This is a genomic window from Synechococcus sp. PCC 6716 (genome assembly GCF_022570815.1).
In the GTDB taxonomy this organism is placed as follows: Bacteria; Cyanobacteriota; Cyanobacteriia; order Thermosynechococcales; family Thermosynechococcaceae; genus Thermosynechococcus; species Thermosynechococcus lividus.
This window is the reverse complement of sequence record NZ_JAKLTU010000005.1, coordinates 1-56,916: the sequence shown is the minus strand read 5'-3', so window position 1 is coordinate 56,916 and position 56,916 is coordinate 1. Positions and strand designations below refer to the sequence as shown.

Below are 56,916 nucleotides of genomic sequence, written 5' to 3'. Positions count from 1 at the left end.
AGTCGCGATAGGTGTGCTGCTGATCGAGTTTGCCAACAAAGTGCTGCACAGAGGCTTTCAGCTCTTCAGGGGTGAGTAGGGTTGGGTTCTTAACCGTTGGTGTATTGACGTGCCCTTGGGCACGACGAAACTCGCTGGTAAGGTACTGGCTGAGATTCAGTTCAAATTGCTGTACTGCTTGGTGTTGGTAATGTTGGATATGCCGCAGTTCTTCCGGTGAAGTTTCATCCCCAACCAAGCAATGATTGTACAAGTAGGGATAGCGACGAATCAGTGTCGAAAGGGGGCGATCGCTATTTTTGCGAATTTGGGAGGCATCCTGAGCATCTTCGCGCAGAAACTGAACCATTCGTTGGAGTTTCTGAAACGCTTCGCTATCTAGGTAGTCTTTGAGCAGCAGACGCAGCTTGCGCACAATGGGAGCCCGGCTGAGGCCAGCCGCAGGCATCGAGACTTGGGTTTCGAGAACCGCCAGAAAATCGGGCACGGCACCTTGTAACAACGGTCGCGATTGCCAACGGTTAATTAAAATGTGGCAACAACGATTGACAAAAGGGCGAAAATTCTGGGAGGCATTACTGCTCGTGACAATGCGATCCATTGCCTCCTGAACGTGGCGATCGGGGTAGGTGTAACCCATGATAAAAAGCGCACGAAACCGCTCAATCACCTGCTGTGGATGTTCCTGTTGTACACAGGCCAACAGATGATCGTAGATTAGTTGATAGTCGTTTGCTTTTATCCACGTATTCATGATGGTGACGCGCTCCTAAGCAGCAGTACTAAGACAGTGCAGGAACACAGGCGGCATACTTATTGACTTACCTAAGCATAATAGGAGCTGAAACTAGCGCCGCTAGTGATCTGAACCACCGATTGACTGTGACCTTGATCACTTTTAATCACTTTTAGGAATTAGGAACGTCTGCACAGTAAACCAATCTGTTCCTCCTGTTCCTTCAGTTTCTTTCTATTATGGAGCATCTCACCCTCAGGCGTGATCGAAGCATTTTATGCAAGTTGCCGCAATCGCGGTCACACCTTAGTTAGCTATCAAGCGGGGGCTTTGCTTTTCGGGTTTGAGTCTTTTGCCGCCCTCACCCTAGCCCTCTCCCAAAGGAGAGGGAGCAAGACTCTTAGCTCCCTTCTCCCCAAGAAGAAGGGTTGGGGATGAGGGAATTCATAGCCACAGTCAGCAACACCTAAGCGGGCAGCGCCGCGCCTACAAGTCGCCTGCAAGTATAGTAGTAGTTTTTAGAATAATAGGGGTGCCTTGGATAAACATGCACCCACTTGTGAATAAAATCCGCACCTATACGCTATAATCCTTGGGAATTCTTTTGGCTGTGAGAGTGAATTATGCGAACCTCGACCGCAACACTGCCGACAACAGATCAGACAACAGATCAAGCGTACCTAAAGATTCAAGGAGGGTATCGGCTATCGGGCGAGGTAAAAATTAGTGGCGCCAAAAACTCTGCCTTGGTACTGATGGCGGGGGCTTTACTGGCTGCGGATACAACCATTTTACACGCTGTCCCCGACTTGGCAGATATTCGCCGCCTTGAGGAAATTTTACAAGCCCTCGGGGTTAAGGTACAACGGCTAGGGGCAGAAACAATCGCCATTGATGCCACAGACCTGAATACGAACGATCCCCCCTATCGCCTTGTGAGCCAGCTCCGTGCTAGCTTTTTTGCTATTGGTGCGTTGGTGGCACGACTAGGAATTGCACGAGTGCCTCTGCCCGGTGGCTGTGCTATTGGGGCACGTCCTGTGGAGTTGCACGTGCGCGGTTTGCAAGCGTTGGGTGCAGAGGTCACGATTGATCATGGTGTGGTCACCGCCAGTGCAAGCAAACTCAAGGGAGCACGGATTTATCTTGACTATCCGAGTGTGGGTGCCACCGAGACATTAATGATGGCTGCCACCCTTGCAGACGGGGAAACCACCATTGAGAATGCAGCCCAAGAGCCGGAAGTAGTTGACCTGGCTAACTTCTGCAATGCCATGGGTGCAAAAATTTACGGCGCTGGCACAAATTCAATTACTATTGTTGGTGTCGATCGCCTCCATGGTACCGAGTATCAAATCATTCCCGATCGCATTGAAGCGGGTACCTTCTTGCTTGCGGCGGCAGTGACACACTCTGCCATTACCTTGGCACCGGTTATTCCTGCTCACCTGACGGCAGTAGTGGCCAAACTTGAAGACATGGGGGGCGTGATTACGTTTCCCGATCCCACTCGGGTTCACTTTTCACCGGCTCATCGCTATCGGGGTACAGATATTGAAACCCTACCTTACCCCGGATTCCCAACGGATATGCAGGCTCTTTTTATGAGTTTGCTGGCCATCAGTGAAGGGAACAGTTTAGTCAGCGAAACGGTGTTTGAAAATCGTTTTGGCCATGTTGCTGAGCTAAACCGGATGGGTGCCGATATTCGTGTCAAGGGTAACCATGCAGCAGTGCGGGGCGTTCCCTTTCTGTCGGGGGCACCAGTAACGGGTACAGATTTACGTGCCACAGCAGCTTTAGTGATTGCTGGTTTGGCGGCTCACGGCGAATCCCAAGTCTATGGGTTGCAGCATCTCGATCGCGGCTACTGGCAGCTCGAGGCTAAGCTCCGTGGGTTGGGCGCACACTTAGAGCGCTGTGTCCCCATCGCGCCAAAGGGTTAAAATAATCACGAATGACCCTGTTTGGAATGTGGATGGATGGCATCACTCATTGACTGGGACTATTTAGCAGCACTATCAGGGGGCGATCGCGACTTTGAGCAAGAACTCTTACAAACTTTTGTTGAAGATGCCCAACTCCGCCTAGCCTCCCTAGTGGCCGCAGTGGCTAGCGGCAATTTAGATCAAATAAAGCGGGATGCCCACCACCTCAAAGGATCAAGCGGAAATGTTGGTGTGACCGCCATCCAAAACATTGCCGCTCAACTGGAGCAACAGACGACCGTAGCGGCGGCACAACCCCTTGTAGATGAACTCCAGCAACTCTATCAGGCTGTTGTGAGCGAAGTAGCGGCTTAGTATCCATGAACTGGACCCCACCCGATAGTTTGGCCACAGCGATCGCCCAAGCACAGCAAGCCACCACCCATGCCTTGGCAGACGGTAAGACGCGTCTTCAAATTGAGGTGGTGTTACCAGATCTCAGCCCGATGGCTCTTGCGCACGATTACCTACCTCTCTTTAGCGAGTTAGGCGCGGATCTCAAGGTTTTTTTTGCGGATGCTGGGGCGGCTGCCTTAGCACGTCGTGAATGGGGGAATCCTAGCTATAGTGTTCGGGGGGTCAATGAGTTGATAACGCCTGTTGCGGCGAGCGATCGCGCCGTGATCATTGTTGCGCCTACCCCGGTGGAAGTGACTACGATCGAGCAAATGTGTTTAACTGCGGGCGATCGCCCCTTTATTTTGCTGAATCCAAAGTTACAGGATGTGGCAGTCGTGGGGATTGGCTATGCGGGACGACAACTGCGAGAGCGGTTTTTGAATACACTGGAACTTTGCTACTATCTGCGCCCCCTAGCAGAAGAAATAATTCTGTGGCGGTGTTACCCCCAACCATGGCAGATTTGGCAGTACAGCCCCCTAGGCTCCACCTGCCTAGCTGAATTTGACCAACGTCCTAGTGGCGAGGCCATTGAACGTGCCCTAGCTGCTCAACGTGGCCGCTCCGGTGAAGGTTTTGTTAGTCGGTTGAGACGATTTTTGCGAGCACTACAAACGTGAGGCGGCTCGTGTGCATGGGAATTACCGAAAAGCGCCATAAAGCCCCTAGCTTTAGCAATGGGGATATAAGGCGCAAGCTATTTTATCTGCCCCAATAGACTCATGCTAGTTAGAGAAGCCAAGCTAAAGGAGACACAGGCGTCATATCAAGCTCTAGATGAAGCCATCCGTACGGCACAGTTTATAAGCGAAAACCGCTGCCCACAGCTCGCCCATCATATTCGTGGCGTGTCCCCTGAGGAACTCGAAACATTGGGAGAGGCTCTCTTGGATCTTCAAGCCCTAACCAGACCTCACCCTTATGGCTAGGACAGCATATTGCCATCTAGACTTTAACGGACTTGCTGCCCCATAGTTTGTTACGATAATGTGATGTCAATGCTACGGGCATAACCTTACCCTTATCGTCCACCTCTGATCTTGTGGTTGTCTTCTATGGTTCAAGAGCGTAGTCTCCCCTCGTTATCCGTTCCCCAAACCACTATTACTCGCGAACAGGGGTTAACCCTTTATGAGGATATGGTTTTGGGGCGTACCTTTGAGGATAAGTGTGCGGAAATGTACTACCGTGGGCGGATGTTTGGGTTTGTTCATCTCTATAACGGCCAAGAGGCAGTGTCCACCGGTGTGATTAAGGCCATGCGCCCAGATGACTATGTGTGTAGCACCTACCGCGATCATGTGCATGCGTTGAGTGCAGGAGTGCCCGCGCGGCAGGTTATGGCAGAATTGTTTGGCAAAGCAACAGGATGCAGTAAAGGACGGGGTGGTTCTATGCACCTGTTTTCGGCGGAGCATAACTTTTTAGGGGGCTTTGCCTTTGTTGCTGAAGGCATTCCTGTAGCGACGGGGGCAGCATTTCAGTCGATGTACCGCCGTCACGTTATGGGGGATACCAATGCCGATCAAGTGACGGCGTGCTTCTTTGGTGATGGGGCAAGCAATAATGGCCAGTTTTTTGAATGTTTGAATATGGCTGCCCTCTGGAAATTGCCTATCCTCTTTGTGGTTGAAAATAATAAGTGGGCCATTGGGATGGCGCACGATCGCGCTAGCTCGGAAACTGAGATTTACCAGAAAGCCAAAGCATTTGGCATGGTCGGCGAAGAAGTGGATGGCATGGATGTGCTGGCAGTTCGCACGGTTGCTGAGGCGGCGATCGCCCGTGCCCGTGCTGGGGAAGGCCCAACCCTCATTGAAGCCCTGACCTATCGATTCCGAGGGCACTCGCTGGCTGATCCGGACGAGTTGCGCTCTAAGGAAGAAAAGGAATTTTGGCTAAAGCGTGACCCAATTAAAAAGTTGGGGGCGTACTTGGTAGAGCAAGCTCTAGCGACTACGGAAGACCTACAAAATATCGAGAAAAAGGTACAAGCTAGCGTTGATGAAGCGGTGGAATTTGCGGAAAATAGCCCCGAACCGCAACCGGAGGAGCTTTACGATTACATTTTTGCGGACGATTAGTCGTTTGGTTCAGAGAAAATGCCTAACCGCAGCGCCGTTTTACCTCAGTTTATGACCTAGTAGAAACTAGGGGGGAATTTTAACCGCAGGCTTAAAAGTTTCTAACTCTAGGGTCAGTTTACTGCCACCCACGGTGATGATTCCCATATGTTTTGTAATTGTAGATCACAAAACAATATTGGCAGTCACCAACGCCGCAGCCAGACTAGGCTTAATATAGCACGAGGCTCAGGTTCGCGGGTAGAGCCGACAGGAATTGCGACAAGGAGGCTAGATCATGGTTTTCCACAGGCAGTATCAGATTCCTGTCAACGAATTGAACTGGTAGTTTGACCCACGCGGGCCGCCTGTTCCCGGTACTGCCTGTACCAGTGGTACTTGATCAAAGCTATTGCTGGCGGTTTGCCCTTGAATTTGAACCCCCTGACCCAGTAATTGCTGGGTGGCGGCGCGATCGCCCCCCTGAGCCATCGCTCGGGCTAAGGCTTGGGTGGCATCGTAGGCGGTTGTGGTTCGCCAGCTAATTTKCCCCCGCCATGCTTGAGCCGCCTGTTGGGCAAAGGGATCGTTGGGGCTAGTGCTCCAGGGAACTGCCAAAATCATGCCGTTGATGGCACTATCTCCTTTAATGAGGAGATCGGGCGTATAGAGCTGATCACTGCCAAAGAGTTGAATAGGGGGGGGTTGGGTTTGGTTGGCGATCGCCAAGGCAACGGCATCATTGACCCGGGCACGACTCATGGCCAAAATGGCTGTGTTGGCACCCGCTTGCCGCGCAGTCGTCATCGCTTGGCTTGCATTAAAGCCCGCTGCTGCTGCATCGATCTCCTGAACGACTGAGGCACCGAAGCGAGGGAGGGTAACAGCTAGCTTGGTTTTGAGGTCGTTGCTGTAGGGGCTATCGCTGTTGTAAATGAGGGCAACCTTGGGGTTGGGCACAGTTTTGGCCGCCATCTTAGCAAGAGTATTGGCCGCATTGTCAAGGTATGTTTCGAGCAGTTGCTGCCCCTTCTGGCTCAGGGAGAGGGTTTGCACCTTAACTGTTGTGCCTGCGCCAGTGGTTACACTGGTTGTCAAGGGCGACAGTGCCGCCATGCCTGCTTGTTCGTACCGTTGCAATGCCGCACGACTGTTGGCATCGGCACCATGACCTAGTACCCCCTGCACAGAACTGTTAATTAAATCCTCGGCCAAACTGGTCACACCGTTGGGGCTATTTTCATTGACAATGGCCACTTCAAGGGCACGATTGGGCGCACTAGCGTTAAAGTTTGTTTGGTGCTGAGCCACACCGCGTAAAATTTCCTTGGCCGTGTCTGGGCTGCTGCCAATAGGGACAACGGCAGCCATGGTCATGGGCTGTCCTGCTTGGCGTGCCCGGGCATTATTGAGGTAAATGCGGGCTTCCGGGTCATTGGGATCGGCATCGACTAGAGCCTGGTACTTGGCGATCGCCGCGGCCCAGTTCCCCTGATCAAAGGCAAGGGCAGCCTCCTGCTTGAGGGCGGCTCGCTGAGGATTCGGCTCATTGATCAGGATTTTTTCCCCTTGACTGATATAGGCACTGTTGTGAGAGCTGGTTTGGCTGATCAATTGGCGGCTGTCTGCATTGGCGTTAACAGTGGGCTGTCCTGTGGGGTTTCTATCCCCCAATAGCAAGCGATAGCCTAAATAGCCAATCCCCCCCACTAACCCAGCAGCAGCAATTAACAGCGCCACTAACGCAACCGGAAAGGTTCTCCCTGTTGCCTTAGGATTTGCTGCGGCCATTGCCTCGCGGGGCAGGCCACAGATAACACAGTCTGGCCCAAAATTTTCGTAGGGGGGGTGGGCACCACTGGCATTTGGGTAGCTCTGACCATTTTTAGGGGTGCCATCGCAAATCCATGACCCTGAGGGTTGTGCCATGATGCCTCTTCCTGTAACGACGGCAGCAGCTTAAGCCCGTGCTAGGACTGGATTATCACTTTCAACCTCATCCTGGTCACTCTCTGCCTCGGTGGTAATGGTCATAAACCGCAGAATTGCCTCATTCAGGCGCATGGCTTTTTCCATCGGAGCGATCGCCGTGCCGGGTGCTGTATAGGTCATGAGCACATAGTACCCTTCCCGTAGTTTCTTAATGGGATAGGCAAAACGGCGCTTGCCACGATTTTGCAGTTTTAGTTTGGTGGCACCCTGTTCCTCTAACAACGTGCGAAATTGGCTAATAATTTGCTCCAGTTGCTCCTCACCAACATCCGGGCGAATAATGTAGAGGGTTTCGTAAGTACGATTAATCACACGCAAGCTCCTTATGGACTGAAGACCTTTTGAATTTGCATCAAAAAGTAAGGCTTTATAATTCTAACACCGTAGTTTGCAATCCTTTACAGGAGGTCGGGGGGCATGGTCGATCGCTTTGTGCGAGTACAAACCACGGCGGGGCAAGTGTGCTATGGCACACTGCAATTGAACCGTGAGGTCATCGTTTGGGATGCTGCACCGTGGCTGCACGGGCAACCCACCCCCCAAGTGCTGCGCCCCGACGCTTATCAACTATTAGCACCCTGTTCGCCATCAAAAATTGTTGCCGTTGGCCGCAACTACCCCAAGCATGCGGCGGAAATGGGAAGCACAGTGCCAACAGAGCCGCTTATTTTTCTCAAGCCCCCCACCACTGTGCAAGCCCCTGGTGCTCCCATCTGGTATCCTCCCCAGATTAGCCAACTAGACTATGAAGGGGAGCTGGCGGTAGTGATAGGGGAACGCACCCGCGCCTGCACCCCAACCGAGGCGCTCAGCCATATCTGGGGCTATACTGTGGCCAATGATGTCACCGCTCGAGATATTCAACAGCGAGAGCAGCAGTGGACTCGTTCAAAAGGATTTGATACCTTTTGTCCCCTTGGTCCGTGGATTGTTCGCCATGTGGCTAGCGATGCCCGCTTGCAAACCTTTGTGAACGATGCACCACAACCAATGCAGTCGGCCACCATTGATCAAATGGTTTTTTCCCCCGCCAAGCTGGTGAGCTTTATTAGCTATGTGATGACGCTGCTGCCTGGCGATGTGATCTTAACTGGTACGCCGGAGGGAATTGGCTCGCTTAAGGTGGGCGATCGCGTCCGGGTTGAGGTTGAAGGCATTGGCAGCTTAGTCTCGATCGTCACTACCCCGGAAACACCGTGGACTCCATCTCTAGAACGTATCTACTAAGCCGATAGTTCACCATCGGGAAGAATCGCTTGGGTCATATCCACCACACTGAGATCCACACCGCTGAGACTGGCACCGGTCAAAATCGCTTCAATGAGGTTTGCCCCCCGTAGATCAGCACCGCTCAGGTTTGCCCCCATTAAGTTCGCACCAATTAAAATCGCCGAACTTAGATCCGCCCCGCGCAAGAGTGCGCGTGCCAAGCTTACCCCCCGCAGGTCAGCCCCCACCAACTTGGCTTTGTCAAGGCAGGCATGGCGTAAATTGGCTTCCTTAAACGACACCTCCCGCAAATTGGCTTCTTCTAAGCGAGCGCGGCGCAGGTTTGCCCCAATCAGTACGGCTCGCTCAAGGTTGGCTTGCTGCAAATTGGTGGCTCCTAGGTTGGCACCCCGCAGGTTGGCTTGTACCAGTTGGCTTTCCCGCAGGATGGCATCTGCTAAGTCAGCACCGCGCAGGTAAGCCTCGGTCAAGTTGGCACGACTCAGGTTGGCGCGCTCCAGTTCCGCTAGGGTCAAATCTGCTAAGGTCAGGTTTGCATCCCGCAAAATGGCTTCACTGAGTTGGGCACCGGTGAGGTTAGCTTCACTGAGATCGGCATTGGCCAAGTTGGCACGACTCAAATCAGCCCCCGTTAAGTTAGCTTTCCGTAGCGATACCCAGCGTAGATCCGCACTCACAAGAATCACCCCTCGGAGGTCGGCGCCCCGCAAATCCGCTTGGCTCAGGTTCACGTCGCTGAGAATGGCGCCTTGCAGATCTGCCCCTTGCAGGTTCGCTCCCTGCAATGCGGCATCGGTGAGATCGGCGCGAGACAGGTCAATCCCTGTAAGAATGCAGCGGCTGAGGTTGACGCGGCGCAAATGAGTGCCGCTAAAGTCGCGATCGCCAAGGTTATAGCGTTTGAGTAAAACGTCAGCATCCACAGTGCGTACTGCTGTCCCCCTCCATAGATCACAACATCCTACGTCACCTATGAGTCTTTTAAGCGAATTCGGACAGTGTAAAGCGTTTGTTGCGGATTCCGAACTTGGGTGGTCACACCCAAGGCGGCAAAGGGTTGCAGCGATCGCGCCACATCTGGTGCCAATTGCGGCAGCAGTAGGTTATTTTCAAACAGACTCAGATCGCTAAGGTTAATATACAACTGCGCCCCGCGCGGATGGGGAATAACGGCACGGTACAGTGGGCTATCGGCAAGAGGGCGAGGTGGCCGGGGGGTAATATCCGCCAAGAGGGACGGCCCTAGACCTAAAAACAGGGTGTTATTGCTGAGCCAGCCGTGCTGGGCAACCGGTAAGCCAGGGGGAATACTCCACGTGGTCATGGGCTGCGGCGCTGGGCTGGTTTGCTGGATCCGCCACTTCAGCCGATCGCGAATTTGCTGATCCAGTTCTTGAAATGCTGCTTCCGCACGGGGGCGATCGTTGGTTTGGCTCAAAAATAGGAGGCTGGGAGCATTGCGCAGCGAGGGCACTGGCACAAATGCAGCGGCAAATTCACCGGTCATCCAAGGCACAAAGGTGCTCTGCCAGTCTAGGCCTGTCAAGTCCTCAACAGTGTCGCTAATCGCCTTTTGCACACCCTGGGGCGTATTTTGCCAGAGGGCTTGAAAGGAGCCAGCACCGTAAAACGCTAATGTTGTATCGGGCACCAGACGACTCAGCTCCCGACTTTGCCCTTCTTGGATAAGGCGCTGTCGGTCTTGGGGGATCCACGTCACGGCTTGCAGGTCAATGTCCTGCGGAGTCATATCGACAGCAGCCACTAGCCCTTCAATGTCTCGGGGGGGGGTCGGTAGTGCGCCATCGGGAGCCGCAGACTGGCTGGCAACAAAGGCAGGTAAATTGACGTAGAGTTCCACGAGGGGACGGCGGGGGGGTAAGTCCTTGATGGCGTGCTGATAATCGGATTTGGTGGCAATACCGTTATTTGCCTGAGCGGTGGTAATGACCTCTTTAAGGGCGCTCTGGTGCCGACTCCAGACAATATAAGACTGATCAGCATGGTTGACGAGGGCGATCGCCCCCTGTTCAGCCGTCGGTAAAACCCCTTTCGCGCTAAAGATCTTGATGCCGTTCACCTCAGTGAGGGGCGATCCCATAAAGCGTTGCAGCAGTTGCTCCCCCATCGGCAGGTTAAGGGTGGGCACAATCCACACAAACGGCGGTTCAGGCAACTCTTGCACCGTCTCTGGGGTCATCGGCAACATCACTAAGGTGGCCTGCTTGCCAATGAAGGGACGCACCTCTTTAAGATAGTCAGCCCCTGCCAACTCAACACCCCTAGGAGATACCGGCCCATAGTCTGGTGCTAACCAAGGCTGACGCTGGAGCAGGTTGCTTTGAGCAACGGCTTGCCATGGGCTAGGATCGGTGGGGAGCGATAGAGTAAACAAGGCATTTTGAGGGGCGATCGCCATTCCCGCTGCGACAGGACGACGACTCAACTGTTGCCAAAGAAATATCGCCGCTGCCACCCCCGCACCAACGACAACAACCGCCACCCCCCCCCATACCCAAGAGCGACGCCGTTGAAGCCGCGGTACTGACGGTTTAGACTGCGTTGTCATAGTGAACCTCGCCAAGGTAATGGTAAAGAGTAGTCCGCTGACAGGGAGTGCGCCCAACAGAGCGAATCGCAGCTTCAAGATCGGCCACCCCCAGAGCTGTGCCGCCCCGCGCCCCCGCGACGGAGGTAATGTGCTCCTCCATGAGGGTGCCCCCCAAGTCATTACAGCCCCAATGTAGCGCCATGGTTGCTCCTGCTAAGCCTAACTTGACCCAACTGGGTTGATGGTTAGGAATCCACTGCCCCAGAAATAAGCGTGCCACGGCGGTCAGTACCAACGTTGGCCATAACCGTGGTTGTGGGTGCTCCACCCATTGTCGCATGGCTCTGGGGGCGTGTTCCCCAACGTAGGGCAGCAAAATAAATTCACTGATGCGGGCGGGGTAGCCCTTGTCTAAGGCGGTGCGCTGTAGCTCTTTTAGGTGCTGCAAATGGGTGATTTGATCCTGAGGTGTTTCAATATGGCCGCAGAGCATGGTACTGGTTGTCCACACCCCTAGCCGGTGGGCTGTACCAACAATCTCTATCCAAGTTGCCGTATCAAGTTTCTCAGGGCAAATTTTAGCGCGGACAGCATCCACCAGCACTTCTGCGGCGGTGCCTGGCATTGAGTCCACCCCCGTTTCATGGAGGGTCGCAATCACCTCAGCGTAGGAGTGGCCATCTTCGCGGGCAATAAACTGAATTTCTTGGGGGGAAAATGCGTGCAGGTGCACCTGCGGAAAGGCTGTTTTAATCTCGCGGACAAGCTGCTGATAGTACCGCAGGCTCGACCCCCGCACCTTGGCAGCGGGATTCAGCCCCCCCTGCATACAAAGTTCTGTGGCACCTTGGGCGACGGCCTCAGCAGTTTTCCGGAGGATCGCCTCCGTCGTCAACCAGTAGGCATCCGGAGCGATCGCCTCCCGACGAAAGGCACAAAAAGCACAGTGTTGCTCGCAGATATTGGTGAAATTAATATTCCGGTTAATCACGTAGGTGACAATTTCGCCGACCTGCTGTTGTCGGCATTGATTTGCACTGGCTTGAATGTCTCGTAACAGGGGGGGCAGATCTGTGGCGGACGGGGAGACAGTCTCGGCAACAGGCATGGCGGACTCTAAGAGCGTGAGGGCAGTGCTCGCCTCCAAACCGTTGCCACTCGGTAGATTGTCTAACGAAGGTACTCTCAGCATCGGGATGGGGGTTGCAGGAGCCATAGGCCGATACCCTACCAGTATCCTATATTTCACCGATGGAGATCGTGCCCGAATTGCTGCTTGACGCTACGGACTGCGGGATCGATCTTTCTGCAAACCCGTCATCCGTTAAGATTAAAAGATTCAGTCCCATTGTTGTGCCCTCTACTAAGTAATCGGTCGTTTGACTCGCCCCACCATGATTTACCTGCCTGTCACCTTACTGCTCTTTATACTTTTTTTGCTGCTCTTTCCCTTTATTTGGCTGGCGATCGCCATCGATGTGGTTGAAGTGGCGGTGGCCAAACTGGGCTTTTCGCCAGGAGTTGCCCTGCTGTTATTTGCTGCGGTGATTCTGGGCAGCACGATTAACATTCCCCTCTACGAACGAGTCTCGCGGGTCGCGATCGTGCCGGATTTCACAGAGCTTTGGGTCGCCCGATTTTGGGGCATTCCCCTACGGAAGGTTGAGCAAAAGACAATTGTGGCCTTGAATGTTGGCGGTGGGCTGATTCCAACGCTGCTTGCCCTCTACGAATTGACGCGCTCCAATCCCTTGCTCATCATAGTGGTGACAGCAATTGTTACATTCGTGAGCTATTATTCAGCCCAAGTCGTTCCTGGGATTGGGATTCAGATGAATGCACTGGTTGCCCCCCTCACCGCCGCACTGGCATCTGTGCTGCTGACAGGGGGCTATGGAGCAGCGCCGATCGCCTTTGCTGGCGGGGKATTAGGAACGTTGATTGGCGCGGACTTGCTACATCTGCCAGAAATTGAGCGCATGACCCCTGGGGTGCTCAGCATCGGCGGTGCCGGCGTCTTTGATGGGATTGCGCTGTGCGGCCTATTTGCCTTGTTGTTAACCTAGTTCACGTCGAGCGTCTTTGAGCAGGCATAGGTATAGATCAGATGGGGTTGCCACTGGGCGGGCAGTTGTTGGCGGTAGGGCTGGCGATCAAGGTGCATGGGAAGGTTCAGCATAGGGTCGCTGCCGGTGGCTACCAAGAACTCAAAACTTGCTAGGTTCGGCCACTGGCAAAAGGTCTGTAACAACTGTTGCACCGCAAGCACGTAGGGATGCTCCGGCTGCTGCATCCAGTGGCGATCGGCGAGATCCGGTTGATCAAAGCCAAAATGGACAATTAAGTCGGGGTGGCTAAAAATAGCTTGGGCAACAGGTCGGGCGTCTTCCCGTACCAATAAGTCCATCCCCGCTGCCAGATGGCGCAGTTTCTCTAACCGTTCGTAGCGATCGCCCACGCTCAGATTGACCTCTCGCCAACGAAAGGCCACCGTTAACAGATAGGTTTGCAGCAGCAAGTGCCCGAGTTTCTCAGCTTTGGTCGTTAAGTAGCTAGTGTTGTAGGGGGTGGCCTCAATCAGGAGCGGCACGCGATCCACCACTTCTAGGCCATAGCCCTTGAGGCCAGCAATTTTGCGCGGGTTGTTCGTAATGAGGCGAATTTGACGCACCCCTAAATCATTGAGCATTTGGGCACCAATGCCGTAGTTGCGCAGATCTGCCGGAAACCCTAAATGCTCATTGGCCTCAACGGTATCCATCCCCATATCTTGAAGCGAGTAGGCGCGGAGTTTATTCACTAAACCAATTCCCCGCCCTTCTTGGCGCAGATAGACAACCACACCTTCCCCCGCGGCATTAATCATTTTCAGGGCAGCCTGCAATTGCATACGGCAGTCGCAGCGCAACGACCCCAAGGCATCTCCTGTCAGACATTCTGAATGTACCCGCACAAGAACAGGGTGGTGGCTAAAGCTGGCCGGATCCCCTTTGACAATGGCCACATGCTCAGAGTGGTCGAGGGAGTTGCGATAGCCATAAATTTGAAACTCTCCAAACTCAGTGGGTAAAGCAGCGACGGCTTCGCGGCGGATAAACCGCTCGTGCTGTAGGCGATAGCTAATGAGATCCGCAATGCTAATAATTTTGAGGTGATGGGTGCGGGCATAGGCCATCAACTCCGGCAGCCGCGACATGGAGCCATCCGGATTCTGGATTTCACAAATGATGCCAGCGGGATACAGTCCCGCCAAGCGAGTTAAATCCACTGCCGCTTCGGTGTGGCCGGCGCGCTTTAGCACCCCTCCAGGGCGCGATCGCAAGGGGAATATATGCCCAGGTCGGCGCAAGTCTTGCGGTTGGGTGCTCGGATCAATCAACGCTTGGATGGTGCGTGCCCGATCCTCTGCGGAAATCCCCGTGGTGACCCCCCAGCGAGAACCGGCATCTACACTGACTGTAAAGGCTGTTTGGTTGCTGTCGGTATTAGTGGTCACCATCAGGGGCAAGTCTAGCTGATCGAGGCGATCGCCCTCCATCGCCAAACAAATTAACCCGCGGGCATTGACAGCCATAAAGTTAATCATGGCAGGGGTCACCCGCGCCGCTGCTCCAATTAAGTCCCCCTCATTCTCACGGTGCTCATCATCTACCACGACAATCACTTCACCGCGACGCAATGCTTCAAGGGCAGCATCAATTGAGTCAAAAGTAAATGAATCGTTCAAGCTAGTCTCTTAGCGCGTTAGGAGTGAAGTTTTTAAGATTTATTTTTTTATTTTATCCTAGCTCTCAACTCGTCACCATCCGCCCAGCTAGGTCGCCACCCCGCTGCTGCCTCCCACGGAATCGCCAGATCAAGCTCAGGGCGAGTCAGGGAGCCGGAGGCGCAGGGTCACCGCCTACTCCCCTACACCGACTCCGAGGAGGAAACTTCCGGTGGGGGTGCCACCTGAGGCTGAAACTGGAACAGGGAGTAAACCACATTGCGGCGGATCATAACCATCATGTCGAGGAATAGCTCGTAGCCTTCGCGCTTATACTCGACGAGGGGATCCTCTTGGCCATAGCCCCGCAACCCCACGGATTCGCGCAGGGCATCCATCTGCTGTAGGTGCTCACGCCAGAGCATATCAATTTGCTGCAAAATAAAGAACCGCTCTGCCTGCCGCATTAATCCTGCTTGGAGACGATCAATCTCTGCTTCTTTTTGTTCATAGGCGGTGCGCACTTGCTCGTGCAAAAAGGCTTGCATTTCCGGCACGCTGAGGTGGGCAATGTGTTCCGGGCGCAAATCTGCCAGTAAATAAACAAATTCCTGTACCTTACTCACCAGCCCCTCTAAATCCCATTCCTCAGAAGGTAGATCTGGGTTGACGTAGGCGGCGATAATATCATCCATCGTTTTTTCGGCGTACTCAAGCACCCGATCCTTCAGGTCTTCCCCCTCGAGCACCCGCCGCCGCTCTGCATAGATTGCCCGCCGCTGGTTGTTCATCACTTCGTCGTACTCAAACACCTGCTTGCGGATGTCGTAGTAGTAGGTTTCAACCTTGCGCTGGGCATTTTCGAGGCTACGGGTCAGCAACCCTGATTCAATGGGCATATCTTCATCAACCCGCAGGGCATTCATAATCGCTGCGACGCGATCGCCTCCAAAAATACGCAGCAGATTATCTTCTAAGCTCAGGAAAAAGCGGGTTGAGCCTGGATCCCCTTGGCGACCGGCACGCCCCCGCAATTGGTTATCAATTCGGCGTGACTCATGCCGCTCCGTGCCAATAACGTGCAGACCGCCTAGCTCCACCACCTCCTCGTGTTCTTTTTTAGTGACGACTTCGTACTCTTCCCGAATGCGATTAAACGCAGCCCGCAGCGCTTGAATGACGGGATCATCGGTAGGGGCTTTTTCCGAGGCGATCGCCAGCATATCCTCGGCTTGCAGTTCAGGAATACTGCGCTCACCGTAGGTTTTAACTGCAACCTCCACCGCATGGCGCAGCAACTTTTCAGCATCCTTGCTGATCTCGCAGGGAAACAAGCTCGTTGAAACCTTCCAGTTCTTAGGTGCAGCTTGACCAAAGCCCTGCCCCCCTTGGCGGCTTTGCATCAACCCCAACAGCATCATTGGATCATCACTGGGAGGCATGACAATTCGGGGCATAAAATATTCCCGCACCTTCAGCCGTGCCATATAATCAGCGTTACCGCCAAGGATAATGTCTGTACCCCGACCGGCCATATTGGTCGAGATGGTCACCGCCCCCTTGCGCCCAGCCTGAGCAATAATTTCCGACTCCCGCTCCACATTCTCTGGCTTGGCATTCAGAAGGTTATGGGGAATTTCCAGTTCCCGCAACAACTGGGACAAAATCTCAGACTTTTCAACGCTGGTGGTTCCCACCAGAACCGGTCGCCCTTGGGCATGAATTTCCGCACACTCGCTGGCCACTGCAAGCCATTTCCCCCGCTCTGTTTTATAGACCACATCAGACAGATCCCGCCGCCGGCTGGGGCGATTGGTTGGTACTACAGTCACCTCTAGCTTGTAGATTTTTTCAAACTCTGCTTCCTCGGTCTTGGCTGTTCCGGTCATCCCCGCCAACTTGGGATAGAGCAAAAATAGGTTTTGATAGGTGATGGTTGCAAGGGTCTGCGACTCGTTTTGAATATCCAGCCCCTCTTTTGCCTCAATGGCTTGGTGAAGGCCATCACTCCAGCGGCGACCCACCATCACTCGCCCCGTAAACTCATCCACAATGACAACCTCACCATTGCGGACAATGTAGTGCACATCCTTGTGGAAAAGTTCCTTGGCCTTAATGGCATTAAAGATATAGTGCGCCCACGGATCCTGCGGGTCGTAGAGATCCTCTACCCCCAGCAACTTTTCTGCCTCGATAAAGCCTTCATCCGTCATTAAGACGTTGCGTGCCTTTTCATCCACCTCGTAGTGCTCCTCATTTTTGAGGCTGCGGGCAATGGCTGCCGCCTTCAGGTATTTTTCGGTAGGCCGCTCCACTTGCCCAGAAATAATCAGCGGGGTGCGGGCTTCGTCAATGAGCACCGAGTCCACTTCGTCAATCACGCAGTAGTTAAACGGCCGCTGCACCACCTCAGCCATGGAGGTGGCCATATTATCCCGCAGGTAGTCAAAGCCAATTTCACTGTTGGTGGCATAGGTAATGTCGCACGCATAGCTTTTTTGGCGCTCTTGGGGAGCCATCTGCTGCTGAATTAGCCCAACGCTTAGCCCTAAAAATCGATGTACTTGCCCCATCCACTCTGCATCGCGCCGCGCCAAGTAATCGTTCACCGTAACAATGTGCACCCCTTTGCCAGTTAAGGCATTGAGGTAGGCGGGCAGGGTGGCCACAAGGGTTTTTCCTTCCCCCGTTTTCATTTCGGCAATTTGACCATCGTGCAGAATCATGCCGCCGATGAGCTGCACATCAAAGTGCCGCATTCCCAAGACCCGCCGTGACGCTTCGCGCACCACCGCAAAGGCTTCGGGCAAGAGGTCATCAAGGGCTTCGCCGTTCTCCAACCGTTGCTTGAATTCACCGGTTTTGGCCTGTAACTCACTATCGCTTAGAGCCTGAATCTGCTCCTCCAGCAGGTTGATCTCGACCACGTAGGGTTGATATTTTTTAACCTTGCGCTGATTGGGATCGCCAAATAGGGCTTTCAGCATGTGACGGGCACCATGATACAAAGCTATATATTCTACATCCTATAGCAAGTACCAGCTCCCCAACCGCTGCCCCTAGACATACTGGCTAATATCCTCGCCACAAACGTCACTGAGGTACGTTAAGGCGCGAAACCGCAACAGAATAACCTCTTCGTAAAAAGGATTGAGTTTACACAAGGGCGGAATGGTGATCACGGGACGTCCCCATAAAGAAATGCGGCGGGCAAARGGGCACTGGGCAGGAATCCATCGACAAATACGGTGGGCGATCGCCGGGGTGTCCACCGGTAAGGTCAAGAGCCATTGCCGCAGGGTAGCCATTATTGGAAGGGATTGGGTCATCTCTTGATTCATTGCTGTAGTTACCGCTGAATACTCACCACACTTTTACGGTAAAGATAATCTCAGCAAATATCAATCCCTTAATTATATAAAAAAATTTTATATTTGATAAGTCAAGCTAAAGCTCGCAGCAGCTAAGGAGCACCATGGTTAACAATCTGGTTTACACTGTTGAGCAACTTACCTAAATGTTTGTATTTTGCCTAGATACGTTTCAATTGTTTGCCTTAGCTTCCGCTATTGGAGCTTGGGTTTGTACCAGAAGGAAAAGGTTCAATGAGTCCATTAGTTGCCAACTATTACCTCACCTACCGTTGTAATGCCCGCTGTCATTTTTGTGACATTTGGGCACTTGAGCCAGGGAAAGAGGCCGAATTTAGTGCGATTCAAACGAACTTGCGAGACCTCAAGCGGTTGGGGGTCAAGTACGTGGACTTTACGGGGGGCGAACCGCTGCTGCGCGCCGATGCCCCAGAGATTTATCGTGAAGCGAAGCGGCTGGGCTTTGTCACCAGTATGACCACAAACACGATTCTGTATCCACGGCGAGCTAAGGAAATTCAAGGATTAGTGGATTTTCTGAACTTTTCTCTTGATGGTCCGGATGCCGCCACCCATGATCAATCCCGGGGGGTCAAAATCTTCGATACGCTGGTGGAGTCCGTGAAGATAGCCCTTGAGCTGGGGGAATACCCAGTGCTTAACCACACCGTTACCGCCCAGAACTATGAGCGGATTGGCGAGGTGGCAGAACTGGCGCAACAACTGGGGGTTCGAGTCTGGCTGAATCCAGCCTTTACGGCGCACGAAAACTACAACGACAAAAAGAACCCGACCCCAGAAATTGCCGACAGTATTGAACAAAATGCAAAGAAGTATAACAATGTTGGTTACAATAAGGCAGCACTCGCACTCATTCGGGCGGGTGGCAATAGCACAAAAACTCCGCGCTGTAAAGCGGTGGATGCGGTGATTGCCATTTCTCCTAATGATGAGCTGCTGTTACCGTGCTATCACTTTGCGCAGACGGGAGTACCCATTAATGGTCGCCTGTACGACCTCTATAAAGAGTCTGAGATAGTTGACCAATATCGGCGTTCGCAAGGACGACTTGCGGTGTGTGAGGGGTGCACGGTGTGGTGTTATCTCATTCCCAGTTTCTTTAAGGGGATAGATAAGTACTGGTTTCTTAATCAGGTGACCTATGCCGGAGAATTCCTGGCCCGAAAACAGTTTTTACAGCGAAGCCGATCCACTCGACGAACTCCTGTCGGAGTGGGTTGATTCCGCTGACAGTCCGCCGCTGCAACCCCGTTCTGAAGGGCGACGACGCAAGGCGTTTGTTGCTCTTTCCTTAATTTGGGGGGTAACCATTGCGCTACATCTTGTTCTAGGGGCGGTCTATCTAATTTATGGCCTCACTCTCTTAATGAGTTGGCAAGCACTGCGCTACTGGCGAGCCGAGGTGCAGCCTCTACCACAAGGAACAGCATCGGAGAGTGATTTAGCACCGCCTAGCTCTCGGCTGACTCCTCTGGTCTCCCTCATGGTGGCCGCCAAAAATGAAGAAGCGGTGATTGGTCGCTTGGTGGAAAACCTCTGTCAGTTAGATTACCCCCGCTATGAAGTCTGGGTCATTGACGATAACAGTAGCGATCGCACCCCCGATATTTTGGCCAGCCTCCAGCAAACCTATCCCCAACTCAAAGTGCTGCGGCGGCTCCCCGGTGCAGGCGGGGGGAAATCCGGTGCCTTAAATCAGGTGTTGCCCCTCACCCGCGGAGAAATTATTGGTGTGTTTGATGCCGATGCCACTGTTACACCAGACCTATTGCAGCGCGTGGTGAGCGAATTTTACTCGCCGCGGGTGGGTGCGGTTCAAGTTCGCAAAGCCATCAGTAATGCTGAGATTAACTTAATCACCCAAGGGCAGGCAGCAGAAATGATGCTTGATGCCTACTACCAACAACAGCGAGTGGCCTGCGGTGGGATGGGAGAACTGCGGGGGAACGGTCAATTTGTGCGGCGGCAAGCCCTTGAGCGCTGCGGTGGCTGGAATGAAGAAACCATCACCGATGATCTTGATCTGAGCTTAAAGCTGCATCTTCATGGGTGGGAGATTCAGGTGCTGATGATGCCAGCAGTACAGGAAGAGGGGGTGACCTCCCTAGTAGCGCTTTGGCATCAGCGGAATCGCTGGGGGGAAGGGGGCTACCAAAGCTACCTTGACTACTGGCAGCCCTTGCTCAGTAATCGCTTGGGGTGGCAAAAAAGCTGGGATGTGTTCTGTTGGTTTCTGATTAAGTACGCTATTCCTACGGCGACGGTTCCTGATGCCCTGATGTCTGCGGTTCAGCATCGCCTGCCGGTGCTACTTCCCCTAACCACCTTGAGCATCTTGATTTCGTTTATTGGTATGGCGCGAGCCATTCCCAAGGCTCAGCCGCAGCCGCTAGCTCGGTGGACAATTTTGTGGACGAGTCTCTGGGGCACTCTCTACATGTTCCATTGGCTGCCGGTGGTTAGTAGTACAACAGTGCGAATGGCGGTGCGGGCAAAACGCCTCAAGTGGGTGAAGACGGTACACTGCGGCACCTAGGATGTTGATCGGGCAACTTGTTGCAGTTCCGTCATCTCTATGACATAGTTTTGTTAACTTGCCTCATTAGAGTAGTTTCTAGTGGATCGTTGTTCGATAACTGGCAAGTTCATGTCACCGATGGCTCTGGTTTCTACCCTTGACCCCCAACCCACCCCGTCTATGAACAAGTGTTCTTTCACGGATCAAGATATTATCTATCGTGCTGGCGATCCGGCCAGTGTAATGTACTTTATCAAGGCTGGGCAGGTTGAACTCATTGATGAATTTCCGGAAACTGGGCGGCACGTAACGGCGGTGCTTGGTCCGGGCAAAGTATAAAGTATTTGGTGAAGTGGATTTAATCCATGGTTGTACTCGCCTCTCGACGGCTCAAGCCAAGGGCGAGGTGAAACTTTTTCAGTTTACGGAAACCGAACTCAAGGAAGCCCTCTTTGAGAATCATGTTAAAAGCTTGATGTTGAGTCGAACGCTGTACGAGCACCTGCGGGATCTCTACAGCGATAATAACCTCGAATCTGAGCTGGCGCGGTTGCGGGTAGAAATGCATCAAACCGTGAAACAAGCGGTGATGGATCATGAGGCACGGGTGGTGAAGAGCCACAATGGCATGATGGCGATCGCCCTGCCCATCGTGATGTTGGTGGGGTTAGTCATTGCCCTCCAGTTTGCTTTGCCCTAAGACAATGGGCTTAGAATTTGAGGCTGAGAGCCAAAATACCCAAAAAGGCGACCAAGGTCATAATTCCAATCTGGGTCATCTTAAACTCGTGATGCTCGATGGCCTCTTCAATTTCCTCGTACATCTCTTCACGAAATTGGGCAATCAGTTCATCTTTGTTACTGGGTTCCATGGTGGTGTACCAAGAGGAGGGGTAAAACTGTACCATTGGCATCCCATTGTAACGGTTAATCTCAGGAGCATAAACAAATGTTGAGAAATGCATGGTATGCCGTTACCCGTAGTGCCGTGCTACAGGAGGCTCCTTTAACGGTACGCGCCCTTGGTGAGCAATTTGTCCTCTGGCGATCGCCGCAGGGTACGGTACAGGCGATGGCGGATCAGTGTCCGCATCGTGGGGCACAGTTGTCTCGGGGGTGGCTAACGGCGGGCTGTCTCACAGCGCTTGTCTGGTGAGACGGCGTGCCTTTGCAGTAAGAGGCAGAGACGGTAAGCTAGTCGAACCCCCAGTTTTTATATTGTCCTTAACCAACTGGCGGTCAGCTATTCTTAAGTTTGTTGAGGAATGTGTACTACATGGGGATCCGCTACCTACGCTCACCATTATTTGTTGTCCTGCTCACAATTGTCATTGACCGCTTAGGTGAGAGTTTAATTTTTCCGATTTTGCCCTTTTTGGTTGAGCAGTTTCATTTTGATGCCTTGACCCTAACTCTATTGTTTTCGTCGTTTGCCGGTGCTCAGTTTATTGCTGCGCCACTGTTGGGAGCACTGTCCGACCATTGGGGACGCAGACCCGTGTTGCTCGTGTGTATTGCCGGAACGGCGGTGTCCTACTTTTTATTTGCAGCAGCCACAACGCCATGGCTGCTCTTTGTCTCACGGATTATTGATGGGATTACCGGTGGGGTGGTGTCAACCGCACAGGCCTATATTGCCGATACGTCTGCGCCAGCGGATCGTGCCAAGAATTTTGGTCTGACGGGAGCAGCCTTTGGCATTGGTTTTATTTTTGGGCCGGCGATTGGTGGTAGTTTGGCGGCGGTGAACCTCAAGCTGCCCATCCTCTTTGCGGGGAGCCTTGCCTTGATCAATGTGGTCATGGCCTATTTCATTTTGCCGGAATCGTTGCCCGCAGCGCAGCGATCGCCCTTTAGTTTAAAGAATTTCGGTGTACAACAGCAGTGGTTGGAGCTATTTAAGACGCGATCGCTCCAGTCATTGATGGCCTCCTTTTTTATCTTTAACTTTGCCTTTGCTGGCTTTACCAGCATTTTTGTGCTCTTTTTGAAGCGCCAGTTTAATTGGGGGCCTGCGGAGGCGGGGATTGTTTTTGTCATTATTGGCGTAGTGAGTACAGTGGTGCAAGCGGGCTTAATTCGCTCCCTGATTCCCCGGTTTGGTGAAAACCGCTTGAGTGTGGCGGGCATGGCACTCATTGGCACTGCCCTACTGGGGATTGCCGCCATTCCGGCCACAGGAGCTTGGAGTGCAACATCGATTTATCTGTGTGTTGTGGGCTTAGCCTTTGGCGTGGGTATTATGCTGCCCTCGTTGCGGGGTGTGATTTCTAACCACGTGCGGGACGAAGATCAAGGCAAAATTATTGGTGCTAGTCAGTCATTGCAAAGTATTGCGGGGATTGCCGGCCCTGCGTGGGCTGGGTGGGTGTTTGATCGGTGGGGAGGGCAAGCTCCGGCATTCCAAAGCGGGTTGATCATGGCGATCGCCTTCATCTTTTTAATCTTGGGTTTGCGTAAACCCACCTACCCCCCGAGTGCCTAACACATCTGGGCTGGATAAACAGTTGAGGATTGCCCGCATCAAAATGTAATGCTGCCTTAACAGTCAAGTCAGCAGTCTCTTCGTTAGGATGTTAGCGGTACACGTTACGTCCCTAACGCAGGCTATCACCAAGGAGAACCAACACCCATGAGCACTAGCCGCAAGCGACTTGGCGTTTTCACCAGTGGAGGTGACTGTCCGGGGTTGAACACGGCCATTCGGGCAATTGTAGCGCATGCCACCCTGAGTTACGGCTGGGAAGTGCTAGGCATTTTACACGCCACCCAAGGATTGCTAGAGCGCAAAGCCATCCCCTTAAATGCTGAAGGTCTAGGAGGGATGGATGTTCTGCTGAATATGGGAGGCACAATTTTAGGGGCAATCAACAAGGGGGACACCCTTGCTCAAGCCGATGACGTTATTGCAGGTTATCACGAACTAGGACTAGATGCCCTGATTGCGATCTGTGGTGATGGTAGTCTCAAAATTTTGCAACAATTAGCACAACAGGGGAACTGGAATTTTCTGGCCATTCCTAAAACCATTGATAATGATGTTGCCCTCACCGATCGCGCCATTGGCTTTGATACCGCCGTAAATATTGTTGTGGATGCGCTGAGTCGCATTACGTCAACCGCTGCCAGCCACGATCGGGTCTTTGTAGTCGAAGTTATGGGTCGCACTGCCGGCCACTTGGCACTGTACTCCGGCATTGCGGGGGGAGCAGATGTCATCCTGATCCCAGAGATTCCCTACTCCATTGAAGGGATTTGCCAGCATCTGCAAAAACTACGCGAACGCTGGGGACGCAAATTTGCCTTGATTGTGGTGGCTGAAGGTGCCCACGAAATTGGCCATGATCCCTCCCAGCCCTATCCGCCACACCACAGTATTGGGCAGTACATTGCTGATCAAGTAGTGAAGCAAAGCCCTATTCCCATCGAGTTGCGAGTCTCTGTGTTGGGGCATATTCAGCGCGGCGGTGCCCCTATGGCCATGGATCGCCTCTTGGCTGCTGGCATGGGTAATACAGCCGTCGATTTGGCCGCTCAAGGAACCTTTGGCCGCATGGTGGCTTGGCAGGGGGGGCAAGTTGTGACCGTTCCCATTAGCGATGTTGTGGCCAAATGTCCGCGCCATGTGGATCCCGATAGCTTTTTAATTCGCACAGCTCAAGGACTCGGCATCTACGTGGGTGACAAGCCGATGCTACCCTACGTGGACCCGACCCTCTGCCGCGATGAGGTGACCTGTGCCATCTAAGGCAGCCGCAGCAGGCTTTCGTAATGCCGTTGCAGGTATGGTTAATAATAGAAAAGGGATTGATCGCCATTGCGCCCGTTGAGGTGGCTATGATTGAAATGACTGTTGCTGGGATTGCCCTTGATGCCACTAACCGTCGCACTCCAATCGTGCTGTTAAAAGACGGTTCTGGGCGGCGTGCCTTGCCCATTTGGATTGGTGATAATGAGGCGCGAGCGATTCTAATGGCCTTAGAACACCAGCGTGCTGCTCGCCCCATGACCCATGATCTAATGGCCAACATCTTGGCTGCTTGGGACATGACCCTTGAGCGCATTGTGATCCACTCGCTGCAAGACAACACCTACTATGCAGTTTTAACGATACGCCAAGGCGACCTGTGCAAAGAAATTGATGCTCGGCCTAGTGATGCGATCGCCCTTGCGCTGCGCTGTGATAGCCCCATCTGGGTGATGGAAGCGGTGGTGGCTGATGCCTCAATTCCTGTGGATCGCGATGCCGATGAACAAGAGCGGATAGCGTTTCGGCAGTTTCTTGATTCCATTCGTCCCCAAGACTTTAGCCAACAGGGACGGGGTATTGAGGATTCCTCTGCAAGCTAGCTCTCCATGCGCTACCGTCGCTTTGGTCGCACTGGCCTAAATCTCTCAGTGTTTTCCCTAGGAACCATGCGCTGCTTAGCAGATGCGACAACCCTGCAAGCGGTGCTGGAGCGGGCGATCGCCCACGGCATTAATCATATCGAAACTGCCGCTGCTTATGGTGCCAGTGAAGCCTATATTGGCCGTGCCCTGCGAGCCTTGGGGTATCCCAACCTTTGGCTAACCACAAAAATTTTGCCCGCTGGGGATGCACGTCATGTGCAACAGCAAATCGAGCAATCCCGGCAGCGCTTGGGGGTCGATCGGCTTGACTGCGTTGCCCTTCATGGCTTAAATACGCCGGAGCACTTGGCATGGCTCAACACTGCGGGGATGGCCACCCTGCAGCAGTATCAACAACAGGGCATCATCGGTGCATTGGGGTTTTCCAGTCATGGTTCCCTGCCTGTCCTGTTAGCTGCGATCGAAACAGGGCTGTTTGACTTTGTGAATTTACACTACACCTACTTCCAGCAACGGAATGCGCCAGCGGTGGCACGGGCTGCTGCCTTGGATATGGGCGTGTTCATTATTTCCCCTGCCGATAAGGGGGGGCAACTCTATCGGCCCCCACGCGACTTACAAGACCTCTGTGCCCCCCTCCATCCCCTGCATTGGAACTATCGCTGGCTCTTGAGTCAGCCGGGTATTACAACCCTTAGTGTGGGAGCTGCTACCGCAGACGAGCTGGCGTTTCCCTTGGCAGTGGCCGATCAGGTGGAACCCCTGAGTCCGGAAGAACAGGCAGTGGCCGATCGCCTGGCAAGCGCCATGGAGCAGGCTCTCGGGGCTGAGTACTGTCGCCAGTGCTATGAATGCTTACCCTGTCCAGAAGACATCCATATTCCCGAAGTCCTGCGGCTGCGGAATTTGACCCTAGCTTACAACATGGAGGAGTTTGGCAAGTATCGCTATGGCATGTTTGGGCGGGCGGGGCATTGGTTTCCGGGGCAACCAGCGGATCGCTGCACTGATTGTGGGGAGTGCCTGCCGCGCTGTCCCAGTAGGCTAGAGATTCCTAGACTCCTGCGGCAAGCCCATAGCCAGTTGCAAGGTCAATCTCGCCCGCGGCTCTGGCAAGGAGTCTAAAGTAAGCAGTGTCCCCAGCCGCCGCGGTGATGGTGCACACAGCAGCGGAGTGATAGTCTCGATCCACGATGGTGACTGCCAACGTCCTCCCATCTCTAGCAGGTGTCTAAGGAGAGAATTAGAGTGGAGATAATCCTACTCTAGTTTTGACGATGCAACGTTTCTTTTGGTTAGGTTTAGGGGCGATCGCCCTGCTGAATTTGACAGGCTGCCCGCTGCGGCAGGCGGTGCCAGAGCCTCTTGGCTCCACAGGTCATGGCTCCAGCCCCTTCGTCAGTGTGGGCGAGGGGAATAACAGCACCCAAAACTTCATTGCCAAGGTCGTGAGCGATGCAGGAGCGGCTGTGGTGAGTATCGACACCTTAGAACTCCCGAGTAATAAACAAGATAGTTTTTTTAACCCAATGCCTGAACCGGACGCTCCTGTGCGCCAAGGGCAAGGCTCTGGCTTTATCTTCGATGCCAGTGGCAAGGTCATGACCAATGCCCATGTCGTTGAAAATGCCAGTATCGTGCGCGTCACCTTGCCCGATGGCCGTGAATTTGATGGCAAGGTGCTCGGCACCGATCGCCTCACGGATGTGGCGGTGGTGGAAATTCCGGCAGAGAATTTACCCACGGTTCCCCTAGGTAACTCCGATAATCTAGTCCCGGGGGAGTGGGCGATCGCCATCGGCAATCCCTTAGGTCTGAGTAATACAGTTACCGCAGGGATTATCAGTGCCACTGGTCGCGGTAGTAACGAAATTGGCGCTGCCGACAAGCGCGTTAGTTTCATTCAAACCGATGCCGCTATTAATCCGGGCAACTCCGGTGGGCCACTGCTCAATGCCGCTGGCCAAGTCATTGGTGTCAACACTGCCGTGATCTCCCAAGCCCAAGGGCTGGGGTTTGCCATCCCCATCAACACCGCCTATCGAATTGCCGAGCAGTTAATCACCACAGGGCGCGCCCAGCATCTTTACCTTGGAATTCGCATGGTGCGCCTCAGCCCTGAACTAGCCCTGCGCATTCGCCAAGAACGCCCCGACTGGAACCTTAAGACAACCCAAGGCACGCTCATTACGGATGTGATGGCTAACTCTCCCGCCGCCCAAGCAGGACTGCAGGCAGGGGATTGGATCGCCAAAATCAACGATGTGAATCAGCCCACCCCCCAGCAAGTTCAAACCATTGTTGAGCAAACTCAAGCGGGTCAAACCATTACCCTTGAGGTGCAACGCGGCAATACAAGTCAAACCTTTAGGGTACAACCCGCCCCCATGCCTGAAAACTTCTAGAAAACTGACAACGACTGCTTCTATGACACGACGAGGCACTATCGTTAATTGTTGTTAAGCATCCTTAGCGGTGTTTTCGTTTGATAGGATACGCAAAGATAGTTGCAAGCAACTGATTGCAGAGAGATGGCGCATAGGTCGTTGTTACGGCTAAAAATAAAAACAGATAAAATAAGTGCTATGCCCATATTAGTATGACAGCTAACACTGTCTCAGGTTGTCCCAAGGCTATGCTAAGGTTGGAATCACATCATGGTGGGCAAACATTCCACCTTGCTGCCCTCTATTCACAACGTCTCGTCTAAGGATGGAGTGTTTCCGTGACCAGCAAAAAAGTCCTTGTCATTGACGACAGTAAAGTTATTCGGTTGCGCGTCCGCGACATGTTACCGGAGGGCGACTACGAAATTTTGGAAGCGAAGGATGGCCGTGAGGGTTTGCAACTCATTGAACAGTCTGACCCGACCCTCATTATGCTGGACTTTCTGCTGCCAAGAGTCAGCGGCTGGGAAGTCTATCAAGAACTGGCGAAGACGGGTCTGCTGGGAGCCATTCCCCTTGTGATTATGTCGGGTCGTAAAGAGGAGGTTACGGAAAAGTTACAGGAACCCTTTGAGTGGTTTGAGTTCATTGAAAAGCCGTTTGAGCGTGAAGAATTAGAAGCTGCCATTCAAGAAGCGTTTCGCAAGGCACGCAAAGCTAGGCCGGTCAAAGCTGCTGCTCCGGCTTCTGAGACGGTAGCCAGCGGGAGTGTCGATCTATCCCCTATCTACGCAAAACTCGCAGCGCTAGAAACGGCCTTCGAGGAGTTCAAAGCCAAGCCTGTGGGGGATGCAGACACCGTTGCGCAACTCCAAGCGGCGGTGGCACAACTGCAAGCAACTCTGCCGCGGGATGGTGATGAGGCTCGTTTGGCTGCCCTAGAGGCTGAAAATCAGAAACTCCATGCCGAAGTGGAACAGCTCAAGCGGGCGGTACACCAAATTGTGGCTGCATTGCGACGATTACAGGGAGCGCACTAAGGTTTGCTACTGCCATTCAAGTTCGCGCCGACCGGCGAGGGCACGAGCCAGCGTCATTTCATCGGCGTAGTCGAGGTCGCCCCCCACTGGTAGGCCAAAGGCAATACGGGTGACGGTGGCAAAGGGTCGCAGCAGCTGGCCAATATAGAGGGTCGTCGTTTCACCCTCAATGCTGGGGTTAATCGCCAAGATGACTTCTTTGACGTTGGCTTGGCTGGCGCGCTGAATGAGAGGTTGCAGGTGCAACTGTTCGGGGGTGATGCCCTCCATGGGGGAAATCAATCCCCCTAAAACGTGGTATTTCCCATGATATTCGCGGGTTTTTTCAATGGCGATGACATCTCGCGAGTCGGCCACCACACAGATGGTTTGATCATCACGCTGGGGGGAAGCACAAATATCGCACACGGGTTCTGCAGACAGATGAAAGCACACAGAACACAGTCCCACCTGCTGTTTGGCCTCCAAGAGAGCTTGGGCGAGGGCTTGGATGTCTGCTTCCGGTCGTTTAACAAGGTGGAGTGCCAAGCGTTGGGCTGTTTTAGGGCCAATGCCCGGTAGGCGCTGCAACTGTTCGATCAACCGTGCTAGGGGACGGGTATAGACGCTACTCATAAGTAGGCTAGATGGAAACCGCACTGGCTAGGGGGGCGATCGCGCTCAGGCGCAGCTTTGGATGATCGGCGATCGCCTGCTGTAGGTTCCACTCGTTTTTGAACAGTAGCACTGGGCGACCCCAACTGTCCTTAACCGTCACCGCATTAAAGATGCGTCCTGCGGCCTCTAGAGCGTTCCAACCGTCAAGTACCCAACGCGCGACGGTGTAGGGCAGAGGGTCAAGGCGGGTTTCAACACCGTACTCGTTCAGAAGCCGAAACTGTACTACCTCAAACTGGAGTTGGCCGACGGCGGCTAGAATGGGATCCCGCTTAGATTCATCCGTGGAGTACATAATCTGCACTGCACCTTCCTCCCGTAATTCACTGACCCCTTTTTGAAAGGATTTGAATTTAGAGGGATTGGGATTGCGCAGGTAGGCAAACAGTTCCGGTGAAAAACAGGGAATCCCCTCGTATTCCAACTTGGTGCCCGTGTAGAGGGTGTCGCCAATGGCAAACATCCCCGGATTATTCAGGCCAATCACGTCGCCAGCATAGGCGGTTTCCAAGGACTCACGGCCTTGGGCAAAGAGTTTTTGGGGGCGAGAGAGGCGAATAGTTTTGCCAGTACGGGCATGGCAGACAGTCATGTCTTTCTCAAATTTGCCGCTGCACACGCGCACAAAGGCAACGCGATCGCGATGTTTGGGATCCATGTTGGCTTGGAGCTTAAAGACAAAGCCACTGAACTGTTCATGGTTGGGGTCAATGAGGCCGCGATCGCTGCGGTAGGCCGCAGGGGGGAGCGCATAGGTCAAAAAGTGCTCCAGAAAGAGGCGCACCCCAAAGTTCGTCATCGCACTGCCAAAAAACACGGGGGTCATTTTCCCCTGATGGACTAACCCTAAGTCCAGTTCGGCTCCTACGCCATCGAGTAGTTCTAGCTCATCTTTGAGGTGGTTGTACTCTAGGCGATAGGATTCAATGTAGGCATCAATGGCAGACTCTCCCAAAGCAAGAATGGTCTCGATTGCTGCCCGAGAGCCATGGCTGCTGCGCTCGAAAAAGTGAATGTTGCGTTTGAGGCGGTCATAGACACCGCGAAAGCGATCGCCCATTCCCAGCGGCCAATTCACTGGATAGGGAATTAACCCCAATTCCTGCTCAATTTCGTCGATGAGTTCCAGCGGTTCACGCCCTGGGCGATCCAGCTTGTTAATAAACGTAAAAATGGGCAGGCCGCGCAACTGGCATACTTCAAAGAGCTTGCGAGTTTGGGGTTCGAGTCCCTTGGCCGCATCCACCAGCATCACTGCGTTATCGGCAGCCGCCAAGGTGCGATAGGTATCTTCACTAAAATCCTGGTGACCCGGGGTATCCAGTAGGTTAATTTGATAGCCTTGGTAGTCAAATTGGAGCACCGTTGAGGTGATGGAAATCCCCCGCTGCTGCTCCATCGCCATCCAGTCGGAGGTGGCTTGACGCTGTGCTCGCCGGGCTTTGACCGCTCCCGCTTCGTGGATTGCGCCACCGTAGAGGAGCAGTTTTTCGGTGAGGGTGGTTTTCCCCGCATCAGGGTGAGATATGATTGCAAAATTACGCCGCCGCCTGACTTCGTAAGCAATTTCAGTTTGCAAGTCGCTGGTCATGGCAAGATATGTCACTGCTTTCCTAGTCTAACAGACCCTCTATGGCACAACCCTTAGTTCTAGTGACCGGTGGCGCAGGTTTCATCGGCGCTCATGCTGTTCTCGCCCTGCAACAGGTCGGCTTTGAGGTTCTGATTCTAGATAATTTAGAGCGCGGCCATCGGGATCTGGTGGAAACAGTTCTAAACGCTCAACTCATTGTGGGGGATATTGGCGATCGCCCCCTGTTAGATCAGGTATTTCACAGCCGTTCGATTGCCGCAGTCCTGCACTTTGCTGCCTATATCGAAGTGGGGGAGTCGGTACGCTTTCCCGATCGCTTCTACAAAAATAATGTGAACGGTACACTGACCCTGTTGCAGGCGATGGTGGCGGCTCAAGTTCCCTCCATCGTCTTTTCCTCCACCGCTGCGGTCTATGGGTTGCCGCAGCGCCTCCCCCTTGAGGAAACCGATCCTTGTGCCCCCATTAACCCCTACGGTCGCTCGAAGTGGATGGTGGAGCAGATCTTGGCGGATATGGAGCGTGCCTATGGCCTTAAATATGTGATTTTCCGCTACTTTAATGCAGCGGGTGCAGATCCCCACGGCCGCCTTGGCGAAGATCACCATCCCGAAACCCATCTCATTCCCTTGGTGCTACAGACTGCTCTGGGACGGCGCCCCCACATTAACATTTATGGCACTGATTATCCTACCCCCGATGGTACCTGCATCCGCGACTATATCCACGTCAGCGATCTTGCCTATGCCCATGTGTTGGGGTTGAAGTATTTGCTGGCAGGGGGGGAGTCAAACGTATTGAATCTTGGGAATGGTCAGGGGTTTTCGGTGCGGCAAATTATTGACACGGCAGCACGAGTTACTGGCTGTCATATTCCAGTCCAGCACAGCGATCGCCGCGCTGGGGATCCGGCTCGTCTTGTGGCCAATGCCGATCGCGCCCGGCGTATTCTCGGGTGGCAGCCCCAGTATGCCGACATCGAAGAGATCATCGCTCATGCGTGGCAGTGGCATCAGCATCGTCACAGTTGTGCTTAAGTTGCGGCAATATAGAGGGGTGAACGACATAACTCCTGCACTGTTTTCAAAGGTTGGCCTGTGACTAAACGTATTCGTAATACCGCTCGGATGATTTTAGGCGTCTTGTTTAGCATGATTGGCGTGGTAGGGTTTATCCTGCCCCTTGTGCCGGGCACTCCTTTTTTACTAATTGCTGCGGCCTGCTTTAACTCGATGGAACCCGAAGAGCCACCAGCGGCAACCCGTAACGCCCAAGGGACTGAGTCAGCACAACCCATGGCATGAAGTATTTTTTCCTCACCGATGGCTGGCAAATTGGTCGTGTTTGGGAACCCCAAGGGCTATGGGATGTGCAGGCATGGCGGCGCTCACCCGTGATTACCCACACCTGTCTGTATATTCTCGAAGGGTCTGAAAAGTTGTGGCTGTACCAAGTGGAAGAAATTGTGGTGATGGTTGAGGTCAAACCCAGCCACCCTAATCCAGAATCCACCATTGGTCAAGTCACGCTCAAGCGACTGATGAGCGCTGAGGATGTGCTCACTTACCTGTCCACAACCCCTAGTATTACCGCCATTCAAATTGATAAAACCTGCCCCTCATCAGGTCTTCAACGTTGATGTCGGGGTTAAGTTGGATGCGCATCGTTCTTTGCCCAAGCCTTAAATAGGCGAATGGTGCCGAGTGGCTCTCTTGGCGCGGGTCACTAACCGCAGTAGGATCAAGGGAATAGGTTGAGGTAATTGGGGTGGACACAACCACGATTCAGCAACTCTTAGCATCAGCAGATGTGGGCGATCGCCTACAGGGACTGAACCAGTTGCGCTCCCTAGAGCCGGAGGTTGCCTTTCCCTTGGTTCAACCCCTCATCCAAGATGCTAATGCCCGGATTCGCTACGCAGCGGTGAGTCAGTTAGCCACTCTAGGTCACGTCAACCCTACCCAAACTCAAGAGTTGCTGCGCGATCGCCTGCTCCATGACAGTGAAACGGATGTGCGGGCTGCCGCTGCAGACGCAATGGCGGCGTTGCAACTTCCCTTTGCCCTCGAGGACTTAGAAACGGCTTACCACAGTACGGATGACTGGCTGTTACAGTTTAGTATTGTTGCTGCCCTAGGGGCCTTGGCTAATCCAGCCGCGGTTACCTTACTCAAAGAAGCCTTGAATAGCTCCCAAGAACTGGTGATGTTGGCGGCGATTGGTTCCCTTGGCGAACTTAGGCAACCAGACATCTTGGACGTACTGCGCCCCTTTGTGGATTATCCTGACTGGCAGGKGCGGCATCGGTTGGCGATCGCCCTCGGCCAGATTGGCACCGCCGACGCCAAACAGATACTAGAGCAAATGCAAACCGATAGTGCCCAAGCGGTGGTTGAAGCCGTCCAGACAAGTTTGGCACAGTTGACGTCGTAGGGCTATTTGGCAACCGCTGTGGGCTATACCTTACCTGTGTTTGCAGCAGCGGCGGCTGTTGCTGCTCTGCGGTGTTTAACCGAGGGTACTTGCCCGTCAGCAGTCACCTTAGCCTTGCTGAACCCCAATCGCTGCGAAACGTTTACCATTGCCCAAGGAGCTTGCCTAGACCCTCAACAGGCTCTTGCCATTACCTACAGCGAACCCAGTGATCCCCTAGATATTACGCGGCAGACTCCTGTTTGGGCATGGGTGACTTGGGCAGATGCCACGACTCAGCCACGGATTCACCTTGAGGGGGGGGTCGGCATTGGCCGCCACCAAGCCACAGGAGAAGCAGCAATCTACCGTTACGCCAAGTTGCTGTTAACCACAAATCTAGAATTCTACTGCCCCAGCGATCGCGCCATTCGGGTCAGAATTATTTTGCCGGAGGGGGCGCAATTGGCACAGCGAACCTCCAATGCAGCCTTTGGGATTGTCGAGGGCTTATCGCTGCTGGGTACCGGGGCGATCGCCCAGCCCTTGACAGCCCCAGAGCAACTTGAGCAGTACCTCGCTGAACTGGCGACAAAAGCAGCCCAATCCTCGACCCTTGTATTTTGCATTGGCGAAAATGGCCTGCAGGTGGCGCAAACCCTTCACATTCCCCGGCAATTGTGCGTCAAGACTGCCAATTGGTTGGGTCCGATGTTAGTGGCGGCGGCAGAGCACAATATTCAGCAGTTGTTGCTCTTAGGCTACCATGGCAAACTGATCAAGTTAGCGGCGGGTATTTTTCACACCCATCATCACTTAGCGGATGCTCGCCAAGAAGTCTTCACAGCATTTTGTGCCCTTGCGGGCATTACAGGCAGCTTACTCCAGCAAATTTGGCGATCGCCAACCATAGAAGCGGCGTGCCAATTACTTGCAGCCAAAGCCCCAGACCAGTTAGCACCCATTTTAAGCCAGATTGCTAACCGCATTGACGAGCGCACCCTTGCCTACCTGCGTACCCACTGCTCTACCTCGGTAGCGCGATCATTGCAGGTGGGAGCAGTTCTATTTCGGCGCGATCGCCAAATCGTGGCAACCAGCCAAACCGCTCAAACCCTCTTAGCATCCCTAAGGCAAGTGATTGACTAGCAGACGGAGCTAGCCCCGGTGCTGGGCTCATAGCGCACGTTGGTACCTCCTAAGCCACAATAGCCATTGACATGACGGTGGAGATACTGTTGATGATACGCTTCAGCAAAATAGAAGTCAGGGGCGGGTAAAATTTCCGTCGTAATCTGGCCATAACCCGCTTCTTTCAGAGCAGCTTGGTAGCGATCTCGGCTGGCTTCAGCAAGAGCCTTTTGCTCCGGGGAATAGTAATAAATCCCAGAGCGATACTGCGTACCCACATCATTGCCTTGGCGCATGCCTTGGGTGGGGTCGTGGTTCTCCCAAAACACCTTTAGTAACGCTTCGTAGCTAACCTGTTGTGGGTCATAGACAACACGCACCACTTCATTGTGGCCAGTCATCCCAGTGCACACCTCTTCGTAGGTGGGGTTTGGCGTATAACCACCAGCATAGCCCACCGCAGTAACATACACACCGGGCACTTGCCAGAATTTGCGCTCTGCCCCCCAAAAGCACCCCATGCCAAACAACGCTAGTTCTAAGCCTGCGGGATAGGGAGGAGCCAAGGGATGACCGTTGACTAGATGCGCCTTGGGAATAGGCATTGGCTCACTGCGCCCAGGCAAGGCAGTCTGCGGACTGGGAAGGGTTAATTTTTTGAATCCAAAGAAGGCCATAGCTGCTCATCAACAACGCCCTAGGGCTTATTCTAGCTAACACTAACAGAACTTATCAGCATGTGGGGGTTCGGGAGAGCGATAAAACCCCGTCATGAACGATAGTGAAGGGTGGGGATACATGGACTCCCCGCGCGAGTCGAGGGGAGTCAAGAATCAACTTTTGGTACAATTATCTCAGATTTGGTAGATAAAATGCTCGTCTATGAAGCCAAGTTACAAGGAACTCAAGACTAGGATCAGCGGCTCGCTCAAACGCTGCGGACGGGTCTTTTTGTTCGCAACAAAGCGCTTCGCTACTGGATGGACGGGCAAGGCAAACGCACGGCTGACCTCAACAAATACCTCAACAAATACTGCCGAGTTTTAGCCAAAGAGTATCCTTGGGCGAAAAAACTCAACTCGATGGCACGACCAACGATGGCAGAACGAGCGTGGTCAGCGATTTCTCGCTTCTACAACAACTGCAAGCAAAAAGTGAAGGGCAAAACGGGAACAACGCCGTCTATCTCGCAAACAAGAGGGGTCAAAAAATCGCGCCAAAGCAAGGCTTAAACTGGGAAGAAAACACCTAACAGTCCAACGCCAGCGTAAGGACTGGGCTGTGAAACTAGCCCGGTGCGTAGTGATATCTAACGTTCGCCTTTGGCGGCGCGGAGCGCTTTGTCGTGGCGTATGAGGACGTGCAAATCAGAAACGTGGCGAAGACCCATCAGGTAGCCAAGTCAATTGTTGATGCAGCATGGTATCAATTCCGCCAGTGGCTGGACTATTTCGGGACCGTATTTGGGGTGGTAACTGTCGCTGTCCCACCTCAGTACACCTCCCAGACATCCTCGTGTTGCGGCCATTGGGTCAAGAGGTTCCTCAGCACTCGTTCTCATTTGTGTCAGTGTGTGTCAGTGCAGAACTGTGCTGGACAGAGACCCCAACGCAGCTATCAACATTGTGGAGCTAGGTTGACGGACTGTGGGGTACACAGGCTCTTACGCTGGTGGAGACAAGGCCGCTACTCATCTTCTGGAAACAGAGGTTGAGCACGTCACCTCGTTGACGCAGAAACCTTCATCGGCGACGATGGAATCCTCTTCCTGAGCACAGCGAAGGAAGGGGAGGATGTCAACTCTGGAGCAGTTGGATGCGTTGGGGGAAGCACTCCTCGAGTTTCAAGACTTTAACGATCTCGAAATCTGGCCAGACTCCCAGCCCAACGGTTAGTCTAGTGTTGATTTGCGTGGTGCAGCATGCCAATACCGATCGCCGTCACAACCGTCTTGGGAAGCCAACTGGCAACAATGGGGCTGACAGCTCCCCCTTCGCCAAACGCTGTAAAAATGAAGCTCACTACGTAGTAACCAAAAATAATCGCTACACTAAGGCCAAAGGCACGTCCCTGACCTTGGCGAGGTGAGCTAATGCCTAAAACTGCGCCGATCAGGGCAAAACCAACACAAACAAAGGGCAAAGACAGCTTTTCTTGCAACTGCACCTGCCATTGTCGCAGCCGTTTCATATCCCCACTTTCGGCCAAGATCTGGCTGTGGTGGTACATTTCGCGACTGGTCATGAATTCAGGATCGCGGGTTTCTTGGGCTAAATCAAGGGGGGTGCGTGGATAGGCAAAATATCGCTCCCCAAAGGGTTCAACGGCTTCATAGTCTTGGGCGGGGTTGAGGCGATAAAGTGCGCCACGGCGAAATATCCAAACAGCGCCTTGCCACTCTGCTGCTTCTGCTCTAAGGATTTCTCGCAACTCGCCATCCTGAAAATTTAGTACTGTGACCTCTCCCATCATGCGGCCATCAAACGTATGGGCAAAGAACAACTGCTGAAGCTGACCATGGGCAAAGCGACGGTAGAAAATATTTTTGGGATGGTAGGTTGGCACGGGTTGGCCAATGGCCGTGCGCAGGGTTTCAATGGCGCGGTAGGCAAGGGGGGGAGCCACAAGCTCATTGAGGCCAAAGGTTAGGATCAAGGCAAGGAAGCCCGCCATGAGGGCAGGGCAGACCAAGCGCACTGGGCTAACCCCGCAACTTGTGCAGGCAATGACTTCGCTGCGGCGGGAAAGTTGGCTATAGGCTAACAGTGCCCCAAATAGCACGGCCATAGGAATACCTAGGACGGCAAAGGTCGGCAGACGTAGGAAAAAAACTTGCACGGCACTAAAAATGCCGAGATTATTTTCGACCATGTTCCGAATGAGGTAGAACACAGTACCAATCACGGCGGCGATCGCCGTAAAAATGCCAAACCCAACCACAAAGGGTTGGATCATCTGCCGGAGAATGTAGCGATCCAGTAAGGACAGGTAAGGCACCGAAATAGCAGTGGATAGGCGCATGGGAGAAAAAAACCTGATTTCACCTTATCAAGTTTTGGCTTGCCATCAGCCTCGGAAGGATGTCACCCTAGATAGAGATGTGGACACAAGGTCAGTTTGGGAATTACAGGCTCAGCATGGCAAAAGCAACCAAAAAGAAATCACCGAAATCTACAGCAACAAAAGCCGCCAAGCCAGAGACGGGAGCCACACCAGCAGTGGTGGATCCTGCCACTCTCACCTACGAGGCGGTGATTGGCCTAGAAATTCACTGCCAGCTTAATACCGCCACAAAAATCTTTTCCGGTAGCTCGACTCAATTTGGTGCGCCGCCAAATACGAATATTGATCCGGTGTGTTTGGGGCTGCCGGGCACCTTACCGGTGCTCAACGAGAAAGTGCTGGCCTATGCGGTTAAGGCGGGTTTGGCACTGAATTGCCAGATTGCCCCCTACAGTAAATTCGACCGCAAGCAGTACTTCTACCCTGATCTACCTAAAAATTACCAAATTTCCCAGTACGATCTGCCAATTGCCCAGCACGGCTTTCTGGAAATTGAGTTGATCGATGACGCGGGTACCGTCCGTCGTAAAAATATAGGCATTACCCGGCTACACATGGAAGAGGATGCAGGGAAGTTGGTTCACGCGGGGAGCGATCGCCTTGCCGGTTCGACCTACTCCCTTGTGGATTTGAACCGGGCAGGTGTTCCCTTAGTAGAAATTGTTTCAGAGCCAGATCTGCGCAGTGGCCAAGAAGCAGCGGAATATGCCCAAGAGCTACGACGTATCCTGCGCTATTTAGGCGTTTGTGACGGCAATATGCAGGAAGGGTCTCTGCGCTGTGATGTCAACATTTCTGTGCGGCCAGTGGGGGCAACCACCTTTGGGACGAAGGTGGAAATTAAAAATATGAACTCTTTCAATGCCATCCAGCGCGCTATTGATTACGAAATTGAACGCCAAGTGACAGCAATTAAGGCGGGGGAACCCATCATCCAAGAAACTCGCCTTTGGGATGAGGCCACTCAGCGCACCCTAACGATGCGGGTCAAGGAAGGCTCTAGCGATTACCGTTATTTCCCGGAGCCGGATCTAGGGCCTATTGAAGTGAGCACCGAGCAATTGGCGGCATGGCGCAAGGAACTGCCGGAACTGCCCGCCCAAAAGCGGCGCCGCTACGAGTCGGAGTGGAGTTTGCCCCCTCAAGATGCCCGGGTGCTAACGGATGAGCGGGTGGTGGCCGAGTACTTTGAAGCTACAGTGGCGGCAGGGGCACCCCCCAAACAAGCAGCGAATTGGATTATGGGGGATATAACCGCCTACCTCAAGGAACAGAAGCTCAGTATTGAGGCATTGCCCCTCACCCCCGCAGGGTTAGCGGAACTCATTGACCTCATAGAATCGGGCACCATTAGCAGCAAAATTGCTAAAGACTTACTGCCAGAGTTGTTAGCGAACGGTGGGTCTGCTAAAGCACTGGTGGCGCAAAAAGGCGTGAGCCAAATTTCCGATGTGGCCACTCTTGAGGCCATGATTGATGAAGTACTGGCAGCCCATCCCAATGAACTGGCACAGTATCGCGCGGGTAAAACCAAGCTACAGGGCTTCTTTGTCGGGCAGATGATGAAGAAAACCGGTGGCCGTGCGGATCCAAAGCTCACCAATCAACTTCTCGTGGCTAAGTTGAACGCTGAAGCCTAATCCTAGCCATGATTTCACCGTTGCCTCCGTTGACAACAGAGACCCTCTGGCAAATTCTCAATGATGAAATTGAGGATGCCACAGTGAACCACCTATTGTGGCACTGTCTGGGGTACCGCTACGATCCTGACCAGCAGACGTGGCGCTGCGATCGCGTCCCCGCGGAATGGGCCACAGCCTACCCCGATCCCCCCGACTTTATTGGCAGTCGCCCAGCAATTGTCAAGCTAACCCGCTCAATTCCAGCTGCCCATAAGCAACTCTTGAAGGAGCAGTTAGGGTTTGAGGGCTACCAGATTAGCGAATTAACCCCGCGCCGCACCCGCCGCGCCACCGCCGTCAACTGGCTGCTAAGTTACCTAGCGAGTCACTGACCGAAGAGGCCCTCAGCGACTTCGATCGCCACTTGGCGAATTGCGCCATAGACGGCGGCCAGTTGCGTTTCAGTAATGCAGTAGGGCGGCAGAATATAGAGCGTTGAACCCAAGGGACGCAATAACACCCCTAGCTCCAAAAAACGGCGGCGCAGTTTTGGTACTAGCGCACTAAAATAAGAGGTCTGCTGGTCAAGGACGAGTTCCATCGCCGCAATAGTGCCACAGGTACGGAACTGGTGCAGATTGGGCACATCCGCAAGGTAAGTCTGCTGACACTGCCAGTGAAGAGCTTCTAAGCGCTCATAGGTGTGCGGCTGTGCCAGCAACAATTGCAAGGAGGCCACACTGACTGCACAGGCGAGGGGATTGCCGGTGTAGGAGTGGCTATGGAAGAAGGCTCGCGCCGGATCATCGTCGTAAAATGCTTGATAAATCGCCTCAGTGGCCAAGGTCACCGCAAGGGGTAAGCAGCCTCCTGATAAGCCTTTAGATAAGCAGAGCACATCCGGCTGGGTTCCGGCTTTTTCGCAGGCAAAGAGGGCACCCGTGCGCCCAAAGCCAGTCATAACCTCGTCGTACACCACCAATACCCCATAGGCCTTTGCTAGTGCGGAGACCGCCTGTAAAAATTCAGGGCGACACATCCGCATCCCTGCGGCACCCTGCACTAAGGGTTCGATAAATAGGGCTGCATACTCATTCGGTGCAGCATCCAGCGTCTTTTGCAGTTCAGCAAGCGCTGCTGCTTCCTTAGCGCTGACGTCTGGGTCATCCGGATAGGTGGCGGGATAGGGAACAACGGTTAGGGGGGGCAGTAGCGGCTGAAAGGGTTGCCACCACGGGGAACTTTGGCCGACGGTCATCGCCCCTAGGGTATCGCCATGGTAGCCACCGGCAAAGCCAATCAGGCGCGATCGCTGGGGCTGGCCGACCTGCTGCCAATACTGGTAAGCCATTTTGAGGGCAACTTCAACTGCGGTTGAGCCATTATCCGAAAAAAAGACCCGTTGCAGTGGAGCGGGGGTGTGCTCACACAGGAGGTGCGCTAGGGTTTCCGCTGGCTCGTGGCTAAAGCCAGTAAAAATGACGTGCTCAAGGGTTTGCGCCTGGTGATAGAGTGCCTCTGCCAGCACAGGATGGCTGTGACCATGGAGGGTGACCCACCAACTAGAAATGGCATCAATGATCTGGCGCCCCTCCTTCAGCTCAAGGATGGCACCGGCTGCCCGCTCGACATGGAGTGGGGGGTCAGCGGTTTTCATTTGGGTGAAGGGCTGCCAAATAGGTGAGTGTGGCATGGCTAGGTCTCCGGCGGGGGCACAGCGTTACCGTCAGCCTGACTAGACTTAAGGCAAGCCTTTAGGGTACTGAAGACCGTATCGGGAACCGCACAGCGGAGCGATCGCCCGAGGCGTTTTTTTTGCTGCGCCAGTTTTAGGCACTCTGACGTAGGACAGAGGTAGGCCGATCGCCCCATCCCCTCGCCAACCTTGACGGCATGGTCAGGCCAACGGCGGACAATGCGCCAAAATTCAGTGCGATTCGCTACACGACCGCAGGCCACGCAGCGCCGCTGTGGTATCCCCATGGACATATCTCCCTTAACTTGCCGTGTTTTGATCCTGATCCTCTAGGGCGGCGATCGCCAACCGATCTTCCTCCTCGTAGTTGTAGGTTGTACTGTCGCGGACTTCAATTTTCCAACCGGTGAGGCGGGTTGCCAAACGAACATTTTGACCTTCTTTGCCAATGGCTTGGGACACCTTATCGGGAGCCACCAGCACATGGGCAATTCGGGCTTCGGGATTAATCAGGCGCACTTCTTCCACAGGAGCTGGGCTGAGGGAGTTAGCAATGTAGGTGGCTGGATCCGGCGACCACCGAATCACATCAATTTTCTCGCCGCGCAACTCATTGACCACCGCTTGAATACGAGAGCCGCGCGCCCCAATGCAGGCACCCACCGGATCCACATCCCGCTCTAGGGTATCCACCGCAATTTTGGTTCGCGGCCCTACCTTATGGTTCGGGGGATTGGCCTCGCGGGCAATGGCAACGATCCGCACCACTTCATCTTCAATTTCCGGGACTTCGTTGGCAAATAAATACACCACTAGCCCAGCATCTGCCCGAGAGACCTCCAGTTGTGCTCCCCGTTGCGGCCCTTCCTTAACCCGCTTGAGATAGACCTTAAAGGTCGAATTGGCACGGTAATTATCGTTGGGGAGTTGCTCCCGTTTAGGTAGCTCCGCTTCGACCTCCGGCTGGCTGGCATCGCTGCGCACTGCCATAATTACAGAGCGGCGTTCAAACCGCAAAACCCGACCCAGTAATACGGTGCCTTCTAAGTCTTGGAATTCCTCCTGTATCAGTCGGCGCTGCTGATCCCGTAGCTTTTGAGACAACACTTGTTTGGTTTGTATGGCAGCCATGCGGCCGAATTCTTGGTGGTCGGGGGTCACGTCCAACAGCACCGTATCCCCTAATTGGGCATCCTGTACGACTTCCACCACGTCCGCAAGGGCAATCTCACGATCTGGGTTGGTAACTGTTTCCGTAATAGTTTTTGTGGCCAGCACCCGAAATCCTTCCTGCTCGGTATCTAACTCCACTTCAAAATTGGCAAAGTGATCGTCCTCGAAGTGGGCATGGTCAGGGCGCAAGCTGCGGCGATACCGCTCGTAACCTTTGAGAAGGGCTTCCTGAAGGGCTTGGTGGACGGCATGTTTTGGTAAGTGCCGCTCCTGACTGATTTCGTTAATCATGGCCCGTAGGCCCGGTAAGCGATAGGTACTCATGGTAAGCTCCAAATGGATGTGTCGTTAAGCTGCCCAGACCCTTTAAGCCTCGGCAGGGGGGGTGTAAAGCTGAACCGTGGCAATCAGGGCACGCGGAATGGCCAGCGATCGCCCCTTTTGACTCAGATAGACATTAACCTCATCCCGGCGAACTAGGTTGCCCTCCCATAGGGTTTTGCCGCGATGGGGCGCAGTAGTGGTCACCCGCACGGGAAAGCCACGAAACGTACTGAAGTCGCGATCGCTCGTCAAGAAATCCGACAGACCCGGACTTGACACCTCCAGCACGTAAGCACAGGTCAGATCCGCCGTTGCATCCAACACGCTTTCAAGGGCGCGACTCATGCGCTCACAGTCGTCTAAACTGGTGTCGGTGCCAGGGTGCCGCACCTCAACCCGCAGAATTGGCGGCGACTGATGGGTGTGCCACTGCACACTCACAAGGTCTAGGTGTTCTTGGTTAGCGACCTGCTGCGCCAGTGCTTGGACAACAGGTAGAAGCGATTGCATTGTCATAGGAAATAAAAAAGGCGGGTCATTGCCCACCGTACACACGTAGAGTGTCTGTAAACTAAGCCCCTACAGTACACGGTACCGCTGGAGACTCTACTAGTGGTTGTACACCGTCTGGGCGTAACCCATAGATGCATGGTGCCTCAACCACTTGGCTGGTTTACACGCAGCCATCACCGTGACTCACCACAGGTGTCCTACACTTTACAAGTGTACACCGTCGCAACACATGTCTGCGCTACTGGATGCATAACAAAGGAGTTGGTCAGTACGGCCTCTCTAAGCTCACGAGTGTTGAATTTAGTAAAGAAAGACAGAAAAAAGTAGCCAAACAGCTATGATTTGGCTACAAATACAACAAATAATTGTTTGTGAGCATCCTAAAATCTCTCCTGGGTATTGTCAAATCTTTACTCGTTGAGTTGCCCAGCCGTGATGACCCTAAACTCAACTCACAGTGATTTTTCCTCTTGTGGCTCACCCTCATTTTAGATAAAAACGTCAACAGTTGTCATGCCCTATTGTTTCAGTTAAAATACCATAACGTCAAATTCAACCTGTCCACCATTTCCAAAGCTTGGAAACACAGAGACCCTGCGCCAATTCAGAAGATTTACCAAAAATTAGTTCGAAACCTGTGGTAATCTTTGATTCAGTCACGGTAGTTCACGTGGCTTAGATAACGATGCTTGTGAGCTATGTTTTCTCTAGGCGCACTGCATACCACTGCACATAGCCGCCATTGGGCAGTCGTAGCTCGCAACCAGTGTCTATCAGGTGTTGCGCTTGGCTAACGGCATCAGGTAACGGCTGTAAATCGTAGGGCAACTCTAAGTCCGGTAATTCTAAATAGGTCACAAGCTTCTCTTGCAACTCTGCCGCAGTTAGAAACACCTCTGTGGCGGTGGTTGACTCCAAAAMAACATACCAGCCTTCTCTAGGCATTACATCCACCCCGATAAAAATGATCCATTGAGTTCACGTCCAGTCTAGGCACCAGCTTGAAGTGCCTCCACCTCTTTCAGGAGCCGCTCAATGGGTGCATTTGCCTCCAAAAAGGAAAAGAGATGCTTATACCGTAGCGTTCCCTGCCGATCAATCAAGAATTGCGCTGGTAAGGGTGCCCCCAATGCTTGCCCTGTTCGATACTTACGAAACAGGCGACATTGGGGATCCACCAGCAATGGCATCTTCAACCCCAAGTCTGCTACCACTTGTTCACTTTGCCGTTGATCAGTACTCGTGACCACAAGTACTGCTGCCCCCTTGCTCTGAAATGTTTCATAGTGTTCATTTAGCGCTTTGAGATGGGGGTAGCACAAGGGACAGTACTGGTGCTCTGTGAAAATGCGGGTAAACGCGAGTAGTAGGGGCTGCTCTTGCCACACTGCTGAAAGACGCACCTGGTTAGCCAACCCAACTGCAGGCAATTCACCGTCAGGAACCGCTTCTCCCTGTAGCAGTTGATTATGAGCAGGCACAGGCCATGCATTTTGCCAAAAGCGGTCATTAAAAAGGCCACTGAAGTTATTCGAGGTCAGGAAAGGTAACTGAATGGCCATAACTCTCTCTTGCTCTTAACTGCTCAGCCCCTAGGGAGATATTTTAATGGCTGTTGGCTCCAGAAATGTTGAAAGTAGATACATAACTTTACATTTTTAGGGGGTTGCCCCCATGAGCAGCCGAAAAGGTCGATTGCTCAGGATGCGATCGATCCAAATGTATATAACTCAATTCGTGACTCATGCACCCTTGCAAATAACGCAGTTTATCTAAAACTTTATTTCCCGAGATCTGTAGGATTTCAACCAACAATAAAATCAAATAAGCAATCAAGCAACGGTAGTCCTAAAGATGTAAGAGCATTGCTGAATAGAGCTATGAGTTAGAGAGGAATGGGTAATTTTTGAAACTTCAAATAATAAATTAGTAAACCAATAGACTATCTTAATATCTCTACGGATTTAGAATAGCACAGTTTTTTCCGGTACAACCGAGCACGATAATGTCTTAAACGTGTATGCTCACTGTTTACTCTCGTCATATACCTCTTGCTAACTATATGGTCTTCGTCCGCTATGAAATGTCCATAAACTGGCCATCCATCAGTTACATAAAAATAACATCCCCATAATTTTACTAATTGCCACAAAGGATGGAATGTTTCATGACGACGATCGCCTATGACCCAGCCTAAAATTCCTTTTCTAAAGTGGCCAACGGCTCTCCACAGCCAGATTTTGTTGTTTGAGCCGACAAACGTTTCCAACTCATCGGGTTCTGCTACCTCAGGACTTGCTTCAGAGTCATTAGCATTTGGCAACCGTGTTCCCACAGATTTTACCCAATGAATCATAGTGGTGTGATGGACTCCCTTTAATCGCTCTATCGCTCTAAATTCCATCCCATTCACATAGGCGGTCAGGTATTCCTGTACAGAACCTTACGCCGGTGGAGAGGAGGCCGCTACTCATCTTCTGGAGGCAGGGGTTGAGTACATCACCTCATTAAAGCAGGAACCTTCATCGGCGACGATGGAACCCAATGGTTTTACGATCAAAACGGTTACCATTACCTGTAAGGCTGATGGATGGTATGTAACATGGGGTCACTGAGAAACCCATACTCTATGCGTCAGCATGAGTGCGGAAGTATGTCACGGTAAATGTACAGTCTTGATGCGCTTGTGCCCTATGCCCGATATTGCCACACCCTTAGCCGCCCTCAGGCAGCACCGCTGGTTTAAGCTCATTAACGGTGCCAGTTTTCAGGATGTGGCACAGGTGTATAATGTGACGCTGGCCTACAGCTTAGCGGGTGCCGACTGCATTGATGTGGCAGCGGATTCAGCGGTGATTCAGGCAGCGGTTGAAGCAGTGGAAACAGCCCAAAGGCTTGGGGGGGGCCGTCCGCTGATCATGGTGAGTATTAACGATGGCGCAGACCCCCACTTTCGCAAAGCCACCTTTGATCCGCGCCAATGCCCCACCGACTGTGAGCGGCCTTGTCAGCGAATTTGTCCCGCTGCTGCGATTTCGTTTACTGCCGATGTGCAAGGAATCCTGCGCGATCGCTGTTATGGCTGTGGGCGCTGTTTACCCCTGTGCCCCGCTGGCCTTATCCAGACCTACGAACAACCCGCTGCCTTTGCCAACATCACCCCCCTGATTCAGGCAGGCACCGTGCAAGCCCTTGAAATTCATACCCAGCCCCATCGCTACGATGCCTTTTACGCCCTGTGGCAGCAGGTACAGCCGTGGACAGGGTACCTGAAAGTACTAGCCATTAGCTGTCCCCAAGGGGAAGAGGTCATCAGCTATCTGCGGTGGCTCAGTGAGTTGATCCAGCCCCTGCAGTGTGAACTCATCTGGCAGGCGGATGGTCGCCCTATGAGTGGCGATATTGGCGATGGGGCAACCCGAGCCACCATTCAATTTGGCCAAGCCATTCTGGAGGCAAATTTACCCGGATTTGTCCAGCTTGCGGGCGGCACAAATGGGCATACGGTTGCTAAACTCAGGGCAATGGGGTTATTGCCGCCACGGGCAACAGCAAAGGCGATCGCCGGTGTCGCCTACGGCAGTTATGCCCGCAAGTGCTTGGCCGTGTTTCACACAATGGCCGATCAACCATGGCAAACCGTTCCCGACATTCTCAATGCGGCGGTTGCCGCAGCGGCTGCTCTTGTCCACCCTCTCAAATCTGTCCCGTCGCCCCTTGCACCCTATGGTTGAATTGACTGCTGGACAACGTCAGGTTACCGATGATTTGGATCAACTACTGGCCATTTTGCCACCACCCTTGGGGTACTCCCTCACTGATCATCCCCAGCGCGAAGAACTCCTAGAAATTGTTTTAGACTTAGGGCGGCTGCCGGAAGCCCGGTTTATGCAAAGTACCCAGTACCTTGCCGAAACCCCTGTTAGCCGCGAGATGCTACAGTACGCCGTGGCTCGAGTGGGTGAGTTTAGCGGCGATAATCGCGCTGGCATTGAACGCACCCTGCACCGGATTAGCGCCCTGCGGAACCGTCAGGGCACCATCATTGGCCTCACCTGCCGCGTGGGTCGCGCTGTTTTTGGCACGATTGGCATGATTCGCGATCTGGTAGAAAGTGGCCAATCCATTTTGTTGCTGGGTCGCCCCGGTGTGGGTAAAACCACTGCCTTGCGGGAAATGGCGCGGGTCTTAGCGGATGATTTGCGTAAACGAGTGGTGATTATTGACACCTCCAACGAAATTGCTGGTGATGGCGATATTCCCCATCCAGCCATTGGTCGAGCGCGGCGGATGCAGGTGGCCCGCCCCGAACTCCAGCACCAAGTGATGATTGAGGCGGTGGAAAACCACATGCCGCAGGTGATTGTTATTGATGAAATTGGCACCGAACTGGAAGCCTTAGCGGCTCGCACCATTGCTGAGCGGGGGGTGCAACTCATTGGCACCGCCCACGGCAACCAAATTGAAAATTTGATTAAAAATCCGACCTTGGCAGACTTGGTGGGGGGGATTCAATCCGTGACCCTTGGGGATGAGGAGGCACGGCGGCGGGGCACCCAAAAAAGTGTTCTTGAACGGAAAGCTCCTCCCACCTTTCAGATTGCAGTCGAAATGCTCGAGCGCGATCGCTGGGTTGTTCACCTCGATGTGGCCGAAAGTGTCGATCTGCTCCTGCGGGGGCGCGTACCCAGTCCTGAGTTACGCACCGTTGCCGAGAATGGCACTGTCGTTGTCACCCATCCGGAGCCGGAACCTAGTCCCCAACGTTCAGAGTGGCCACCTGCCAACGTCCGCAGTTCATGGCGCGACAGTGGCCAGATGCAACCCCTAGGAGAGCCGCTGCGCGATCGCGCCAACTTTGCCCAGCTTCTCGAAGCAACCCTAGATGCACCGACCGTTGGCCCCAACGGCGAGGAACTGCCCCTGCACATTTTTCCCTACGCGGTGAGCCGCCACCACCTCGAGCAAGCCATTCACACCCTGCATCTGCCGGTGGTGATTACGCGAGACATTGATCAAGCAGATGTAATTCTTACCCTGCGATCGCACCTAAAGGGGGAAAGTAAATTACGGCATCTGGCTCATATTCACCATTTGCCAGTCCATAGCATTAAAGCCAATAGCATGGCTCAAATTGTGCGGGGGCTGCGGCACCTATTAGGGATGGAAGACACCAGCCCAACGGACACAGCCGATCTATCCTTGTTTAGTCCTAGCGGCAGTAACGATGAACTCGAAGCCCTTGAGGAAGCCCGCCTTGCGGTCGAAGAAATTGTTCTGCCCAAAGGGCAGGCGGTCGAGCTACTGCCCCGCTCCGCCAATATTCGCCGGATGCAACACGAACTCATTGAGCACTATCAGTTAACCGCCTGTAGCTTCGGCGAAGAACCCAACCGGCGGCTACGCATTTATCCTAGCCGTCCCCATTAGCGGCTGAGTACCGTTATGGATGCCTAGAGGACGCATTCAGTAAGACGATATGTCCCGATGCGCCCTATCTCAGGCCATCCTGAGAGCAGGTGAACAGCAGGAACTGCAACAACGACGCGCGAATGTGTTGCAAAACACAAAAAAAGCCAAGGGAGTCACCTTGGCCGGATGAAAATATCGTGTTTAGCAGTTAACTGCAACTAGGAGCTGCATTACTATTCCCTTCTATAACAGTGGAGGTGGTGATGCCACTGGCGACGGTGACGCAGCCGGTTACCCCTGTGCCAGCGGGATCGGTGGCAGCTGTACTAGCGCTTGCAGAGTTTCCAGCATTAGCAGTGATCTTTGGTGTGCTGTAGCCGTCGGGGGTAGAAACGCCTAATTTTAACTGGGTAACATTAGAAGCAAACGTTGTACTCTCAAGACGGTAGGCTTGCTGGGCACGGTTAATGGCACCGATGGTATTTTTGGCACTAGAGAGACGGGCTTTGGCGGCTTGGTTCAGCATGGAGGGCAGCGCAATGGCAGCCAGAATACCAATGATGATCACCACCACGAGTAGCTCAATGAGAGTGAAGCCTTCGTCAGCTTTTTTCTTGGCGAGCAGGTGCTGGAGGAATTTAGCTTTAAGCTCAGTTTTCATAACGATGAAACTCCTTGAATTCAAGTAAGGCAAGACAGATTGTCCCTAGAGATCAACATACCCATGCCACGGGGGTAAACTAACAGAGTATCTAAAAATTTTCCACGTTGATACGTTGCAGGCGTGAATAGCGACGACCGACTCATCCCCGCTATGTACATGGATAGGGGGTTTCGCAAGATCAGTTAAACTGGGAATAATTGTTCGATTTCGTCAGTGGCAGCTGCACATGAAGCACGGTCAACGCATTTCCCAGCGACTCAGTCAACTGGTTTTGGTGCTGGGCTTATCGTTAACCCCCACAAGCGTTGGGCTGGCGCAGTCGAGTAATAGCCAGACCGTGTCCTACAGCCAGTTTATTGCTGACCTCAAAGCTGGGGAGGTCAGCTCTGTCGAGCTGTACCAAGAGCAACGTCTAGCCAAGTTTCGGCGCAAGGATCAGCCAGAGAAGTCGCCCCCAAACGATGTCTTCCTCTTTGACCGCAATCCAGAATTGGTGGAACTCCTGCGGCAAGTCAGCCTCAAATATGGCACCCATGTGCGAGTTGTGCCCTCCGGTAGTGATAGCGTTGTGGTGGGGGTGATTTCTAATCTGTTGCTGGGGTTCTTCCTGCTCATTTTGTTTTTGATGATTATTCGCCGTGCCAATGGCGCTGGTGGCCCCGGTCAAATTTTGAATTTTGGCAAGTCGCGGGCACGCTTTCAGATGGAAGCTCAGACGGGTGTTACGTTTGATGATGTGGCTGGCATTGAAGAGGCTAAGGAAGAACTGCAAGAGGTCGTTACGTTCCTCAAAAGTGCCGAGAAGTTTACCTCTATTGGTGCGCGTATTCCCAAGGGGGTGCTGTTGATTGGGCCGCCGGGCACGGGTAAGACCCTTCTGGCCAAGGCGATCGCCGGTGAAGCCGCAGTGCCCTTCTTTTCTATTTCCGGTTCCGAATTTGTAGAAATGTTTGTTGGTGTCGGTGCCTCACGGGTGCGGGATCTGTTCAAAAAAGCCAAGGAGAATGCCCCTTGCTTGGTCTTTATTGATGAAATTGATGCCGTGGGTCGGCAGCGGGGAGCTGGCATTGGCGGTGGGAATGATGAGCGCGAGCAAACCCTCAACCAACTCCTGACAGAAATGGATGGGTTTGAAGGGAATACCGGCATTATTGTGATTGCAGCCACAAATCGCCCCGATGTCTTAGATGCGGCACTGCTGCGCCCCGGTCGATTTGACCGCCAAATTACCGTGGATTTGCCGAGCTACAAAGGCCGCCTACAAATTTTGCACGTCCATGCCCGCGATAAGAAGATAGCAGACGAGGTCTCCTTAGAGGCGATCGCCCGTCGTACCCCTGGGTTTTCTGGGGCAGAACTGGCGAACCTCCTCAACGAAGCTGCTATTCTCACGGCGCGTCGGCGCAAGAGTGCCATCTCAAACGCCGAAATTGACGATGCCTTTGATCGAGTCACCATTGGCATGACCCTCGCCCCCCTACTCAATAGCAAAAAGAAATGGCTCATCGCCTATCACGAAGTGGGGCACGCACTGCTCATGACGCTGCTGAAGCACGCAGACCCCCTCAACAAAGTGACGATTATCCCCCGCTCTGGGGGAGTGGGGGGCTTTGCCCAACAGATCTTTGATGAAGAGCGGGTGGACAGTGGGCTTTATACCCGCGCTTGGCTCCTAGATGAAATCACTATTCTCTTGGGGGGGCGTGCTGCCGAAGTTGAAATTTTTGGCGATGCCGAGGTTACCATCGGTGCGAGTAGTGATCTGCGGGCGGTGGCTAATTTGGCGCGGGAAATGGTCACCCGTTACGGGATGTCTGACTTGGGGCACCTTGCCCTTGAAACCCCGGGCAATGAAGTCTTTTTAGGGCGGGATCTCATGCCGCGATCGGAGTATTCAGAGGCGGTGGCGGTGCAGATTGACCATCAAGTGCGCGAAATTGTAATGCACTGCTACGACATTGCCCGTAAGCTCATCCGCGAACATCGCGCGGCGATTGACAAACTCGTTGAACTGCTACTGGAAAAAGAAACGATTGATGGGGATGAGTTCCGAGCATTGGTGCGCCAATACACCCATTTACCGGTGAAAGAACCAGCGTGGAAAGCAATGGCTACGCCAGTATCTTTTGTAGCCAACGACGCACAACAGTCATAGCTTAGGAGCAACCCATGGCGGCAGGGGAGCGAGGGCAGGTACGGCACCTGTTAGTGCTCGAAGATACTGCGGGTCGTCGTCCTATTCTTCTGGAAGCAGCCACCTATTCCATTGGGCGCGACCCCACGAACTCCATTGTGCTGCACTCAAAGATGGTGTCACGGCAGCATGGCTTACTGTTGCGAGTCACCAGTCCCGAGAGTAATAGCTATCTTTTTCGGCTTATTGATGGCGATCTCCAAGGAAAGCGCAGCACCAACGGTATTTTAGTGAATGGTCAGCGTACGATCGCCCATGATTTGCGCAGCGGCGACATGATCGTCTTTGGTGGCGATGTGCGGGCACGCTACTTGACGCTGACCAACCTGACCGATGAAGAATTTAGCGACTTTTGCCAAAGTACAGATGTATTGGGGTTCCTATCGAAAACCACCAACCCGTTTGCCACCTTGGTTCCCCATGACCAAGCCAATATTGAAGAATTTAGTGAAGCTGCCCTTGTGCGCCTAGCTTCCTACCCGGAATTGACCCCCACCCCCATTTTAGAAGTGGATTTAGAGGGTACGGTGACGTATCTGAACCCAGCAGCAGTGATGCAGTTTGGGGATTTACAGCAGCGCAAACTGAGTCACCCCTTGCTCATTGGCTTGCCAGAGCTAGCGTGCTATATGCAGCAAACCCAAGAAAAAGTCCATGTGCGGGAAGTGGAATACCAGCAGCGTATCTATGAACAGTCCATTCACTATATCTATGAGAGTGAATTAATTCGCAGCTATGTGATGGATGTTACCGATCGCAAGCGAGCGGAGGAGCAGTTGCGCAACCAAGCCCGTCGCGAAGCAATTATTAACCGGATTATTCAAGCCATGCGGACTACCATGGTGGCGGCGGAAGTCTTGCAAATTACGGCTGATCTTTTACTGGAGGTTCTTGGTTCTAGTCTGTGTTTGATTACCCAATCTACAGTTGATAGTTCTACCTATGCTGCGCGTGCCCACCTGAACCCGCCCCCGTCACCGTTGGTTGCCCTGAACAGAGCAGTTATTGCCACCTATGAACCCGCCTTAATCACGGGTGAACAGATCATGTTGATCACGGGAAGTGGGGAGATTCCGGATCGCCTCCAAGAGCAGATCACTCACTGTAATGTCAATGCTCTGGTGGTCACCCCCTTAATTTATCTGGGGCAACTGTTGGGGCATATTACTCTGCTGGAGGTTGACAGCGAGGCGATTGAGCGCACCTCGATCTTTTGGGGCGGTGGCCAAATGCTACAGCAAAGTTTACCCAATGGCTGGACTCTTGATGATCTAAGTTTAGTGAAAACCATTGCCGATCAGTGTGCCCTAGCGATTCATCAAGCCCAGCTTTACCAGAGGGTGCAGGAACTGAATGCGGATCTCGAGCGGCAAGTGCGGGCACGAACCGCAGAATTGGAGCAAAAAATGAAAGAGCTAGAGCGGCTCAATGCGCTCAAGGATGATTTTCTCAGTACCGTGTCTCACGAATTGCGCACCCCCATGGCCAATATGAAAATGGCAATTCACATGCTCAAACACACGCCCATGGACGAACGACAGCAGCGTTATCTGAATATCCTCAGCAATGAGTGTGCTCGTGAAACAGAGCTGATCAACGACCTGCTCGACCTTCAGCGCCTAGAAGCGGGGAACAGCCAAATTCAACAGGAGCTGATTGATCTCAATACATGGCTCCCCCTCATCCTTGAACCGTTTCATAACCGGATGCAGCAGCGGCAGCAGTGTTTGCGAATCGTCCAGCCCGCCTCGTTGCCGCCACTGCTCTCCAATCGCCACGCCTTGGAGCGCATTTTGGCAGAGCTACTGAACAATGCCTACAAGTACAGTCCGGCGGGTGGGCACATTACGTTATCCTTGCTGCTGCTAGAGGGCGATCGCCTGCAAATTCAAGTCAGCAACCCCTCTGAAATTCCCAGTAGCGAACTGCCGCGCATTTTTGAAAAGTTTTACCGCATCCCCAACGCCGACCCATGGCAGCAGGGGGGAACCGGCCTAGGCTTGGCCTTGACCCAAAAACTGGTGCAGCAATTACGGGGAGAGGTTAGTGTCACCAGTACTGCGGGTTACACCACCTTTACCCTTATTTTTCCCATTGCCAAAACTGCTGAGAGTTGATCCCCACCCCTAATGATAAAATAGGGTGCTAACATTTTCAGGGTGCCATGACCCTTTCGCGAGTCGCTTTAAGTAACCTACAGCGGGAGTTAGAGCAGTTATTAGCGCGCTTGGACAGCCAACCCCACGGCGATCTCATTTACCAAGCCCTGCAAATATTTACGAATATTGCTGACGAGGAACTCGAACGGCTGGATTGGAAAATACTCCGTTCGTGCTTGCGGGATATGCACCAAGCGCTGCGGGTGTTTGCCCCCTATCGCCACACCCGCAAAATTTCAATTTTTGGCTCCGCCCGTACAGTGGATACCGCACCGGTCTATCACATGGCGGTCAAGTTTGCCCAAGCAGCCAGTGCTGCCGGATTTATGATTATCACTGGCGCAGGGGGCGGCATCATGGAGGCGGGCAATAAAGGCGCTGGTCCGGAGAAGTCCTTTGGCCTCAACATTGAATTGCCCTTCGAGCAGGGAGCTAACCCCTACATCGAAGGCGACCCCCGCCTGATTCACTTTAAGTATTTCTTTACCCGCAAGGTATTTCTGATCAAGGAAACGGACGCGATCGCCGTCTTTCCGGGGGGCTTTGGCACCCAAGATGAAGCCTTTGAGTGTCTCACCCTCTGCCAAACGGGCAAAGCCCCGCCAACCCCGCTCGTGTTGATGGATGTGCCGGAAGGCACCTACTGGAAACGTTGGGATCAACTGGTGCAAGAGGAGTTTTGTGGCGCGGGTCTCATTAGTAACGAAGACCGCGAACTATATCGTATCTGCACCAATGTTGAGGAGGGGTTAGAGTATTTAAGCGGGTTTTATCGGGTGTATCACTCCTGCCGTTACGTGGGCGATCGCCTCGTGTTGCGCCTCAACCAAGACATTAGTGATGCGGCCTTGGCAGACCTTAATCGCGATTTTGCCGATATTCTTCTCTCCGGTAGCATTGAGCGCACTGCCCCCCTGCCGCGCGAAATAGAAGACGAACAGCCCACCAACCACCCCCTGTTGACCCATACCCTGCATCTGCCTCGCCTGATCCTGCACTTTAACCAGCGGGACTACAGTCGATTGTATCAACTGATTTATCGCCTCAATGGCTTGGCAACCGCCACAGCCACCTACCATCCCGAACGCAAGTAGGGCTGGACTGTATTGAGTTGATACTAGAAATTGACCATCACCAGTTGACAGCATACCCATGATTGAACGTTACACCCTTGCCCCGATGGGGCACCTTTGGACGGATGCCTATAAATTCAAAACGTGGCTCGATGTGGAACTAGCCGTTTGTGAAGCTCAGGCAGAACTAGGGTATATCCCTGCGGAGGCGTTGGCAGATATTAAAGCAAAGGCCGCCTTTGACCCGCAACGAGTGCTGGAAATCGAGGCCGAAGTCAAGCACGATGTGATTGCCTTTCTCACCAATGTCAACGAGTTTGTCGGTGATGCTGGGCGCTACATTCACCTTGGCTTGACCAGTTCCGATGTGCTAGATACCGGCTTGGCGTTGCAGTTAGTGGCGAGCTTGACCCTGCTTCAGGAACAATTAGAGCATCTTATCCAAGCCGTGCGCCATCGTGCCCAAGAACACCGCTATACCGTTATGGTAGGGCGCAGCCACGGCATTCATGCCGAACCCATTACCTTCGGCTTTAAGCTCGCTGGCTGGTTGGCCGAACTCCTGCGCCATCGCGATCGCCTCTGTCAGCTCCAGCGCACCATTGCAGTCGGTAAAATTTCTGGTGCAGTGGGCACCTACGCCAATATTGATCCACAGGTCGAAGCGATCGCCTGCCAAAAACTAGGATTACACCCCGATACTGCTTCTACTCAAGTGATCTCGCGCGATCGCCACGCTGACTATGCCCAAACGCTTGCCCTTTTGGGTGCTACACTTGAGCGCTTTGCGGTTGAAATTCGCAACCTCCAGCGCACCGATGTCCTCGAAGTCGAGGAATTCTTCTCTAAAGGGCAAAAAGGCTCCTCCGCCATGCCCCACAAACGCAACCCCATTCGTTCCGAGCGGGTCACCGGTCTCGCACGAGTGCTGCGCGGCAACGCCATGGCTGCCCTCGAAAACGTTGCCCTTTGGCATGAGCGGGATATTTCCCACAGTGCCGTAGAGCGGGTCATCCTCCCTGATAGCTCAATTCTATGCCACTTTATGCTGGTCGAGATGACGGACTTAGTGCAACACCTCCAAGTCTATCCCGAGAATATGCGCCGCAATATGAACTGCTACGGCGGGGTAATCTTTAGTCAGCGGGTGTTACTGGCACTGGTGGAAAAAGGCCTGAGCCGCGAAGCCGCCTATGCCCTAGTCCAAAAACACGCCCATGCCGCTTGGAACCGCACCGATGGTGACTTTGCCGCTAATCTCAGAGGCGATCCCGAGGTGATGCAGTACCTGAGCACCACTGAGTTAGAGGCGTGTTTTAACCCCGATCACCACCTCAAGTACCTCGAAGACATTTACCAGCGGCTGAGCATTTGAACCAACACCAGCCAGTGCAGCTCCTCAGCCTCACCCTCAATGTCGGGTCTATCGGACTTGGTATGCTAATGTAACATGCTATACGAAATCTAAGATATGCAGCTACTTCTAACTGATCTACTAAACCTACCTGGAATTGAGGTTGAAGATTATACCGATGTTGCGGGAGAATTGATTCTTATAGTGGAAGCAAAGACAACCGAGGCGATTTGCCCACGTTGCCAACAAAAAAGTTATCATTTACACCAGAATCATTGGTATCTAGTGCGAGATTTAAGCATCAGTGGACGAACCGTATTTCTTAAGATCAATCGTCGCCAGTTTAAGTGTCGAACTTGTGGTAAGCCATTCAGTGAAACGCTCGATTTCATCGGCAATCGTCGCAAGCAAACGGATCGATTTGCTCAGTCAATCGTGCAACAGGTTTTGCACAGCGACATTCATAATGTTGCAATTTCAAATGGTCTCACTGATGAAGAAGTATGGTCAATGGTACAGTATGTCAGTAAAAAAAACTGGCTCTATCGTCCGAGTTATGCTTAATCAATAGCTAAATGCCAGCAAATTAAGCAACGTAACTGAAAATTGTCAAAGTTCCTGAACCCATAACCTGACCGCTTGATCAGCTTCAATTTATTGTTAATACCTTCGACAACACCACTATTTGTGTGATTATCAAAATAGGCGGTGACTTCACCAAACCAACGACAAATTGTTCTTACGCTCTCTTGAAAAGAATCCTGAGCTTGAGCTAACCAATCGAGCAATTGAAAGGTTCCATCTTTCCAATCTTTTGCTTGCTCAAAGATGGCTCTAAACGATTCCTTCTCCTGATGCATTCGAGCCAGACTTGGCACTACTTCTCGAATTTCTTCCAGTTTTGCTTTTTGCTTCTGAGTTAGATTTTCCTCCGGCTTGAGTAAGGCATATTTACTTTGTTTGAGCGCGGCTGCAATCTGGGCTTTCTGGACTTCATTTACCGTCTGTTCATTCGCTTTACAAATACTTTGTCGAGCCTTATCCAATTCCTGATTCACAATCTTTATAACATGAAATCGGTCGGCAACCACCGTAGCATTAGGTAGAAGTTTATGAACCAAACTTTTATAGTTTCCAGATAGGTCAATGCTCACCTCAATAATTTGATTGAGTACTGCTGCTCCCCATACCTCAAGCACTTGCCTCACATCTTCCTGCTTGCGAGAAGGGGCAAGGGGAATTCGCCGCTCTAAATCGACCAAAACAACTATGTAATCTCCTTGTCCTTCACCTAAGGAAATCTCATCTATACCTAATCGTTTTACTGAACTCACATCGACGTTGAGTTTTTTTTACTGACATACTGTACCATTGACCATACTTCTTCATCAGTGAGACCATTTGAAATTGCAACATTATGAATGTTGCTGTGCAAAACCTGTTGCACGATTGACTGAGCAAATCGATCCGTTTGCTTGCGACGATTGCCGATGAAATCGAGCGTTTCATTGAATGGCTTA

57 protein-coding genes, 1 other RNA gene and 2 pseudogenes (1 of these 60 only partly in view) are annotated in these 56,916 nt (G+C 53.0%); 35 read left to right on the top strand and 25 right to left on the bottom strand.

The window, feature by feature from the left end:
• Window positions 1–754 carry the 5' portion of a Sll1247 family protein gene (locus tag L5220_RS04860; RefSeq protein ID WP_499572036.1) on the bottom strand. Its footprint begins 497 nt before the window's first position, so 754 of the gene's 1,251 nt are visible here — the first part of the coding sequence; its start codon is at window positions 752–754; its stop codon lies beyond the left edge, outside the window.
• Window positions 755–1,359: 605 nt separating this feature from the next.
• Here L5220_RS04860 and murA point away from each other — a divergent pair.
• The 4 genes from murA (at window position 1,360) to pdhA (ending at window position 5,207) form a co-directional block, all read left to right on the top strand.
• Window positions 1,360–2,682 (top strand): UDP-N-acetylglucosamine 1-carboxyvinyltransferase, encoded by a 1,323-nt coding sequence (gene murA / locus L5220_RS04855; protein ID WP_448515390.1) that lies wholly within the window; start codon window positions 1,360–1,362, stop codon window positions 2,680–2,682.
• A 36-nt stretch (window positions 2,683–2,718) separates the two neighbouring features.
• Window positions 2,719–3,039, top strand: coding sequence for an Hpt domain-containing protein (locus tag L5220_RS04850; protein WP_448515391.1), 321 nt, complete (start codon window positions 2,719–2,721; stop codon window positions 3,037–3,039).
• A 5-nt stretch (window positions 3,040–3,044) separates the two neighbouring features.
• Window positions 3,045–3,743 carry a DUF1995 family protein gene (locus tag L5220_RS04845; RefSeq protein ID WP_099798935.1) on the top strand — a complete coding sequence of 233 codons (699 nt, stop codon included), beginning with the start codon at window positions 3,045–3,047 and terminating at the stop codon, window positions 3,741–3,743.
• Between the two features lie 435 nt (window positions 3,744–4,178).
• Complete coding sequence (gene pdhA / locus L5220_RS04840; protein ID WP_499572031.1) at window positions 4,179–5,207, top strand: pyruvate dehydrogenase (acetyl-transferring) E1 component subunit alpha; 1,029 nt, start codon at window positions 4,179–4,181, stop codon at window positions 5,205–5,207.
• 19 nt (window positions 5,208–5,226) lie between these two features.
• Here the strand turns inward: pdhA and ssrS are convergent.
• The 3 genes from ssrS to rpsF form a co-directional block, all read right to left on the bottom strand.
• Window positions 5,227–5,413, bottom strand: a non-coding RNA gene (ssrS, locus tag L5220_RS04835) — 6S RNA.
• A 91-nt stretch (window positions 5,414–5,504) separates the two neighbouring features.
• The gene (locus L5220_RS04830; protein WP_499572029.1) at window positions 5,505–7,115 is read right to left on the bottom strand and encodes a hypothetical protein; all 1,611 of its coding nucleotides are present in this window, start codon (window positions 7,113–7,115) and stop codon (window positions 5,505–5,507) included.
• 30 nt (window positions 7,116–7,145) lie between these two features.
• Window positions 7,146–7,490, bottom strand: coding sequence for a 30S ribosomal protein S6 (gene rpsF / locus L5220_RS04825; RefSeq protein WP_099798930.1), 345 nt, complete (start codon window positions 7,488–7,490; stop codon window positions 7,146–7,148).
• Between the two features lie 105 nt (window positions 7,491–7,595).
• Between rpsF and L5220_RS04820 the strand changes: the two genes are divergently transcribed.
• A complete protein-coding gene (locus L5220_RS04820) occupies window positions 7,596–8,405 on the top strand; it encodes a fumarylacetoacetate hydrolase family protein (RefSeq protein ID WP_099798929.1) in 810 nt (269 codons plus the stop codon).
• On the opposite strand, the gene L5220_RS04815 is transcribed toward L5220_RS04820, so the two are convergent.
• From L5220_RS04815 to cofH, 3 genes are read right to left on the bottom strand one after another with little or no spacing between them, the layout of a single operon-like run.
• Complete coding sequence (locus L5220_RS04815; RefSeq protein ID WP_499572027.1) at window positions 8,402–9,331, bottom strand: pentapeptide repeat-containing protein; 930 nt, start codon at window positions 9,329–9,331, stop codon at window positions 8,402–8,404. The genes L5220_RS04820 and L5220_RS04815 overlap by 4 nt on opposite strands.
• A 47-nt stretch (window positions 9,332–9,378) precedes the next feature.
• A complete protein-coding gene (locus L5220_RS04810) occupies window positions 9,379–10,977 on the bottom strand; it encodes a DUF3352 domain-containing protein (RefSeq protein ID WP_448515398.1) in 1,599 nt (532 codons plus the stop codon).
• Window positions 10,961–12,151: a 7,8-didemethyl-8-hydroxy-5-deazariboflavin synthase subunit CofH gene (gene cofH / locus L5220_RS04805; RefSeq protein ID WP_499572105.1), complete on the bottom strand. Its 1,191-nt coding sequence runs from the start codon at window positions 12,149–12,151 to the stop codon at window positions 10,961–10,963. The genes L5220_RS04810 and cofH overlap by 17 nt, the downstream gene beginning before the upstream one ends.
• Window positions 12,152–12,338: 187 nt before the next feature.
• Here cofH and L5220_RS04800 point away from each other — a divergent pair, with 187 nt between their 5' ends.
• Complete coding sequence (locus L5220_RS04800; protein ID WP_499572025.1) at window positions 12,339–13,025, top strand: DUF1614 domain-containing protein; 687 nt, start codon at window positions 12,339–12,341, stop codon at window positions 13,023–13,025.
• Here the strand turns inward: L5220_RS04800 and ribBA are convergent.
• From ribBA to L5220_RS04785, 3 genes are all read right to left on the bottom strand, one after another.
• Entirely contained in the window at window positions 13,022–14,686 is a 1,665-nt protein-coding gene (ribBA, locus tag L5220_RS04795) for a bifunctional 3,4-dihydroxy-2-butanone-4-phosphate synthase/GTP cyclohydrolase II (protein ID WP_499572023.1), read from the bottom strand. The genes L5220_RS04800 and ribBA overlap by 4 nt on opposite strands.
• A gap of 182 nt (window positions 14,687–14,868) precedes the next feature.
• The gene (secA, locus tag L5220_RS04790; RefSeq protein ID WP_099798924.1) at window positions 14,869–17,652 is read right to left on the bottom strand and encodes a preprotein translocase subunit SecA; all 2,784 of its coding nucleotides are present in this window, start codon (window positions 17,650–17,652) and stop codon (window positions 14,869–14,871) included.
• 72 nt (window positions 17,653–17,724) lie between these two features.
• Entirely contained in the window at window positions 17,725–17,994 is a 270-nt protein-coding gene (locus tag L5220_RS04785) for a Mo-dependent nitrogenase C-terminal domain-containing protein (protein WP_499572020.1), read from the bottom strand.
• A 276-nt stretch (window positions 17,995–18,270) separates the two neighbouring features.
• Here L5220_RS04785 and L5220_RS04780 point away from each other — a divergent pair, with 276 nt between their 5' ends.
• The 4 genes from L5220_RS04780 to L5220_RS04765 all read left to right on the top strand — a co-directional run bounded on the left by L5220_RS04780 (window position 18,271) and on the right by L5220_RS04765 (window position 21,275).
• The gene (locus L5220_RS04780; protein ID WP_499572018.1) at window positions 18,271–19,278 is read left to right on the top strand and encodes a radical SAM protein; all 1,008 of its coding nucleotides are present in this window, start codon (window positions 18,271–18,273) and stop codon (window positions 19,276–19,278) included.
• On the top strand, window positions 19,199–20,593 hold the full coding sequence (locus L5220_RS04775) for a glycosyltransferase family 2 protein (protein WP_499572016.1): 1,395 nt from the start codon (window positions 19,199–19,201) through the stop codon (window positions 20,591–20,593). Before L5220_RS04780 ends, L5220_RS04775 begins: the two co-directional genes overlap by 80 nt.
• A gap of 120 nt (window positions 20,594–20,713) precedes the next feature.
• Window positions 20,714–20,914, top strand: coding sequence for a cyclic nucleotide-binding domain-containing protein (locus tag L5220_RS04770; RefSeq protein ID WP_448515320.1), 201 nt, complete (start codon window positions 20,714–20,716; stop codon window positions 20,912–20,914).
• Window positions 20,915–20,927: 13 nt separating this feature from the next.
• Window positions 20,928–21,275 (top strand): hypothetical protein, encoded by a 348-nt coding sequence (locus tag L5220_RS04765; RefSeq protein ID WP_499572014.1) that lies wholly within the window; start codon window positions 20,928–20,930, stop codon window positions 21,273–21,275.
• A 10-nt stretch (window positions 21,276–21,285) separates the two neighbouring features.
• Here the strand turns inward: L5220_RS04765 and L5220_RS04760 are convergent, their stop codons facing one another.
• On the bottom strand, window positions 21,286–21,483 hold the full coding sequence (locus L5220_RS04760) for a hypothetical protein (RefSeq protein WP_499572012.1): 198 nt from the start codon (window positions 21,481–21,483) through the stop codon (window positions 21,286–21,288).
• A 41-nt stretch (window positions 21,484–21,524) separates the two neighbouring features.
• Between L5220_RS04760 and L5220_RS04755 the strand changes: the two genes are divergently transcribed.
• The 7 genes from L5220_RS04755 (at window position 21,525) to L5220_RS04725 (ending at window position 28,355) form a co-directional block, all read left to right on the top strand.
• On the top strand, window positions 21,525–21,731 hold the full coding sequence (locus L5220_RS04755) for a Rieske 2Fe-2S domain-containing protein (RefSeq protein WP_499572010.1): 207 nt from the start codon (window positions 21,525–21,527) through the stop codon (window positions 21,729–21,731).
• Between the two features lie 120 nt (window positions 21,732–21,851).
• Entirely contained in the window at window positions 21,852–23,060 is a 1,209-nt protein-coding gene (locus L5220_RS04750; protein ID WP_499572008.1) for an MFS transporter, read from the top strand.
• 147 nt (window positions 23,061–23,207) lie between these two features.
• Window positions 23,208–24,323, top strand: a complete 1,116-nt coding sequence (locus L5220_RS04745) for an ATP-dependent 6-phosphofructokinase (RefSeq protein WP_099798919.1) — start codon at window positions 23,208–23,210, stop codon at window positions 24,321–24,323.
• Between the two features lie 89 nt (window positions 24,324–24,412).
• Entirely contained in the window at window positions 24,413–24,925 is a 513-nt protein-coding gene (locus tag L5220_RS04740; RefSeq protein WP_499572102.1) for a bifunctional nuclease family protein, read from the top strand.
• A gap of 6 nt (window positions 24,926–24,931) precedes the next feature.
• Entirely contained in the window at window positions 24,932–26,053 is a 1,122-nt protein-coding gene (locus L5220_RS04735; RefSeq protein WP_448527775.1) for an aldo/keto reductase, read from the top strand.
• Window positions 26,054–26,205: 152 nt separating this feature from the next.
• A complete protein-coding gene (locus L5220_RS04730) occupies window positions 26,206–27,333 on the top strand; it encodes a trypsin-like peptidase domain-containing protein (RefSeq protein WP_448514507.1) in 1,128 nt (375 codons plus the stop codon).
• 320 nt (window positions 27,334–27,653) lie between these two features.
• The gene (locus L5220_RS04725; RefSeq protein WP_499572001.1) at window positions 27,654–28,355 is read left to right on the top strand and encodes a response regulator; all 702 of its coding nucleotides are present in this window, start codon (window positions 27,654–27,656) and stop codon (window positions 28,353–28,355) included.
• 6 nt (window positions 28,356–28,361) lie between these two features.
• On the opposite strand, the gene recR is transcribed toward L5220_RS04725, so the two are convergent.
• Together recR and prfC are read right to left on the bottom strand one after the other, a co-directional pair.
• Entirely contained in the window at window positions 28,362–28,970 is a 609-nt protein-coding gene (gene recR, locus L5220_RS04720) for a recombination mediator RecR (protein ID WP_499571998.1), read from the bottom strand.
• A 7-nt stretch (window positions 28,971–28,977) separates the two neighbouring features.
• On the bottom strand, window positions 28,978–30,603 hold the full coding sequence (prfC, locus tag L5220_RS04715; RefSeq protein ID WP_499571996.1) for a peptide chain release factor 3: 1,626 nt from the start codon (window positions 30,601–30,603) through the stop codon (window positions 28,978–28,980).
• A 41-nt stretch (window positions 30,604–30,644) separates the two neighbouring features.
• Between prfC and galE the strand changes: the two genes are divergently transcribed.
• The 5 genes from galE to cbiD all read left to right on the top strand — a co-directional run bounded on the left by galE (window position 30,645) and on the right by cbiD (window position 34,167).
• Entirely contained in the window at window positions 30,645–31,643 is a 999-nt protein-coding gene (galE, locus tag L5220_RS04710; protein WP_499571993.1) for a UDP-glucose 4-epimerase GalE, read from the top strand.
• A gap of 60 nt (window positions 31,644–31,703) precedes the next feature.
• Window positions 31,704–31,910: a DUF454 family protein gene (locus tag L5220_RS04705; protein WP_227517301.1), complete on the top strand. Its 207-nt coding sequence runs from the start codon at window positions 31,704–31,706 to the stop codon at window positions 31,908–31,910.
• A complete protein-coding gene (locus L5220_RS04700) occupies window positions 31,907–32,245 on the top strand; it encodes a hypothetical protein (protein WP_448514501.1) in 339 nt (112 codons plus the stop codon). The genes L5220_RS04705 and L5220_RS04700 overlap by 4 nt, the downstream gene beginning before the upstream one ends.
• Window positions 32,246–32,373: 128 nt before the next feature.
• Entirely contained in the window at window positions 32,374–33,039 is a 666-nt protein-coding gene (locus L5220_RS04695) for a HEAT repeat domain-containing protein (protein ID WP_499500197.1), read from the top strand.
• Window positions 33,040–33,045: 6 nt separating this feature from the next.
• Window positions 33,046–34,167, top strand: a complete 1,122-nt coding sequence (gene cbiD / locus L5220_RS04690) for a cobalt-precorrin-5B (C(1))-methyltransferase CbiD (RefSeq protein WP_499571989.1) — start codon at window positions 33,046–33,048, stop codon at window positions 34,165–34,167.
• Here the strand turns inward: cbiD and msrA are convergent.
• Window positions 34,164–34,826 (bottom strand): peptide-methionine (S)-S-oxide reductase MsrA, encoded by a 663-nt coding sequence (msrA, locus tag L5220_RS04685; protein ID WP_099798910.1) that lies wholly within the window; start codon window positions 34,824–34,826, stop codon window positions 34,164–34,166. The genes cbiD and msrA overlap by 4 nt on opposite strands.
• A 383-nt stretch (window positions 34,827–35,209) precedes the next feature.
• Between msrA and L5220_RS04680 the strand changes: the two genes are divergently transcribed.
• From L5220_RS04680 to L5220_RS04665, 4 genes and pseudogenes are all read left to right on the top strand, one after another.
• Window positions 35,210–35,401, top strand: a complete 192-nt coding sequence (locus L5220_RS04680) for a hypothetical protein (protein ID WP_499571986.1) — start codon at window positions 35,210–35,212, stop codon at window positions 35,399–35,401.
• Window positions 35,371–35,505, top strand: a pseudogene (locus tag L5220_RS04675) (hypothetical protein); the annotation flags it as partial. The gene L5220_RS04680 and the pseudogene L5220_RS04675, both read left to right, overlap by 31 nt.
• The gene (locus tag L5220_RS04670) at window positions 35,495–35,863 is read left to right on the top strand and encodes a zinc ribbon domain-containing protein (protein ID WP_499571982.1); all 369 of its coding nucleotides are present in this window, start codon (window positions 35,495–35,497) and stop codon (window positions 35,861–35,863) included. The pseudogene L5220_RS04675 and the gene L5220_RS04670, both read left to right, overlap by 11 nt.
• 79 nt (window positions 35,864–35,942) lie before the next feature.
• Window positions 35,943–36,044: a DUF4351 domain-containing protein gene (locus L5220_RS04665; protein WP_099799026.1), complete on the top strand. Its 102-nt coding sequence runs from the start codon at window positions 35,943–35,945 to the stop codon at window positions 36,042–36,044.
• A 1-nt stretch (window position 36,045) separates the two neighbouring features.
• Here the strand turns inward: L5220_RS04665 and L5220_RS04660 are convergent, their stop codons facing one another.
• Window positions 36,046–37,170: an LptF/LptG family permease gene (locus L5220_RS04660; RefSeq protein WP_499571980.1), complete on the bottom strand. Its 1,125-nt coding sequence runs from the start codon at window positions 37,168–37,170 to the stop codon at window positions 36,046–36,048.
• 116 nt (window positions 37,171–37,286) lie between these two features.
• Between L5220_RS04660 and gatB the strand changes: the two genes are divergently transcribed.
• The gene (gene gatB / locus L5220_RS04655; RefSeq protein WP_099799027.1) at window positions 37,287–38,852 is read left to right on the top strand and encodes an Asp-tRNA(Asn)/Glu-tRNA(Gln) amidotransferase subunit GatB; all 1,566 of its coding nucleotides are present in this window, start codon (window positions 37,287–37,289) and stop codon (window positions 38,850–38,852) included.
• Window positions 38,853–38,860: 8 nt separating this feature from the next.
• A complete protein-coding gene (locus tag L5220_RS04650) occupies window positions 38,861–39,226 on the top strand; it encodes a DUF1823 family protein (RefSeq protein WP_499571978.1) in 366 nt (121 codons plus the stop codon).
• Here the strand turns inward: L5220_RS04650 and bioA are convergent.
• The 7 genes and pseudogenes from bioA to L5220_RS04615 all read right to left on the bottom strand — a co-directional run.
• Window positions 39,220–40,527 (bottom strand): adenosylmethionine--8-amino-7-oxononanoate transaminase, encoded by a 1,308-nt coding sequence (gene bioA, locus L5220_RS04645; protein ID WP_099799029.1) that lies wholly within the window; start codon window positions 40,525–40,527, stop codon window positions 39,220–39,222. The genes L5220_RS04650 and bioA overlap by 7 nt on opposite strands.
• Before the next feature lie 2 nt (window positions 40,528–40,529).
• Window positions 40,530–40,817, bottom strand: coding sequence for a YlxR family protein (locus L5220_RS04640; RefSeq protein ID WP_099799890.1), 288 nt, complete (start codon window positions 40,815–40,817; stop codon window positions 40,530–40,532).
• A 13-nt stretch (window positions 40,818–40,830) separates the two neighbouring features.
• The gene (nusA, locus tag L5220_RS04635; protein WP_499571975.1) at window positions 40,831–42,027 is read right to left on the bottom strand and encodes a transcription termination factor NusA; all 1,197 of its coding nucleotides are present in this window, start codon (window positions 42,025–42,027) and stop codon (window positions 40,831–40,833) included.
• A 42-nt stretch (window positions 42,028–42,069) separates the two neighbouring features.
• Window positions 42,070–42,543, bottom strand: a complete 474-nt coding sequence (rimP, locus tag L5220_RS04630; RefSeq protein ID WP_099799891.1) for a ribosome maturation factor RimP — start codon at window positions 42,541–42,543, stop codon at window positions 42,070–42,072.
• 693 nt (window positions 42,544–43,236) lie between these two features.
• Complete coding sequence (locus tag L5220_RS04625) at window positions 43,237–43,485, bottom strand: CRR7 family NDH-1 assembly protein (RefSeq protein ID WP_499571973.1); 249 nt, start codon at window positions 43,483–43,485, stop codon at window positions 43,237–43,239.
• Window positions 43,486–43,529: 44 nt separating this feature from the next.
• Complete coding sequence (locus tag L5220_RS04620) at window positions 43,530–44,102, bottom strand: peroxiredoxin family protein (RefSeq protein WP_499571971.1); 573 nt, start codon at window positions 44,100–44,102, stop codon at window positions 43,530–43,532.
• Window positions 44,103–44,482: 380 nt separating this feature from the next.
• A pseudogene (locus L5220_RS04615) lies at window positions 44,483–44,974 on the bottom strand (IS1 family transposase); the annotation flags it as partial.
• Window positions 44,975–45,233: 259 nt separating this feature from the next.
• Between L5220_RS04615 and ldpA the strand changes: the two are divergent.
• Window positions 45,234–46,274, top strand: coding sequence for a circadian clock protein LdpA (ldpA, locus tag L5220_RS04610; RefSeq protein WP_499571966.1), 1,041 nt, complete (start codon window positions 45,234–45,236; stop codon window positions 46,272–46,274).
• Window positions 46,267–47,970: a R3H domain-containing nucleic acid-binding protein gene (locus L5220_RS04605; protein ID WP_448524501.1), complete on the top strand. Its 1,704-nt coding sequence runs from the start codon at window positions 46,267–46,269 to the stop codon at window positions 47,968–47,970. Before ldpA ends, L5220_RS04605 begins: the two co-directional genes overlap by 8 nt.
• A gap of 190 nt (window positions 47,971–48,160) precedes the next feature.
• On the opposite strand, the gene L5220_RS04600 is transcribed toward L5220_RS04605, so the two are convergent.
• Window positions 48,161–48,613 (bottom strand): type IV pilin-like G/H family protein, encoded by a 453-nt coding sequence (locus L5220_RS04600; RefSeq protein ID WP_499571964.1) that lies wholly within the window; start codon window positions 48,611–48,613, stop codon window positions 48,161–48,163.
• 229 nt (window positions 48,614–48,842) lie between these two features.
• Here L5220_RS04600 and ftsH point away from each other — a divergent pair, with 229 nt between their 5' ends.
• The 5 genes from ftsH to L5220_RS04575 all read left to right on the top strand — a co-directional run bounded on the left by ftsH (window position 48,843) and on the right by L5220_RS04575 (window position 55,960).
• Entirely contained in the window at window positions 48,843–50,771 is a 1,929-nt protein-coding gene (gene ftsH / locus L5220_RS04595) for an ATP-dependent zinc metalloprotease FtsH (RefSeq protein ID WP_499571962.1), read from the top strand.
• A 14-nt stretch (window positions 50,772–50,785) separates the two neighbouring features.
• Window positions 50,786–52,927 carry an ATP-binding protein gene (locus L5220_RS04590; protein ID WP_499571959.1) on the top strand — a complete coding sequence of 714 codons (2,142 nt, stop codon included), beginning with the start codon at window positions 50,786–50,788 and terminating at the stop codon, window positions 52,925–52,927.
• 47 nt (window positions 52,928–52,974) lie between these two features.
• A complete protein-coding gene (locus tag L5220_RS04585) occupies window positions 52,975–54,063 on the top strand; it encodes an LOG family protein (protein WP_448514738.1) in 1,089 nt (362 codons plus the stop codon).
• 58 nt (window positions 54,064–54,121) lie between these two features.
• The gene (gene purB / locus L5220_RS04580; RefSeq protein WP_499571956.1) at window positions 54,122–55,417 is read left to right on the top strand and encodes an adenylosuccinate lyase; all 1,296 of its coding nucleotides are present in this window, start codon (window positions 54,122–54,124) and stop codon (window positions 55,415–55,417) included.
• A 96-nt stretch (window positions 55,418–55,513) separates the two neighbouring features.
• Complete coding sequence (locus L5220_RS04575; protein WP_499571955.1) at window positions 55,514–55,960, top strand: transposase family protein; 447 nt, start codon at window positions 55,514–55,516, stop codon at window positions 55,958–55,960.
• On the opposite strand, the gene L5220_RS04570 is transcribed toward L5220_RS04575, so the two are convergent.
• Window positions 55,957–56,730, bottom strand: coding sequence for an ISL3 family transposase (locus L5220_RS04570; RefSeq protein WP_499571952.1), 774 nt, complete (start codon window positions 56,728–56,730; stop codon window positions 55,957–55,959). The two genes, L5220_RS04575 and L5220_RS04570, sit on opposite strands and share 4 nt — an antisense overlap.
• Window positions 56,727–56,916: transposase family protein (locus L5220_RS04565; RefSeq protein ID WP_499571950.1), on the bottom strand; the 190-nt coding region annotated here is incomplete at its 5' end. The genes L5220_RS04570 and L5220_RS04565, both read right to left, overlap by 4 nt.

Bases quoted from the DNA above. Each gene is read 5' to 3' on its own strand.
- L5220_RS04755 (WP_499572010.1), top strand. From the start codon at position 21,525: ATGTTGAGAAATGCATGGTATGCCGTTACCCGTAGTGCCGTGCTACAG.
- L5220_RS04620 (WP_499571971.1), bottom strand. From the start codon at position 44,102: ATGGCCATTCAGTTACCTTTCCTGACCTCGAATAACTTCAGTGGCCTT.
- L5220_RS04590 (WP_499571959.1), top strand. From the start codon at position 50,786: ATGGCGGCAGGGGAGCGAGGGCAGGTACGGCACCTGTTAGTGCTCGAA.
- murA (WP_448515390.1), top strand. From the start codon at position 1,360: ATGCGAACCTCGACCGCAACACTGCCGACAACAGATCAGACAACAGAT.
- pdhA (WP_499572031.1), top strand. From the start codon at position 4,179: ATGGTTCAAGAGCGTAGTCTCCCCTCGTTATCCGTTCCCCAAACCACT.
- bioA (WP_099799029.1), bottom strand. From the start codon at position 40,527: ATGCCACACTCACCTATTTGGCAGCCCTTCACCCAAATGAAAACCGCT.
- L5220_RS04605 (WP_448524501.1), top strand. From the start codon at position 46,267: ATGGTTGAATTGACTGCTGGACAACGTCAGGTTACCGATGATTTGGAT.
- secA (WP_099798924.1), bottom strand. From the start codon at position 17,652: ATGCTGAAAGCCCTATTTGGCGATCCCAATCAGCGCAAGGTTAAAAAA.
- L5220_RS04575 (WP_499571955.1), top strand. From the start codon at position 55,514: ATGCAGCTACTTCTAACTGATCTACTAAACCTACCTGGAATTGAGGTT.
- L5220_RS04585 (WP_448514738.1), top strand. From the start codon at position 52,975: ATGACCCTTTCGCGAGTCGCTTTAAGTAACCTACAGCGGGAGTTAGAG.
- L5220_RS04810 (WP_448515398.1), bottom strand. From the start codon at position 10,977: ATGACAACGCAGTCTAAACCGTCAGTACCGCGGCTTCAACGGCGTCGC.
- L5220_RS04845 (WP_099798935.1), top strand. From the start codon at position 3,045: ATGAACTGGACCCCACCCGATAGTTTGGCCACAGCGATCGCCCAAGCA.
- L5220_RS04775 (WP_499572016.1), top strand. From the start codon at position 19,199: ATGCCGGAGAATTCCTGGCCCGAAAACAGTTTTTACAGCGAAGCCGAT.
- L5220_RS04700 (WP_448514501.1), top strand. From the start codon at position 31,907: ATGAAGTATTTTTTCCTCACCGATGGCTGGCAAATTGGTCGTGTTTGG.
- L5220_RS04740 (WP_499572102.1), top strand. From the start codon at position 24,413: ATGATTGAAATGACTGTTGCTGGGATTGCCCTTGATGCCACTAACCGT.
- L5220_RS04780 (WP_499572018.1), top strand. From the start codon at position 18,271: ATGAGTCCATTAGTTGCCAACTATTACCTCACCTACCGTTGTAATGCC.
- L5220_RS04665 (WP_099799026.1), top strand. From the start codon at position 35,943: ATGTCAACTCTGGAGCAGTTGGATGCGTTGGGGGAAGCACTCCTCGAG.
- nusA (WP_499571975.1), bottom strand. From the start codon at position 42,027: ATGAGTACCTATCGCTTACCGGGCCTACGGGCCATGATTAACGAAATC.
- L5220_RS04650 (WP_499571978.1), top strand. From the start codon at position 38,861: ATGATTTCACCGTTGCCTCCGTTGACAACAGAGACCCTCTGGCAAATT.
- gatB (WP_099799027.1), top strand. From the start codon at position 37,287: ATGGCAAAAGCAACCAAAAAGAAATCACCGAAATCTACAGCAACAAAA.
- L5220_RS04850 (WP_448515391.1), top strand. From the start codon at position 2,719: ATGGCATCACTCATTGACTGGGACTATTTAGCAGCACTATCAGGGGGC.
- L5220_RS04760 (WP_499572012.1), bottom strand. From the start codon at position 21,483: ATGGTACAGTTTTACCCCTCCTCTTGGTACACCACCATGGAACCCAGT.
- L5220_RS04745 (WP_099798919.1), top strand. From the start codon at position 23,208: ATGAGCACTAGCCGCAAGCGACTTGGCGTTTTCACCAGTGGAGGTGAC.
- ftsH (WP_499571962.1), top strand. From the start codon at position 48,843: ATGAAGCACGGTCAACGCATTTCCCAGCGACTCAGTCAACTGGTTTTG.
- cofH (WP_499572105.1), bottom strand. From the start codon at position 12,151: ATGCTGAGAGTACCTTCGTTAGACAATCTACCGAGTGGCAACGGTTTG.
- L5220_RS04600 (WP_499571964.1), bottom strand. From the start codon at position 48,613: ATGAAAACTGAGCTTAAAGCTAAATTCCTCCAGCACCTGCTCGCCAAG.
- L5220_RS04735 (WP_448527775.1), top strand. From the start codon at position 24,932: ATGCGCTACCGTCGCTTTGGTCGCACTGGCCTAAATCTCTCAGTGTTT.
- ldpA (WP_499571966.1), top strand. From the start codon at position 45,234: ATGCCCGATATTGCCACACCCTTAGCCGCCCTCAGGCAGCACCGCTGG.
- rimP (WP_099799891.1), bottom strand. From the start codon at position 42,543: ATGACAATGCAATCGCTTCTACCTGTTGTCCAAGCACTGGCGCAGCAG.
- L5220_RS04820 (WP_099798929.1), top strand. From the start codon at position 7,596: ATGGTCGATCGCTTTGTGCGAGTACAAACCACGGCGGGGCAAGTGTGC.
- L5220_RS04640 (WP_099799890.1), bottom strand. From the start codon at position 40,817: ATGGGGATACCACAGCGGCGCTGCGTGGCCTGCGGTCGTGTAGCGAAT.
- L5220_RS04750 (WP_499572008.1), top strand. From the start codon at position 21,852: ATGGGGATCCGCTACCTACGCTCACCATTATTTGTTGTCCTGCTCACA.
- recR (WP_499571998.1), bottom strand. From the start codon at position 28,970: ATGAGTAGCGTCTATACCCGTCCCCTAGCACGGTTGATCGAACAGTTG.
- L5220_RS04770 (WP_448515320.1), top strand. From the start codon at position 20,714: ATGGCTCTGGTTTCTACCCTTGACCCCCAACCCACCCCGTCTATGAAC.
- L5220_RS04730 (WP_448514507.1), top strand. From the start codon at position 26,206: ATGCAACGTTTCTTTTGGTTAGGTTTAGGGGCGATCGCCCTGCTGAAT.
- L5220_RS04660 (WP_499571980.1), bottom strand. From the start codon at position 37,170: ATGCGCCTATCCACTGCTATTTCGGTGCCTTACCTGTCCTTACTGGAT.
- msrA (WP_099798910.1), bottom strand. From the start codon at position 34,826: ATGGCCTTCTTTGGATTCAAAAAATTAACCCTTCCCAGTCCGCAGACT.
- purB (WP_499571956.1), top strand. From the start codon at position 54,122: ATGATTGAACGTTACACCCTTGCCCCGATGGGGCACCTTTGGACGGAT.
- galE (WP_499571993.1), top strand. From the start codon at position 30,645: ATGGCACAACCCTTAGTTCTAGTGACCGGTGGCGCAGGTTTCATCGGC.
- prfC (WP_499571996.1), bottom strand. From the start codon at position 30,603: ATGACCAGCGACTTGCAAACTGAAATTGCTTACGAAGTCAGGCGGCGG.